The organism is Enterobacter sp. BIGb0383 (genome assembly GCF_003751845.1).
Taxonomy (GTDB): Bacteria; Pseudomonadota; Gammaproteobacteria; order Enterobacterales; family Enterobacteriaceae; genus BIGb0383.
In genome coordinates this window covers 1033770-1091440 of sequence record NZ_RJKQ01000002.1, presented here as the reverse complement: position 1 = coordinate 1091440, position 57671 = coordinate 1033770, and the positions used below count along the sequence as shown (strand labels likewise).

Genomic DNA, 57671 nt, shown 5'->3' with positions numbered 1-57671 from the left:
TCATCGCAGTATAACGGATAAAAAATATGTTACAGGTATACCTGGTTCGCCACGGTGAGACGCAGTGGAACGCCGAGCGACGTATTCAGGGCCAGTCCGACAGTCCGCTAACAGAAAAAGGCGAACAGCAGGCCTGGCAGGTGGGTGAGCGCGCGAAAACGCTGGGCATCACCCATATTATCTCCAGCGACTTAGGTCGCACCCGCCGCACGGCTGAGATCATCGCCGACGCCTGTGGCTGCGGCGTGACCTTCGATCCTCGCCTGCGCGAGCTGGACATGGGGGTGCTGGAAAAGCGCCATATCGAATCCCTGACCGAAGAAGAAGAGAACTGGCGTCGTCAGCTGGTTAACGGCACGGCGGACGGTCGCATTCCCGACGGTGAGTCCATGCAGGAGATGAGCGAGCGTATGCACGCCGCGCTGACAGCCTGTCTGGAGCTGCCAAAAGGGAGTCGCCCGCTGCTGGTGAGCCACGGCATGGCGCTGGGCTGTCTGGTGAGTACCATTCTGGGTCTGCCCGCCTTTGCGGAACGCCGCTTACGCCTGCGCAACTGCTCGATTTCCCGCGTGGACTATCAGCAGAGCCCGTGGCTGGCGTCAGGCTGGGTGGTGGAAACCGCAGGGGATGTGTCGCATCTTGACGCCCCTGCACTGGATGAGCTGCAGCGTTAACGACGTATCGGGATCAGGTATTCGCCACGAATATGGGTTGGCGGCTCCTGGTCCAGGTCACGTGACGTATTTTTGACGTAGAAGCGCTCGATATCGGGGCCGCTGCGGCGGATCAAATTCAGCGTCGGCATGCAGGTGCCGTACAGCATCAGGATAAACTCCTGCAGCCCTGAAGCCAGTCCTTCATAGGTGAAGATCACGTACTCGCCGCCTTCGAGTGTCACCGGCTGCGCGTTCAGCAGGTGCCCGTTAGCCGTTTCCGCTGCCACGGCCGTGGTATAGAGCACCTCCTGTTCGTCATCCTTTTCCAGGCTTGGGCGCGTTGCGTTGAGCCCATAAAGTACCGGCGGTATGCTCGGCGTGGTGCCGAGGAACTGCCGCCAGAACTGGATACGCATCTGAGTACGGAAGTCGGAAATCTCTTCCAGCGAGCAGGTATAGCTCTGGGTGACGCCGACAAGCGGCGTGGCGGGCAGCGTGATGAAGGCATGCTTCGGCAGCGGCGCGTTGTCCAGACGCAGCGGCGGGTGCATGCCGTACGCGTTCCACTCCGGCGAACGGCGGTAGAACGCCGGCGTCTGGGCGAACTGCTTTTTAAAGGCGCGGGTAAAGGTCTGCTGCGAATCAAAGCGATACTGCAGCGCGATATCCAGGATCGGGCGGGCGGTAAGGCGCAGCGCAACGGCGGATTTACCCAGGCGACGGGCGCGAATATAGGCGCCAATAGCCTCTCCGGTCACGTCTTTAAACATACGCTGCAGGTGCCACTTGGAATAGCCGGCTTTTGCCGCCACATTATCCAGAGAGAGTGGCTGATCCAGATTTCCTTCCAGCCATGCAAGGAGATCGCGAATAATCCCAGCCTGATCCATATAATATCCTCATCCTTTAACCGCGAGTACCTGACATCAGGTGATGTGGATAATAGCATTTTTTAATGTCTGCGCATTCGCTCCCCTGGCCGCGTATCCGCATGTTTCTGTCATATTCTTTAGCATCATTTATGTAATACTGTGATCTTAAAGAATTTTATCCTGAAACGATGATTAATTACGCTGCTGAATTTTTAAAAATGGTAACAATATGAAATACAAGAGTTTAGTGATGGGATTGTTGCTGGCGGTCGCCGGTCAGTCCGCCTGGGCCGAAGAAATTGGCTCTGTTGACACCGTATTCAAAATGTTTGGCCCGGATCATAAAATCGTCGTTGAGGCGTTCGACGATCCCGATGTTAAAAATGTGACCTGCTATATCAGCCGCGCAAAAACCGGCGGTATCAAGGGCGGTCTGGGACTGGCAGAGGACACCTCCGATGCGGCCATTTCGTGCCAGCAGGTGGGGCCGGTCGAACTGACAGACAAAATCAAAAATGGCAAGGCGCAGGGGCAGGTCGTGTTCCAGAAACGCACGTCGCTGGTGTTTAAAAAGCTGCAGGTGGTTCGTTTCTACGACGCCCGCCGCAACGCGCTGGCCTATCTGGCCTACTCCGATAAAGTGGTCGAAGGATCGCCAAAGAACGCGCTGAGCGCGGTGCCGATTATGCCGTGGCGTGAATAACAGGGAAGAGAGATGCAACAACCGCTGATATGGCTGGTGGAAGATGAGGTCAGTATTGCCGAGACGCTGGTCTACATGCTGCAGCAGGAAGGCTTTACGGTGAATACCTTTGGCCGCGGGCTGCCGGTGCTGGAGGCCGTGCGCCATCAGCAGCCTGACCTGGCGATCCTCGATGTGGGACTGCCGGATATCAGCGGTTTTGAGCTTTGTCGGCAATTGCTGGCGCGCCACCCCGGCCTGCCGGTGCTGTTCCTGACGGCGCGCAGCGATGAGGTGGATAAGCTCCTCGGACTGGAGATAGGGGCTGACGACTATGTGGCTAAACCCTTTTCTCCCCGCGAGGTCTGCGCCAGAGTGCGCACGATCCTCCGTCGGCTGCAAAAATTCTCTGCCCCACCGCCGGTGGTGCGGGTGGGGCATTTCGAACTCAACGAACCCGCCGCCGCTATTCAGTGGTGCGGCCAGCCGTTGCTCCTGACCCGCTATGAATTTTTACTGCTGAAAACCCTGCTCCTGTCGCCCGGGCGCGTCTTCTCGCGTCAGCAGCTGATGGACAAGGTGTGGGGGGACGATCAGGACAGTTTCGACCGGACCGTCGATACCCATATCAAAACCCTGCGCGCCAAGCTGCGGGCCATTAATCCCGACATCTCCCCGATTGGCACCCATCGCGGGATGGGATACAGCCTGGAGAGCCGCTAATGCGGATTGGCATGCGCCTCCTGCTGGGCTATTTCCTGATCGTCGCCGTGGCGGCCTGGTTTGTGCTGTCGATTTTCGTTCAGGAGATCAAACCCGGCGTCCGGCGGGCAACCGAAGGCACACTGATTGATACCGCCACGCTGCTTGCCGCCGTGGCGCGTGACGATCTGCTCTCGGGGCAGGCGCAGAACGGGCGGCTGGCCCGGGCGTTTGCCGAACTGAATAAGCGGCCTTTTCGCGCCGATATCGGCGGCATTCATAAAGTCCGCAACGAATATCATGTCTATATGACGGACGGGCAGGGAAGAGTGGTGTTCGATTCGGCGGGCAGGGCGCTGGGGCAGGACTATTCTCGCTGGAATGATGTCTGGCTGACTCTCAGAGGCGAGTACGGCGCGCGCAGTAGCCTGGCCGATCCGAACGATCCGGCCAGTACGGTCATGTACGTTGCCGCGCCGATTAACGACGGCGGGCGGATTATCGGCGTGCTCAGCGTCGGTAAGCCTAACCTGGCGATGGCGCCGGTGATCAAACGCAGCGAACGGCGTATTTTGTGGGCCGGTGCGGCGCTGCTGGGGATTGCGCTCCTGACCGGGTTTGCGATGGTATGGTGGATCAACCGCTCCATCGGCACCCTTTCCCGCTATGCCGATTCCGTCACCACCGACAAACCGCTGCCGTTACCCGATCCGGGCAGCAGTGAGCTGCGCAAGCTGGCGCAGGCGCTGGAAAGCATGCGCCTGCGGCTGGAGGGCAAAAACTACATTGAGCAGTATGTCCACGACCTGACGCACGAGCTGAAAAGCCCGCTGGCGGCGATACGCGGCGCGGCGGAAATTCTGCGTGAAGGGCCGCCGCCGCCGGTGATCGCCCGGTTTACGGACAATATTCTGGTGCAAAATGCGCGGATGCAGGCGCTGGTGGAGAAACTGCTGGCGCAGGCGCGGCTGGAGAACCGGGTTGAGATCGCCCATACGCCGGTGCCGCTGGCCGCGCTGTTTGAGCGCCTGCGGGAAGAGCGCAGCGTGATGCTGAATGCCCGACAGATCGCGCTGGACTGTGACGATGCCCGGCTCAGCGTTGACGGCGATGCCGGGCTGCTGCATCAGGCGCTGGGTAACCTGCTGGATAACGCCATCGACTTTACGCCGCCGGGCGGGGAGATTGCGCTGAGCGCCGAGGCCCATCAGGGTACGGTGACCCTGCGCGTGGTGGATTCCGGCAGCGGTATTCCCGACTTTGCGCTGGCGCGCATCTTCGAGCGCTTTTATTCGCTGCCCCGTGATAACGGCCTGAAAAGCAGCGGTCTGGGGCTGGCCTTCGTCCAGGAAGTGGCGCGTCTGCATCAGGGGGACATCCATTTACGTAACCGCGAGCAGGGCGGTACGGAAGCGATACTGACACTTCACCGTCCCTTCACATAACTTCAAACTGACCCCACATAGCCTCGCTACTCTGTGCCCATCACAAAGGAGAAGGCTATGATGAAATCCCCCCTGTTCTGGAAGGCCAGCACCCTGATTGGATGTATTGTGCTGCTGCTTATTCCGTTAACCCTGGTCAGCATGCTGGTGAACGGGCGTGAAGGTTACCGTTCTGACGTTGAGGATGCCCTGCGCCAGAGTACCAGCGGGCCACAAAAGCTGGTTGGTCCGCTTATCGCCATTCCGGCAACGGAGATCTATACCCGTATTGAAGAAGGCAAAGAAGTTGAGCATAAGCGCAGCTTTATTCACTTCTGGCTGCCCGAGTCGCTGATGGTGGACGGCAATCAGAACGTTGAATCGCGCAAAATCGGCATTTATGAAGGGCAGATCTGGCATAACGATATCGGTTTAAAAGCCCAGTTCGACAGCAGCAAGCTGGAGTCACTCCAGGGCGAAAATATCATCCTCGGTAAGCCCTACATCGTGGTGGGCGTCAGCGACGCACGCGGTATTGGGACCGTCACCGCCTCGATTGATAAAGGGGATGCGCTGACGGTCGAACCGGGTTCAGCGGTATCCGGGGATCTGCAGGGATTGCATATTCCACTGTCGGAGGGGGTACTACAGCAGGGCAAGCTTAACGTTGACCTCTCTCTGCAGTTAAGCGGGACGGGAAGTTTCTCGGTGGTGCCGCTGGGCCGCAATAGCGAACTCTCTCTGCAGAGTAACTGGCCGCATCCTGGCTTTGTCGGTAGCTTCCTGCCGGTAACGCGCAAGATTAGCGATACGGGCTTCCAGGCGCAGTGGAAAAGTAGCTGGTTTGCCAACGATCTGGGTAGCCAGTTCAGTGACACCGGCAGAGTGCCCTGGTACAACCTGAAGGCATTCAGCGTTTCGGTCGCGACGCCGGCCGATCAATACCAGCTGACGGATCGTGCGCTTAAATACGCTATCCTGCTGATTGTACTTACCTTTATGGCCTTCTTTATTTTCGAAACCTTAACGGCGTTGCAGCTTCACCCGATGCAGTATCTGCTGGTCGGCCTGTCGCTGGTACTGTTCTATCTGGTTCTGCTGGCGCTTTCTGAGCATATCGGTTTTACGCCCGCCTGGATCGCGGCAAGCCTGGTCGGGGCATTAATGAACGGCACCTATCTGCAGGCGGTACTGAAGGGCTGGCGCAATAGCCTGCTGTTTACCGGCGCACTGCTGGGGCTGGATGGCGTGATGTGGTTCCTGCTGCGCTCGGAAGACAGCGCGCTACTGCTGGGCACGGGCGTACTGTTGATAGCGCTGTTTGCGGTGATGTTCCTGACGCGAAACTTTGACTGGTACTCTCTGTCCCGACCAAAAGTGGCTGCGGATAAACCCTCCGGGGACGATGAACCGCTGCGGGTCTGGAAGTAAACCTGGCGCGTCATTCAGGCCCGGACTGTGCCTGAATGACTAGCTCTGGAGGTGGCGATGGCGCGTAATATAGAGTGCTGCCGCCAGTGAACCACAGAAAATGACCAGCTTCAGGATAAGATAGATAAGTGGATCATCGGGGCTGTTGGCAAAGTTTCCCATAAACCAGTACGTCAGGCGCAGGCTGCTCCAGCCAATGGCCAGAGTCAGCAGCAGTACCCGCGTGAATCTGCGCATGACTGGCTCGTTCAAAGGAAAAAACGGGCGCTTTGGCGGAGGGTGACGGTAATGCCCCACAGCAGCGGTAGCCCGACGATAAGCCAGGCGATAACGGCCCAGGGATAGCTGCTCCGGTTCGCCTGCCATTCCAGCGGCAGGCTCGGATCGGGTGTATACACGGAGGTGGCTTCCTGTAGCTGCGCTTCGGTCATGGCATATTTTGCCGGAACCGGCCTGACCAGCAGATTGCAGATAAAGCCAGTGCACAGCAGTATCGCCAGCACGTATAACGTCGTGTCATAGATGCGGGCCGGGGCGATCCCCAGCGCCAGCTGGTATTCGCGCAGATAATTCACCAGGACGGGGCCAAGGATCCCGGCCGCGGACCAGGCGGTGAGGAGCCGACCATGGATGGCTCCAACCATCTGCGTGCCGAAGAGATCGGCAAGATAGGCCGGGATCGTGGCAAAGCCGCCGCCGTACATGGAGATAATGACGCAAAAAATCAGCACAAACAGGAACAGGCTACTCTCGCTGCTGGCAAAGGTCGTGGCGAGATACAGCGCGGCACCGAGGGTAAAGAACACCGCAAAGGTGAGCTTCCTCCCGAGAAAGTCCGACAGGGAAGCCCAGAAGAAGCGGCCGCCAATGTTGAACAGGCTGAGCAGCCCGGTAAAGCCAGCGGCAATTGCCGCAATCTGGGTGAGCTGCGCGGCATTCAGCTGATGCCAGCTGAGCGTATTGCCCAGCAGTTTCCCCGCGAAAATCTCCTGCAGCATGGGGGAAGCCATGCCCAGTATGCCGATACCGGCCGAGACATTCAGGCACAGTACCAGCCACAGCAACCAGAACTGGCGGGTTTTACAGGCGACGCTGACGTGGACAGCGAGACGTTCCGTACCGGCTCCGGCTTTTTGTGAAGGCTGCCAGCCAAGGGGGCGCCAGCCAATCGGCGGAATACGGTAGCTCAGCGTTCCTCCGAGCATAAACACAAAGTAGATTATCGCCAGCGTGAGGAAGGTTTGCCATACGCCCTGACCGCCGTCGGCCGCCCAGAAGGTCATCAGCTTATTGGCGAAAGGCGCGCCAATCATTGCGCCGCCGCCAAACCCCATAATCGCCATCCCCGCCGCCATTCCGCGCTTATCGGGAAACCAGCGTAGTAGCGTGGAGACCGGTGAGATATAGCCCAGCCCGAGCCCGATTCCGCCAATCATGCCCGCGCCCAGCCACAGCAGCCAGAGCTGATGCTGATACACGGCAAGCGCAGCCAGCAGCAGGCCTCCGCACCAGCATGCCGTTGCGACCATCCCGACCTTGCGCGGACCGGCTTTTTCCAGCCACTGTCCCCATAAAGCCGCCGAGCAGCCGAGAAAAATAAAGAACAGCGTATAGGTCCAGCCCAGCAGAGAGATACGCCAGTCGCAGTTCGTGGCTGTGAGCTGATGCCAGACGGAACTCTCTATGGTACAGGGCCTGCCAATCAGCTGTGACATAGGAAGCCAGAACACAGAGAAACCGTAAGCCATCCCAATACAAAGGTGAATAGCCAGCGCGGCCGGGGGAACCAGCCAGCGGTTAAAACCGGGTCTGGCGATAATCCGTTTTTTATCAAAGAAGCCTGGGTGTACGTGCTGCATGGCGAGTCTCCTGCCAGGATAGTGAGATGTGTCTGGTAGCAAGGGACATGCCAGAGCGCAGCGGGCAGGGGGAAAAATGCGGCACGGTACGGGCTTTAAGCGTGGACGAAAAAGAGGTTATGCGAGACGAATCGCGTAAGCAGGATGGGGTAATTCAGAGGGGGTGAAACGGCAGATTGCTTTGTGAATCAGATTGATACAAACGCTCTCATTGTGAGAAAAAAACGGCGCCGAAGCGCCGTTCAGAGTGGTTTAATCCAGCAGGTCGCCGCAGAAACGGTAGCCTTCACCGTGAATGGTAGCGATGATTTCCGGGGTATCCGGAGTGGATTCGAAATGCTTACGGATGCGACGAATGGTTACGTCAACCGTACGGTCGTGCGGCTTCAGCTCACGGCCGGTCATTTTTTTCAGCAGTTCGGCACGGGACTGAATTTTGCCCGGGTTTTCGCAGAAGTGCAGCATCGCGCGGAACTCGCTACGCGGCAGCTTGTACTGCTCACCGTTAGGGCTGACCAGCGAGCGGCTGTTGATATCCAGCTCCCAGCCGTTGAACTTGTAGCTTTCAACGCTGCGACGCTCTTCGCTGACGGTACCCAGATTCATGGTACGGGACAGCAGGTTGCGGGCACGGATAGTCAGCTCGCGAGGGTTAAACGGTTTGGTGATGTAGTCGTCGGCGCCGATTTCCAGGCCGAGGATTTTGTCGACTTCGTTATCACGACCGGTCAGGAACATCAGCGCAACGTTAGCCTGCTCGCGCAGCTCGCGTGCCAGCAAAAGACCGTTTTTGCCGGGCAGGTTGATGTCCATGATCACCAGGTTTACATCATTTTCGGAGAGGATTTGATGCATTTCCGCGCCATCTGTCGCTTCGAATACATCATAGCCTTCCGCTTCGAAAATGCTTTTCAACGTGTTGCGTGTAACCAACTCGTCTTCAACGATAAGAATGTGCGGGGTCTGCATGTTTGCTACCTAAATTTGCCAACTAAATCGAAACAGGAAGTACAAAAGTCCCTGACCTGCCTGATACATGTCGCAAATTAACATGACCGGCGTAACATGACTAAAGTACGTAATTGCGTTCTTGATGCACTTTCCATCAACGTCAACAACATCATTAGCTTGGTCGTGGGTACTTTCCCTCTGGACCCGACAGTGTCAAAAACGGCTGTAATCCTAACCATTTTAACAGCAACATAACAGGCTAAGAGACACATAACACCCAATAAAACTACGCTTCGTTGACATATATCAAGTTCAATTGTAGCACGTTAACACTTTGATGAAATCATCGTATCTGAATGCTAGCTTTAATCACAATTTTTCAACAACTCAGATAGTTGCGCTGATTAACTGATAAACAGACTGAACCCTACTGGTGCAACGCGGGACGACTTAAATTACCATGAATAAACATAAGGATATGTTTGTTCTGTTAACATAGTTTTGGTGAATTGCATTCTGAAACAGATTAGCTCCTTTTAACTGTTTCGAAACGCAATTTCAACGGTTTTTGTTGCGGTTTTGTAATTTCGCGATGCGTAATATCTTGACGTTCAGGAGAAGCTTCGCGTGGTTGAAAAGAGAAGAGAAGGTAAAATGCGTTTATTAATTGTGCTGGTTGCGCCGGCGAGAGCCGAAAATATCGGGGCCGCCGCCAGGGCGATGAAGACCATGGGCTTTACGCAGATGCGCATTGTCGACAGCGAAGCCCATCTGCTGCCCGCGACGCGGATTGTGGCGCATGGCTCCGGAGATGTTATTGATAATATTGAAACTTACCCGACTCTGGCCGATGCGCTAAAGGATGTTGATTTCACGATCGCCACCACCGCCCGCAGTCGCGCACGCTTTCATTACTACGCCACGCCCCAGGAATTGCTGCCGCTATTAAGTGAAAAAGCGCAGTGGATGGGCACCGCCGCGCTGGTTTTCGGTCGCGAAGATTCCGGCCTGACCAATGACGAACTGGCCCTGGCCGATGTGCTCACCGGTGTGCCGATGGTGGCGGATTATCCTTCCCTGAATCTGGGCCAGGCGGTGATGGTGTATTGCTATCAGTTAGCGTCTTTAATGCAAACTCTGCCCGATGCGCGCCCCTCAGGTGATGACAATCAGTTGCAGGCCTTACGTATGCGCGGGTTGCGCCTGCTTGAGCGACTGGAGGTGACGGGCGACCTCAAACTGGCCGACTGGCTGCAGCAGCGTATCGGGTTGCTTGAGCAGCGGGACACGGCGATGCTGCACCGTTTACTGCACGATATTGAAAAAAAGCTCTCCGATTAAAATCCGGTAATAAGTTTTTTCTATGACGTTATGTTCTGTTTGTTTTGGATGGATTAGCGTATTTGGGTTAAAGAACCCCTCTTATTCAGTGGATATCCGAGAGCGATTAAAATGTGAGCAAATGCGAAATTCATTGACTTAAGCTGACGGATACTTTAACCGTATAGGCATACACGACAGGCAGTTTAAAATAACAGAGCACACAACATCCATGATTCGCATCAGCACAATCACCACGATTACAACCACCACCATTACCACAGGTATCGGTGCGGGCTGACGCGTACAGGAAACACAGAAAAAAGCCCGCACCGAACAGTGCGGGCTTTTTTTTCGACCAAAGATCACAGGGGTATACCATGCGAGTGTTGAAGTTTGGCGGTACATCAGTGGCAAACGCGGAACGTTTTCAGCGTGTTGCCGACATATTGGAAAGCAATGCCAGGCAGGGGCAGGTCGCTACAGTGCTCTCTGCCCCGGCAAAAATCACCAATCATCTGGTGGCGATGATTGAAAAAACCATTAGCGGGCAGGATGCCGTACCGAACATTAGCGACGCCGAACGTATCTTTGCTGACCTGCTCCAGGGCCTGGCTGACGATCAGCCTGGTTTCCCCCTCGCCCAGCTCAAAGCCTTTGTCGAACAAGAATTTGCGCAGATCAAACATGTCCTGCACGGCATCAGCCTGCTCGGCCAGTGCCCGGACGCTATCAATGCCGCGTTGATTTGCCGCGGGGAAAAGCTCTCTATCGCCATTATGGCGGGTCTGCTTGAAGCACGTGGCCACAAGGTCTCTGTGATCGACCCTGTGGAAAAACTGCTGGCGGTGGGCCACTACCTTGAATCCACCGTGGATATTGCCGAGTCTACCCGCCGTATCGTTGCCAGCCGTATCCCGTCAGACCATATGGTGCTGATGGCCGGGTTTACCGCCGGGAATGAAAAAGGCGAGCTGGTGGTGCTGGGTCGTAACGGCTCTGACTACTCGGCGGCGGTTCTGGCTGCCTGTCTGCGCGCCGACTGCTGTGAAATCTGGACCGACGTTGACGGGGTCTATACCTGCGATCCGCGTCAGGTTCCCGATGCGCGTCTGCTGAAATCCATGTCCTATCAGGAAGCGATGGAGCTGTCCTACTTTGGTGCTAAAGTTCTGCACCCGCGCACTATCGCGCCCATCGCCCAGTTCCAGATCCCTTGCCTGATCAAAAACACCGGCAACCCTCAGGCGCCGGGCACCCTGATCGGCGCCAGCCAGGATGAAGATGAACTGCCGGTGAAGGGGATCTCCAACCTCAATAATATGGCGATGTTTAACGTCTCCGGCCCGGGGATGAAAGGCATGGTCGGTATGGCGGCCCGCGTTTTTGCCACCATGTCACGCGCCGGTATTTCCGTGGTGCTGATCACCCAGTCCTCTTCCGAGTACAGCATCAGCTTCTGCGTGCCGCAGAGCGACTGTGCGCGTGCGAAAAAAGCGATGGAAGAGGAGTTCTACCTGGAGCTGAAAGAGGAGCTGCTGGAGCCGCTGGCCATTATGGAGCGTCTGGCGATTATCTCCGTGGTGGGTGACGGAATGCGTACCCTGCGCGGCATCTCAGCGAAATTCTTTGCCGCACTGGCCCGGGCGAATATCAATATCGTCGCCATTGCGCAGGGCTCCTCGGAGCGCTCAATTTCCGTGGTGGTCAGCAATGACGATGCCACCGTTGGCGTTCGCGTGACCCACCAGATGCTGTTTAATACCGACCAGGTGATCGAAGTCTTTGTTATCGGCGTTGGCGGCGTCGGCGGCGCGCTGCTGGAGCAGCTTAAGCGCCAGCAGGCATGGCTAAAAAGCAAACATATCGACCTGCGCGTTTGCGGCGTGGCAAACTCGAAAGCGCTGCTCACCAACGTTCACGGTCTGAATCTCGACAACTGGCAGGTCGAGCTGGCGGAGGCGAAAGAGCCGTTTAATCTGGGCCGTCTGATCCGCCTGGTGAAAGAGTACCATCTCCTGAACCCGGTTATCGTCGACTGTACGTCGCATCAGGCCGTGGCCGATCAGTATGCGGACTTCCTGCGCGAAGGTTTCCACGTGGTGACGCCGAACAAAAAGGCCAACACCTCGTCGATGGATTACTACCATCAGCTGCGTCACGCGGCCAGCAAATCCCGGCGCAAATTCCTCTACGACACCAACGTCGGCGCGGGCCTGCCGGTGATCGAAAACCTGCAGAACCTGCTGAATGCGGGCGATGAGCTGCAGCGTTTCTCCGGGATCCTGTCCGGTTCTCTGTCGTTTATTTTCGGCAAGCTGGATGAAGGGATGAGCCTCTCCGAAGCCACCGGCCTGGCGCGTGAAATGGGCTATACCGAACCCGATCCGCGTGAGGATCTCTCCGGGATGGACGTGGCGCGTAAGCTGCTGATTCTGGCCCGCGAAACCGGCCGTAGCCTGGAGCTCAGCGACATTGTCGTCGAGTCGGCGCTGCCGGAAAGCTTTGACGCCTCGGGCGATACCGACGCGTTTATGGCGCGTCTGCCGCAGCTTGATGCCCACTTCGCCGACCGCGTCGCGAAAGCGCGTGATGAAGGTAAGGTGTTACGCTATGTCGGGAATATCGAAGAAGACGGCGTCTGCCGGGTGAAAATTGCCGAGGTGGACGGTAACGATCCGCTGTATAAAGTGAAGAACGGCGAGAATGCGCTGGCCTTCTACAGCCACTATTATCAACCGCTGCCGCTGGTGCTGCGCGGTTACGGGGCGGGCAATGACGTGACGGCGGCGGGGGTCTTTGCCGACCTGCTGCGTACCCTGTCCTGGAAGTTAGGAGTTTAACATGGTCAAAGTGTATGCCCCGGCCTCCAGCGCCAATATGAGCGTTGGGTTTGATGTGCTGGGCGCGGCGGTCACGCCGATAGATGGAACCCTGCTGGGGGACAATGTCTCCGTTGAGGCGGCCGATAGCTTCAGTCTGCAAAACATCGGGCGCTTTGCCAGCAAACTGCCGACGGAGCCCCGCGAGAATATCGTCTATCAGTGCTGGGAGCGCTTCTGCCAGGAGATCGGCAAAACCATCCCGGTGGTGATGACCCTGGAAAAGAATATGCCGATTGGCTCCGGCCTCGGCTCCAGCGCCTGTTCGGTGGTCGCAGCCCTGGTGGCGATGAACGAATTCTGCGGCAAGCCGTTGAACGATGACCGCATGCTGGCGCTGATGGGCGAGCTGGAAGGGCGCATCTCCGGCAGCGTGCATTACGATAATGTCGCACCCTGTTTCCTCGGCGGCATCCAGCTGATGATCGAAGAAAACGGCATTATCAGCCAGCAGGTGCCAGGCTTTGATGAGTGGCTGTGGGTGCTGGCCTATCCGGGCATTAAGGTCTCAACGGCGGAAGCGCGGGCGATCCTGCCGGCGCAGTATCGTCGTCAGGACTGCATCGCCCACGGTCGCCATCTGGCGGGCTTTATTCACGCCTGCTATAGCCGCCAGCCGGAACTGGCGGCAAAGTTAATGAAGGACGTGATTGCCGAGCCGTACCGCACTAAGCTGCTGCCGGGCTTCCATGAAGCGCGCCAGGCCGTGGCCGATATCGGTGCGCTGGCCTGCGGTATTTCCGGCTCCGGGCCGACGCTGTTTGCGCTTTGCGATAAGCCGGACACCGCGCAGCGCGTTGCCGACTGGCTGGGTAAACACTATTTGCAGAATCACGAAGGCTTTGTTCATATTTGCCGTCTGGATACGGCAGGCGCACGGGTAACAGGATAAGACATGAAACTCTACAATCTTAAAGATCATAACGAGCAGGTCAGCTTTGCGCAGGCCGTCACCCAGGGTCTGGGTAAAAATCAGGGGCTGTTCTTTCCGCACGATCTGCCGGAATTCAGCCTGACCGACGTGGATGCGATGCTGGAGGAAGATTTCGTTCCCCGCAGCGCCAAAATTCTGTCCGCGTTTATCGGGGATGAAATTCCTCAGGAAATCCTCGAAGCCCGCGTGCGTAAGGCGTTTGCCTTCCCGGCCCCGGTGAGCCAGGTGCAGGAAGACGTCGGCTGTCTGGAGCTGTTCCACGGCCCGACCCTGGCGTTTAAAGATTTCGGCGGCCGCTTTATGGCGCAGATGCTGGGGCATATCAGCGGCGATAAGCCGGTAACCATCCTGACGGCGACCTCCGGCGATACCGGTGCTGCCGTGGCCCATGCGTTTTACGGCCTGCCAAACGTGCGCGTTATCATTCTCTATCCGCACGGCAAAATCAGCCCGCTGCAGGAGAAACTGTTCTGCACCCTGGGCGGCAATATTGAAACCGTCTCTATCGATGGCGACTTTGATGCCTGCCAGGCGCTGGTCAAACAGGCCTTTGACGATGAGGAGCTGAAGGTGGCTCTGGGTCTGAACTCGGCGAACTCGATTAACATCAGCCGTCTGCTGGCGCAGATCTGCTACTACTTCGAAGCCGTGGCGCAGCTGCCGCAGGAAGCCCGCAATCAGCTGGTTATCTCCGTTCCGAGCGGTAACTTTGGCGACCTGACCGCGGGTCTGCTGGCAAAATCCCTTGGCCTGCCGGTGAAGCGTTTTATCGCCGCCACCAACGCCAACGACACGGTGCCGCGCTTCCTGAAAGAGGGTGAGTGGACGCCGAAGACGACGCAGGCGACCCTGTCCAACGCCATGGACGTCAGCCAGCCGAATAACTGGCCGCGTGTGGAAGAACTGTTCCGCCGTAAAATCTGGCGTCTGGGCGATCTGGGCTATGCGGCCGTTGACGATGAGACCACCAAAGCGACCATGCGCGAGCTGAAAGCCCTGGGCTACACCTCTGAACCGCATGCGGCGGTGGCGTATCGTGCGCTGCGTGACCAGCTGAATCCGGGCGAGTACGGTCTGTTCCTCGGAACGGCCCATCCGGCGAAGTTCAAAGAGAGCGTTGAGGAGATTCTGGGCGAAACGCTGCCGCTGCCGAAAGAGCTGGCGGATCGTGCCGATCTGCCGCTGCTCTCCGAGCGTCTGCCGGCGGATTTTGCCGCGCTGCGTAAGCTGATGATGGCGAAGGCGTAATCTCTCCGTTTCCCCTCCGCGCGGGGGGAAACAGGGAGAGATTGTGTCGGGACCTTACTGCTCGTGGCGCTTAAAGACTTTCTCCTGCTCTGACGACGCGGCTTCGTCAAAGAAATAGCCTTCGCTGTCAAAGTCGTTCAGCTGTTCCGGCGTGGTCAGTCGATTTTCAATGATATAGCGACTCATCAACCCACGCGCTTTCTTGGCATAGAAGCTAATCACCTTGAAGGTGCCGTTTTTCTCATCGAGGAACACCGGCTTCACGATGTGCGCCTCCAGCTGCTTCGGCCGCACGGATTTGTAGTACTCATCCGAGGCGAGGTTAACCACCACATTGTCGCCCTGGTCGCGAAGCGCCTCATTCAGCTTGTCGGTAATAATATCCCCCCAGAACTGGTACAGATCTTTGCCGCGAGCGTTGGCGAGGCGGATCCCCATTTCCAGACGGTAGGGCTGCATCAGATCCAGCGGGCGCAGGACTCCATACAGGCCGGAAAGCATCCGCAGATGCTGCTGGGCAAAGTCAAAATCCGCCTCGCTAAAGGTTTCCGCCTGCAGGCCGGTGTAAACATCGCCTTTAAAGGCGAGCAGCGCCTGGCGGGCGTTATCCGGCGTGAAATCCGGCTGCCAGTCATGGAAGCGAGTGGCGTTGAGGTCGGCGAGCTTATCGCTGATGCCCATCAGTTTGCCGATCTGCGGTGCGGAGAGCTTGCGCGCTTCATGAATCAGCTGTTGGGAGTGATCCAGCAGTTCGGGCCGGGTAAAGCGGGTGGTTGCCAGCGGGCTTTGGTAATCCAGCGTTTTAGCCGGTGAAATCAGAATCAGCATATCCAGTCCTTGCGGGAAATTTCCCTGACTTTAGCAAAAAAAAGGCGGGAGTTGATCGATGGCTGCAATTGGGGGGCGATTTGTCCGGGAAAGCTGTCGCGCTCGGCGGCGGTTGCGCTGGTGACGCGTCGTGTTATCATCAGCAGAAGACCGGTTACATCCCCCTAACAAGTATACTTGTCATATCCTGCGTCGCAGGTTGTCTGCGGCACGGTGTATCGAAGTATCGTTAAAAGAGAAACACTATCATGACGGATAAATTGACCTCCCTGCGTCAGTACACCACCGTAGTGGCTGATACCGGGGACATCGCGGCAATGAAGCTTTACCAGCCGCAGGATGCCACCACCAACCCTTCTCTGATCCTGGGCGCAGCGCAGATCCCGGAATACCGCAAGCTGATTGACGATGCGGTGACCTGGGCGCGTGGCCAGAGCAGCGATCGTGCGCAGCAGGTGATTGACGCGGGCGACAAGCTGGCGGTGAATATCGGTCTGGAGATCCTCAAGCTGATCCCGGGTCGTATCTCTACCGAAGTGGATGCGCGTCTGTCCTACGACACCGAAGCGTCCATCGCGAAAGCAAAACGTCTGATCAAGCTCTACAACGATGCCGGTATCAGCAACGATCGCATCCTGATCAAGCTGGCTTCCACCTGGCAGGGCATCCGTGCCGCTGAGCAGCTGGAAAAAGAAGGTATCAACTGTAACCTGACCCTGCTGTTCTCCTTCGCTCAGGCACGCGCCTGTGCCGAAGCGGGTGTGTTCCTTATCTCCCCGTTCGTTGGCCGTATCCTCGACTGGTACAAAGCCAATACCGACAAGAAAGAGTATGCGCCGGCTGAAGATCCGGGCGTGGTGTCGGTAACCGAGATTTACCAGTACTACAAAGCACACGGCTACGAGACTGTGGTGATGGGCGCAAGCTTCCGTAACCTCGGTGAAATCGTTGAGCTGGCTGGCTGTGACCGCCTGACCATCGCGCCGGCCCTGCTGAAAGAGCTGGCGGAAAGCGAAGGCGCGCTTGAGCGTAAACTGTCTTACAGCGGTGAAGTGAAAGCGCGTCCGGCGCGTATCACCGAAGCCGAATTCCTGTGGCAGCACAACCAGGATCCGATGGCGGTGGACAAACTGGCGGACGGTATCCGCAAGTTTGCCGTTGACCAGGAAAAACTGGAAAAAATGATCGGCGACCTGCTGTAATCATTTCGCGTGGCCGCTCTGCGGCCACGCAACTCCCGCGAATTTTTGTCTCTCTTCCCCACCTGCGTGTATCATTCTGCTAACCGAAAAGTTTGTACGGAATTGATATGAACACATTACGCATTGGCCTCGTCTCCATCTCCGACCGCGCATCAAGCGGCATCTATCAGGACAAAGGCATTCCCGCCCTGGAAGCCTGGCTCTCGCGTGCGCTGACCACGCCCTTTGAACTGCTGACCCGGCTTATCCCCGACGAGCAGGCCATCATTGAGCAGACCCTGTGTGAGCTGGTGGACGAAATGAGCTGCCATCTGGTACTGACCACCGGCGGTACCGGGCCTGCGCGACGTGACGTGACGCCGGACGCAACCCTGGCCATTGCCGATCGTGAAATGCCGGGCTTTGGCGAGCAGATGCGACAGATCAGCCTGCATTTTGTCCCCACCGCGATCCTGTCGCGCCAGGTCGGGGCGATCCGCAAACAGGCGCTGATCCTCAACTTACCGGGGCAGCCGAAGTCGATTCAGGAGACGCTGGAAGGCGTGAAGGCCGAGGACGGTAAGACGCTGGTAGCGGGGATTTTTGCAAGTGTACCGTATTGTGTACAGTTGCTGGAAGGGCCGTATGTGGAGACCGATCCGCAGGTGGTAGCAGCATTTCGTCCCAAAAGCGCAAGGCGCGAAACAATATCCTGAATCTGACGCTTTCCTGACATAACCTCCATCGGCTGTGGCGTGACTATTTATTTACGGTATAGTAAATCCAGGTTTACATAACCCGAATAAATAAATTCACCTTCGCCTGTTTACAAATGGTTCGTTATGTCAAAACACACGCGTCCTCTTAATCGTCAGGACTATAAAACGCTGACCCTGGCCGCCCTCGGTGGCGCGCTGGAGTTCTACGATTTTATTATCTTCGTCTTCTTCGCTGCGGTCGTCGGGGAGCTGTTCTTCCCGGCGGATATTCCCGAATGGCTCCGTCAGGTTCAGACCTTCGGCATTTTTGCCGCGGGCTATCTGGCGCGTCCGCTGGGTGGGATCATCATGGCGCACTTCGGCGATCTGGTCGGGCGTAAAAAGATGTTTACCCTCAGTATCCTGCTGATGGCGTTACCGACGCTGGCTATCGGCCTTCTGCCGACCTATGCCACGCTGGGGATCGCTGCTCCGCTGTTACTGCTGCTGATGCGTGTCCTGCAGGGCGCGGCGATTGGCGGTGAAGTGCCGGGTGCCTGGGTGTTTGTCGCCGAGCACGTGCCGGAACGGCGGATTGGTATCGCCTGCGGCACGCTGACCGCTGGCCTGACCGTAGGCATTCTGCTGGGCTCGGTCGTCGCGACGCAGGTGAATACCCAGATGTCGCAGCAGGCGGTGCATGACTGGGGCTGGCGTCTGCCGTTCCTGCTGGGCGGGGCGTTTGGTCTGGTGGCGATGTATCTGCGGCGCTGGCTGCAGGAAACGCCGATCTTCCTTGAGATGCAGCAGCGTAAAGCCCTGGCTCAGGAGCTGCCGGTAAAATCCGTGGTGCTGGAGCATAAGAAAGCGGTGGTGGTTTCCATGCTGCTGACCTGGCTGCTCTCCGCCGGGATTGTGGTGGTGATCCTAATGTCGCCGGTCTGGCTGCAAAAACAGTACGGCTTCGCGCCGGCGCTGACCCTGCAGGCGAACAGCATCGCCACTATTATGCTCTGCTTTGGCTGTCTGATTGCGGGTCTGGTCGTGGACAGGATCGGAGCCAGTAAAACCTTTATCACCGGCAGCATTCTGCTGGCCTGCTCAAGCTGGCTGTTCTATCACCTGGTCGGCAGCCGCCCGGACCTGCTGTTTGCTCTGTATGGCCTGGTCGGGCTGTGCGTGGGCGTGGTGGGTGCGGTACCTTACGTGATGGTTCGCGCTTTCCCGGCGGCGGTGCGTTTTACCGGGATCTCGTTCTCTTACAACGTCTCCTACGCCATCTTCGGCGGACTAACGCCGATTGCGGTGACGTTGCTGATGAGCGTCTCGCCGATGGCTCCGGCCTGGTATGTGCTGGCGCTGTCGCTGGTGGGGCTGGCGCTGGGGTTGTGGTTACGCCATGACCGCACGGAGGCTGGCGTCTCTACGCCAGTCGAATCCGCAAGTCAGGCGCATTAACGCGCTTTCGCCGCGCGTTTGCCCAGTACAAAGCAGACCATCGGCAGCGGGAGCGTCACGAGAAGCAGCATCCATAGCAGGGTATAGACCGCATCGACACCGTCGTTTTGCAGGTTGGTGTATAGTTTGACGGGAATACCCTGCGGGAAATAAGCAAAGATCATCACGATGCCAAACTCGCCAACGGCCCGCACCCACGCGAGCGTCACGGCGGAGGCCAGGCCGGGCAGAGCCAGCGGCAGCGTTAACAAACGAAAGCGATTCCAGCCCGACGCGCCCAGCGTCTGGCCCGCTTCGAGGATCTCTTTGGGGACGGTAGCAAAGGCGGATCGCGCCACTACAATAAAGTACGGCAGCGCGCCGTAAACCTGGGCCAGCACAAAGGCTGCCGGGTTGTTCACCAGCGTCGCACCCAGAACCGACAGCCACTGCCCAAACAGACCGTAGGGACCGAACGCCGAAACCAGCAAAATACCCATTGCCAGCGGCGGCGTCAGAAGCGGGACCATCACCAGCAGTTCGCCCGCGATCCTTTTTTTCCCCGTCGCCTGCGAAAGCCACCAGGCCACCGGTACGCCGATAAGAATAATCATCCCCAGCGACAGAAGTCCGAGACCGAGAGAGATGGCAATCGCATTGTCGTCCCGCCACGCCAGCCGTAAATGACGCCACGGCGTGACGTTAATCAGGGTAATAAACGGAATGCTTAGCAGCAGGATAGCGGGCAGAGAAAGCCAGCCCGCAACCCAGCCCGGACGTCTTAGCGGGCGTATAGGTTATCCCCTTTTGGCGCGGCGTAACCGTAATCGTTAAACAGCTTCTGTCCTTCTGCGCTCTGCATAAAGGTGACAAATTTCTGGCCCTGATCCACGCCGTTCGGCGCATTTTTCAGTACCGCGGCATAGAAAACCATCGGCTGGGTATGCAGCACCTGATCTTTGCCCTGGCTGTCTTTGATGGTGAAACTGACCGTGTCATACCACTGTTTCGCCATTGACGGATTGCTCAGGTTCACTTCATCCGGTAGGGCCACATAGGGCAGATGAGCGGAACGGACTTCACTCTCATAGCCTGCTGCGGCATCCACCTGACCACTTTCGAGGCGAGCCAGCAGACCGCCTTCCTGATGCGTCTGCTGCGGATTTTGCAGCGAGCCTAAGATCTTATCGGCGATACCCGGCTGCTGGTAATACTTCTCAGCCAGCATCAGGGAGAACACAATATTCTGGCCTTTCGGGTCGACGTAGGGATCGGTACGGCCGAAGGAGATATCTTTCTGCGCCAGTAAATTCAGCCATGAGCCATCTTTCTTCTGGCTGGCTTCCTCAAACTGCTTGCTGTATTTCCCTTTCGGGCTATAAGCCACCACCATACTGGTACTGGCGACCGGCACGGCATCGTCGATCAGCCCGGCGTCTTTCAGTATCTGCATCGGCCCGGGGGTGATGGAGACAAACACATCGGCTTCCAGCTTATGGCTTGCCAGCAGTCGCGCCATCCCGTAGGCACCTTGTCCTTGCCCCTGATATTCGCCGCTGTCCGCTTTTGCAAACGCCGGGCCCAGGCCCTGATCCATCACCTTGCCCATTGAACCGGCGTAGGTCACGCGAATATCTTTTGCCATTGCGGCGGGAGCGCACTGCACCAGTACCAGCGCCAGCAGACCCAACTTCATTTTTCCAGAAATCATAAAATCATCTCGTTATGTATTTAATTGCATAACGAGTTTCCGGAAAATACGCGATCGTGACAATTGATACGACCCGGCTGTTGATGCGGGGTTGATAAAAAAAAGCGCCATCGATTGATGGCGCTTATCATTTTAATGGGATGGGGTGTAGCTCAGGATAATGTTGTCATCCGGAATGTTGGTGAAGTTGCGAATAATCGCGTGGTAGTCATCCTGCGGATTCAGATCGTTAAACAGCGTCGGGTAGAAGATTTTACTCAGCGTTTCAATGGCGACGATGTTGTACGGATTGTTGTAGAAATGGTGATACAGCGCGCCGGTATGGCCTTGTGCGACGGCGGGAATGCTGGTCACACCCTGGCGCGCCAGCAGCGCGTTAAAGGCGGAAGCGACGTCGTTCTGCGCCACGTTATAGCCGAACGGGATAATCGCGGTGCCTTTGCCCGGGCGTTTGGAACCGGTCATCAGGTAGTAGTCCGGGTTCAGCGAAATAATTTTCTCCACGGATACCGTTCCGGTCGCGCCAGGCAGCAGCTGCGAACCGATATTGTTCCCGCCTGCGGCCTCTACCAGACCGCCCCAGCCGTTGTGGGCGTGGGTGAAGCAGCAGCCGTTATCCAGCCCGCCAACCCCGGCAATAGGTTCGATAAACACCAGCGGTTTTTTGTCGGCTTTCGCCATACGTTCGTGGAGTGTATCCAGACGCTTCTGATAAAAATCAACATAGGCCTGGGCGCGTTCATTCTGACCCAGCACTTTACCCAGCAGGGTGATACTCGGACGGGTATTTTCGACCGGATGCAGCTCATAATCGACGAAGACCACCGGGATATGCAGCGCGGCCAGTTTTTCCAGCACGCCGCTCTGGGTCAGCGAAGGTTTAGCGCGCAGCTGGGCGATCATCAGATCCGGCTGGCGGGAGATCACCGTTTCGAGATCGACATTGCCCTGATCGGAAAATTTCATATCGAGGATCTTTTCCGCCTCGGGCCATTTGCGCTTCAGGACATTCCAGGTCTCGGAATCCTGCTTTTTCGGCAGGTTGTTCCAGGCCACCACTTTCGCAAACGGATTGTCGCGCTCCAGCAGGGCGAGGGCGAAGATGTCGCGGCCATCCTGCAGGATAATGCGCTGCGGTTCGTGTTCAATCGTGACCGTCCGGTTATCGAGATCTTTTACCGTCACGGGCCAGTTCTGCGCCTGCGCGATAAACGGCGAAAGTAGTAATGCCAGTCCGCCTGCGGCTGCGATGATTTTCTTGATTGTCATTTACCCTGTCTTCCTTCTTCTTATGGCGTTAACCCGTCGACAACCACGTGTGGCAGCCCCCGGGAACAGTGTTCAACCCTGCCATCGACGCCATAGACCGTCGCCAGATTGGCAGGCGTCACCACCTCGCCCGGTATGCCGCTTGCCACCAGCGCACCGTTTTTCAGCATCAGCGCGTACTCCGCATGACGCAGGGCGATATTGATGTCGTGGATCACCACCACCGTGACGATATTCCGCCTGCGCGTTTCCCGGGCGACGATATCCATCACGTGGAACTGGTAATTGAGGTCAAGGGCGCTGAGCGGCTCATCCAGCAGGAGTAAATCCGGCTGGCGGATCAGGGACTGGGCCAGGCCAATCAGCTGCTTCTGACCGCCGGAAAGCTGGTCGAGATAGCTCATAGCCAGATGCGAAACGCCCAGCTTATTCAGGATATCGTACGCTTCTTGCTGGACATGGCCGCTGGACACCGAGCCGCTGGCCCGACGGGCAACGATCACCGATTCCAGGGCATGCAGATGCACGCCCTGCGGCAGAGACTGGGGCAGATAGACCACCTTTTTTGCCCGCGTAGCCGAAGGCAGCGACATCAGATCTTCCCCGTTGAGATACAGGGCGCCGCTGGCCGGATTTAAGTCGGCCAGCGCGCGCAGCAGGGTCGATTTCCCGGAGCCGTTCGGCCCAAGCAGGGCGGTGATCTGGCCGCGTGGCAGCAGCGGCGTATTCAGACCGGCAATGATTTTTTTGTTGCGGTAGCCGCTGTGCAAATCGCTAATGCGCAGTCCGTCGGTCATACGGTCCCCCGATTGCGAATAATAATGCTCAGGAAGAAGGGCACGCCCACCAGCGAGGTGACGATGCCGACGGGGATCACCACGCCCGGAACGATATTCTTTGAAAAGACCGAGGCAAGGGAGAGCACCAGGGCACCAATCAGCATACTGCCCGGCAGGTAAAAACGGTGATCCTCACCGAAGATCATGCGCGAGATATGCGGTGCCACCAGGCCAATAAAGCCGATGGGGCCGACAAAGGCGACGGTGAGCGCCGAGATAATACTGATACGCAGCAGCGTCGCGAGGCGCAGTTTTCTGACATTAATCCCAAAGCTGACGGCGCGGTCCTCGCCGAGGCGCAGGGCCGTCAGCTTCCAGGCGTTTTTCAGCGACAGAGGCACGATAATCAGCAGTGCCACGGCGAGAATGCCGAGCTTATCCCAGGACGCGCGGGCCAGACTGCCCATGGTCCAGAACACCAGCCCCTGAAGGGTATCTTCGCTGGCGACAAACTGCAGAATGGAAATCAGTGCGTTAAAAGTAAAGACCAGCGCAATGCCGAACAACACTACCCCGGAGGTGGCGACACGCGTCCAGCGGCTGATACCGTCCAGAACGAAGCAGGCCAGCAGGGCGAACACGAAGGCATTCGCCGGGATAAACCACTTATCGGCGATGCCGGGGATGCCCAGACCCAGCACAATCGCCAGCGCCGCGCCGAAGGAGGCCGCCGACGACACGCCGAGCGTAAAGGGGCTGGCAAGCGGGTTATTCAGGATGGTTTGCATCTCGGCACCGGCGAGCCCCAGCGCCATGCCCACGGCAATGGCCATCAGCGCGAACGGAAGACGGATCTCCCAGACAATGGTGCGCGTACCGATATCGGCAGCGGAGGCGTCAACCAGCGTATGCCAGAGAGTGGAGAGCGGGAGACCGGAGGGGCCTATCGTAAAGTCGAGAAGCAGAGAGCAGGCAATACACAGCAGAAGCACACCGGCTAAGGCGAAGCGTCTGATCAGTATCTTGCGATACTGGGAGGCAATAGCTGACTCGCCGGGCTGGGCGTCGTCGGCAAGGCTGGAATTCATGGGGTATCCCTATGCGAAACTACAGAATCGTTTTATCCCTTAAGGTTCCTTGATGGGAGCTGGCGGATATCCACTATCCGGAATGCGCCCGGTCAAAATATTCTGAGTGATAATGATTATCAATTTAAATAGCGTGGTTATTATTAATTCGTTTAGCAAGCGTTTTTGTTCTGAACGAAAAATAACCAGGTGAGCGCGGGGAATTCGTGCCCGCAGAGCGGGCACGAAGAAGGATCAGTGCTTTTCGCCAATCGGCAGAATGGTGCGACCAAACTGCTCGTTGAGCACTTCGCCCATCGCCAGGTAGATAGCGCTGGCGCCACAGACCAGGCCAATCCAGCCTGCAATGTGAACAATGCCTTCATTGTCCGCCAGGTGGCCAATGGCCAGCAGGGCAAACAGAACGGTCAGGCTCAGGAAGACGAACTGCAGCGCGCGTGCGGCTTTCAGCGTACCGAAGAACATAAACAGCGTGAAAACGCCCCACAGACCCAGATAGACGCCGAGGAAGTGGCCGTTAGCGGCTTCCGTCAGGCCCATTTTCGGCATCAGCAGAATCGCTACCAGCGTCAGCCAGAAAGAGCCGTAGGAGGTAAATGCGGTTAAGCCAAAGGTGTTGCCTTTCTTATATTCCAGCAGACCGGCAAAAATTTGCGCGATACCGCCGTAAAAAATACCCATCGCAAGAATAATGCCATCAAGCGGGAACATCCCGATGTTATGCAAGTTAAGCAGAATGGTGGTCATGCCAAAACCCATTAAGCCCAACGGCGCCGGGTTAGCCAGGTTGGTGTTGCCCATAATTCCTCAAAATCATTATAAAAAATGTGAAATATCGTTGTATTCCCGCGCAATGAAGTCAGGCGGGCGCGGCATCATAATGAGCGGGATGTGACATGTCTATGATCTGAGCAGGTGGAAATTAAAAAATTTTTTAATCTCCCCCCTTGATGGCGACGCTTACGCCCCCACTTTGTACTCAACCGCAGTGAGTGAACCTGAAAAAAAAACGATTTGGGCAGTTGAAACCGCACGTTTCGCCCTTATTAAAGGTTCACAACCACATGTTGATCTAATTTTTAGTGGAGACGTTTAGATGGGCAAAATCATTGGTATCGACCTGGGTACAACCAACTCTTGTATAGCGATCATGGACGGCACTCAGGCTCGTGTGCTGGAAAACGCGGAAGGCGATCGCACCACGCCTTCGGTCATTGCTTATACGCAGGATGGCGAAACTCTCGTTGGCCAGCCGGCTAAACGTCAGGCAGTGACAAACCCGCAGAACACCCTGTTCGCGATCAAACGCCTGATTGGCCGTCGTTTTAAAGACGAAGAAGTTCAGCGCGACGTATCTATCATGCCGTACAAAATCGTTGCGGCGGATAACGGCGACGCATGGCTGGACGTAAAAGGCACCAAAACTGCACCACCGCAGATTTCTGCTGAAGTGCTGAAAAAAATGAAGAAAACGGCTGAAGATTACCTCGGTGAAGCGGTAACTGAAGCGGTTATCACCGTACCGGCTTACTTTAACGATGCGCAGCGTCAGGCGACCAAAGACGCCGGCCGTATCGCCGGTCTGGAAGTAAAACGTATCATCAACGAACCGACCGCAGCGGCACTGGCCTACGGTCTGGATAAAGAAGTTGGCAACCGTACTATCGCGGTTTACGACCTCGGTGGCGGTACTTTCGATATCTCCATTATCGAAATCGACGAAGTTGATGGCGAAAAAACCTTCGAAGTTCTGGCAACCAACGGTGATACCCACCTGGGTGGTGAAGACTTCGATACGCGCATGATTAACTACCTGGTGGATGAGTTCAAAAAAGATCAGGGCATCGATCTGCGTAACGATCCGCTGGCCATGCAGCGCCTGAAAGAAGCAGCAGAGAAAGCGAAAATCGAACTCTCTTCTGCTCAGCAGACCGACGTTAACCTGCCGTACATCACGGCGGATGCAACCGGTCCGAAACACATGAACATCAAAGTGACCCGTGCGAAACTGGAAAGCCTGGTCGAAGACCTGGTGAACCGTTCTATCGAGCCGCTGAAAGTTGCTCTGCAGGATGCTGGCCTGTCCGTTTCCGAAATCCAGGACGTTATCCTGGTCGGCGGTCAGACCCGTATGCCGATGGTGCAGAAGAAAGTTGCTGAGTTCTTCGGTAAAGAGCCGCGTAAAGACGTTAACCCGGATGAAGCTGTTGCTATCGGCGCAGCGGTTCAGGGCGGCGTGCTGAGCGGTGAAGTGAAAGACGTTCTGCTGCTCGACGTTACCCCGCTGTCTCTGGGTATCGAAACCATGGGCGGCGTGATGACTGCGCTGATCACCAAGAACACCACTATCCCGACTAAACATAGCCAGGTGTTCTCTACTGCGGAAGACAACCAGTCTGCGGTAACTATCCATGTGCTGCAGGGTGAGCGTAAACGCTCTTCTGACAACAAGTCACTGGGTCAGTTTAACCTGGACGGTATCAACGCAGCACCGCGCGGCATGCCGCAGATCGAAGTGACCTTCGATATCGATGCTGACGGTATCCTGCACGTTTCCGCGAAAGACAAAAACAGCGGTAAAGAGCAGAAGATCACCATCAAGGCCTCTTCCGGTCTGAACGAAGAAGAGATCCAGAAAATGGTGCGTGAAGCCGAAGCTAACGCCGACGCTGACCGTAAGTTTGAAGAGCTGGTACAGACCCGTAACCAGGGTGACCATCTGCTGCACAGCACCCGTAAGCAGGTTGAAGAAGCGGGCGAGCAGCTGCCGGCCGATGATAAAACCGCGATTGAGTCTGCCCTGAACGAGCTGGAAACAGCGCTGAAAGGCGAAGACAAAGACGCTATCGATGCGAAAATGCAGGCGCTGGCACAGGTTTCCGAGAAACTGATGGAAATCGCTCAGCAGCAGCATGCCCAGCAGCAGGCGGGTTCTGCTGACGCTTCTGCGAACAATGCAAAAGATGACGATGTTGTCGACGCTGAGTTCGAAGAAGTGAAAGATAAAAAATAATCGCCCTTATAGCGGGTAGATGACACACCAGCACGGGCGTTGAGGGTTTCCTCCACGCCCGTTTATTCATATTAGGGCAGATACACAGATGGCAAAACAAGACTACTACGAGGTTTTAGGCGTTCCGAAAAACTCGGAAGAGCGCGAAATCAAAAAGGCCTATAAACGGCTGGCCATGAAATTTCACCCGGACCGCAACCAGGGTGATAAAGAAGCCGAAGCCAAGTTTAAAGAGATCAAAGAAGCCTACGAAATTCTGACCGATAGCCAGAAACGTGCAGCCTACGATCAGTACGGTCATGCGGCGTTTGAGCAGGGCGGCATGGGCGGTGGCGGCGGCTTCGGTGGCGGCGGCGCTGACTTTGGCGATATCTTTGGTGACGTATTCGGCGACATCTTCGGCGGTGGTCGTGGCCGTCAGCGCGCATCGCGCGGTGCCGATTTACGCTACAACATGGACCTGACGCTGGAAGAAGCGGTACGCGGTGTCACCAAAGAGATCCGTATCCCGACGCTTGAAGAGTGCGACCTCTGCCACGGCAGCGGCGCGAAAGTCGGGACCAAACCCCAGACCTGTCCTACCTGTCACGGTGCAGGCCAGGTCCAGATGCGTCAGGGCTTCTTTGCGGTACAGCAGGCCTGTCCGCACTGTCAGGGTCGCGGTACGCTGATTAAAGATCCGTGCAACAAATGCCACGGTCACGGTCGCGTAGAGAAAGCGAAAACCCTGTCGGTGAAAATTCCGGCGGGCGTCGATACCGGCGATCGCATTCGTCTCAGCGGCGAAGGCGAAGCGGGCGAGCAGGGGGCACCAGCGGGCGATCTGTACGTTCAGGTTCAGGTGAAACAGCACCCGATCTTCGAGCGTGAAGGCAATAACCTGTACTGTGAAGTGCCGATCAACTTTGCGATGGCCGCGCTTGGCGGAGAGATTGAAGTCCCGACGCTGGACGGTCGCGTGAAGCTGAAAGTGCCGGGTGAAACCCAGACCGGCAAACTGTTCCGCATGCGCGGCAAGGGCGTGAAGTCCGTTCGCGGTGGCGCACAGGGCGATCTGCTGTGTCGCGTGGTGGTGGAAACCCCGGTCAGCCTGAACGACAAACAGAAACAGCTGCTGCAGGATCTGCAGGATAGCTTTGGCGGCCCGACGGGTGAGAAAAACAGCCCGCGCGCCAAAAGCTTCTTCGACGGCGTGAAGAAATTCTTCGACGACCTGACCCGCTAATCGCAGCACAAGAATCCTGGCCCGGAGTCTTCCTCCGGGCTTTTTTTTGTCCGTATTTTATCTATCGGTAAAAACGAGTTTTTAAGCAGTAATAACCTGCTTTAACCGATGTGTTTATCTGGCTACACTGCAGGTATCAACACTGAATTTGTTTAAGCGAGAAGTGCACGTGAACATCCTGTCCCGTTTCTTTCGAAGTGACGTCTCCGGCGGCATTATTTTAATTATGGCGGCGGCCTGCGCGATGGTGCTGGCGAATACCGACCTTACCCGCGACTTTTATCAGGCTCTGCTGGATATGCCCGTGCAGCTGCGCGTCGGCGCACTGGAGATAAATAAGAACCTGCTGCTGTGGATCAATGACGCCCTGATGGCGGTCTTTTTCCTGCTGATTGGTCTTGAGGTGAAGCGTGAGCTGCTGATGGGCGCACTGGCAACCCGTCGGCAGGCCGTTTTTCCGGTGATTGCCGCACTGGGCGGTATGCTGGTTCCGGCGCTATGCTATGTGGCTTTTAATTTTAGCGACCCCGTGGCGCGTCACGGCTGGGCGATCCCGTCCGCTACCGATATTGCGTTTGCGCTGGGCGTGCTGGCTCTGCTCGGCAACCGTGTTCCGCCTGCGCTGAAAATCTTCCTGATGGCGCTGGCGATTATCGATGACCTGGGGGCGATCATTATTATTGCCCTGTTCTATACCAGCCAGCTCTCGCTGATGTCGCTGGCGGTCGCCGCCGGAGCTATTGCCGTGCTGGCGCTGCTCAACCTGAGCGGCGTCCGGCGTACCGGGCTCTACATTCTGGTGGGCGTGGTGCTGTGGACCGCGGTGCTGAAGTCCGGGGTTCATGCCACTCTGGCGGGCGTTATCGTCGGCTTTTTCATTCCGCGCAGGGTGCCGGAAGGAACGTCTCCGGCGGCGCAGCTGGAGCACGTGCTGCATCCGTGGGTGGCTTACGCCATCCTGCCTCTGTTTGCCTTTGCCAATGCGGGCGTTTCGCTTGCCGGTGTGACCTTAGCGGGGCTGACCTCAATGCTGCCGCTGGGCATTATTGCCGGGCTGCTTATCGGTAAGCCGGTGGGCGTGGGGCTGTTCTGCTGGCTGGCTCTGAAGCTGAAATGGGCGCGTCTGCCGCAGGGCGTAAACGGGAAACAGATTGCCGCCGTCGGCGTGCTGTGTGGTATCGGCTTTACCATGTCGATCTTTATTGCCAGCCTGGCATTCGGCGAGGTGGCCCCGGAACTGATCGGCTGGGCGAAGCTGGGCATCCTGACAGGGTCGCTCCTGTCCGCGGTGATCGGCTACTGTCTGCTGCGTCCGACGCTGGCCCCTGCGAGGGAGTAACACCCCATGTCACAGTTGAACTACAACCATCTCTACTACTTCTGGCATGTCTACCGCGCAGGTTCGGTGGTGGGCGCGTCCGAGGCGCTGTTTCTGACGCCGCAGACCATCACGGGTCAGATTAAGGCGCTGGAAGATCGTCTGCAGGGAAAACTGTTTAAGCGTAAGGGCAGGGGACTGGAGCCCAGCGAGCTGGGAGAGCTGGTCTTTCGCTATGCGGACAAGATGTTTACCCTCAGCCAGGAGATGCTGGATATTATCAACTACCGCAAAGAGTCGAACCTGCTGTTTGACGTCGGCGTGGCCGATGCGCTCTCCAAGCGGCTGGTCAGTGGGGTACTGGATGCGGCGGTGGTGGAGGGAGAGCCCATCCATCTGCGCTGCTTTGAATCAACGCATGAAATGCTGCTGGAGCAGCTGAGTCAGCACAAGCTGGATATGATTATCTCCGATTGTCCTATCGACTCCACCCAGCAGGAAGGGCTGTTCTCCGTCAAAATCGGCGAATGCAGCGTCAGCTTCTGGTGTATGGACCCCGTGCCGGCGCTGCCGTTTCCGGCCTGCCTGGAGTCGCGTCGGCTGCTGATCCCCGGCCGCCGTTCGATGCTGGGGCGCAAACTGCTGAACTGGTTTACCTCGCAGGGGCTGAAGGTGGAGGTGCTCGGCGAGTTTGATGATGCGGCGCTGATGAAAGCCTTCGGTGAGGGGCATAACGCCATTTTTGTCGCGCCAACCCTCTATGCTCATGACTTTTACGCCGATAAGCGCATTGTCGAAATCGGACGGGTCGACAATGTGATGGAGGAGTATCACGCGATTTTTGCCGCCAGGATGATCCAGCATCCGGCGGTGCAGCGGATCTGCAACCGGGACTATTCGGCCCTGTTTCAGCTCCCGGCAAAAGCGTAACCTGCCAGATTTGGGGAGGGTCGTGTTTTTACATTGGCCGCAATACTTTTTAGACTTCCATTTCACTTAAAACGATTCACGCGAAACTTGCGGGAGATACATGAAGTCGAAATGGATTTACCTCTCTTTAATCCTGGGCCTGGCGCAGTCGGTCAGCGCCCAGAGTACTGATACCCAATCACTCACCACCGAGCAGAAAATTGAACGCTTACGCCAGATGGACCCCTGGCGCGCAGAGATGTATGAAGGCGCAATGGCCTGGCAGCAAAAAGATTACGTTAAAGCTGAAGCCGCAGGGCATCGTGCGCTGGAGGCTGCCGGAACCAGCAGCCTGCGTCAGCAGGATGCCCTGGATTTGCTGGCAAAGGGCCAGGAAGGGCAGAACAAACACGCTGAGGCCCGTGATACCTGGAAGCGTCTGGCGGCGCTCAGAGTGGAACACGGGGATGCTTACGAGGCGGCAATGTTCCGCAGCCAGGCGGTTTATCAGGCCAGCAAGGCGAATGAGCCCGCAGAACTGACCGCGCTACAGCAAAGTCTGGTGACGCAGCCTGATGTGATGCCGTCCCTGTGGTCTCTCTCCACAAAAGACAATACGCTGGTTTATCAGGTCGCGGGTATCCGTTTCCCGCTTAACAGCGCCGACTGGGTGATGACCTCGCTGGCCTCGCCATCTGAACGGATTGATCCGGCAGAGATTAATTATCTGGCGACCTCCTCCCGGGCGATTTCCCTCGATCTGACTATCGGCTGGAATGAAGACGCAGAGATTGATCGGGCCGACCGGCAGCAGCTTGAGCAGCAACGCTTTAGCAAAGAAAATACGATGGCGATTGAGCTGCCGAAGCCTGAGGTGGCTGACGCTATCGTGCTAAGCCATGCAACTCAGAAAGCAGACAGGCCCGTTGAGGCCAACTGGCGGATAATCAAAGGCAAATGGGTTATCGATATTCGCGCCTGCTTCCCTGCCGACCAGCGCGATAAGGCACTGGCGCAGATAGGCCGACTGTGGGCCAACATTGACTGGGGTTCATTCCCGGATATTGATGGCGATCGGCCGATGTCGCAGCGTCTGGACGGAATAAACAGCGCGATAGATCGGAAGAAGTGGCAGCAGGCCGATGCGGAAATTACCCAGGCGCTGAAGTATGCGCGCTTCCCGCAGGAGCTCGCTGTGCTGCATACCCAGGCGGTATTTGCCAGCGCGGGGCTAAAGCAGAGCGCCAAAGAGAAAGCGGAAATGAAAAAGGCGTTTGCGGCCTGGAAGCAGGTCAAAATGAGCCGCTACGAGGAGATGCTGTTTAATAAACTGCAGGAACACGCGGTGTCGAAACAGGATTAGCAGGCATAAAAAAACCCGCGTAAGCGGGTTTTTTTAAACAAAGAACTAAACGGCAATTAAGCCAGTTTAGCGATCTGCGCGGTCAGGTTAGCTTTATGACGCGCAGCTTTGTTTTTGTGGATCAGACCTTTAGCGGCCTGACGATCCACGATCGGTTGCATGTCATCGAATGCTTTCTGTGCAGCAGCTTTGTCGCCAGTTTCGATAGCTGCGTATACTTTCTTAACGAAGGTACGCATCATAGAGCGACGGCTAGCGTTGTGCTTACGGCGCTTTTCAGACTGAACGGCGCGCTTCTTAGCTGATTTGATATTAGCCAAGGTCCAACTCCCAAATGTGTTCTATATGGACAATTCAAAGGCCGAGGAATATGCCCTTTTAGCCTTCTATTGTCAATGGATTTGTGCAAATAAGCGCCATTAATACGACAGCACTCGTTGCGTAGTGATGGCGCAGGATTCTACCAGCTTGCCGCACGTGAATACAGCTTTTATGAGACAAAAATCGCAGCCCGGGGCAGATTTTTGTCCATCATAATGAAAGGCTGAGGAAATCATCGCCTCTTTCCCCTTCCGTGACGCAATCGTCGGTTAACCTTAACCGCCGTACAAGGTATACTTTGGCGATTTTCACTGTTTTGAGCCAGTCATGAAGCTGATACGCGGCATACATAATCTCAGTCAGGCCCCGAAAGGGTGTGTGCTGACCATTGGCAATTTCGATGGCGTACATCGTGGGCACCAGGCGCTACTGCAAAATTTACGTCAGGAAGGTGAGGCCCGTGGTCTGCCGGTAGTGGTGATGATGTTTGAACCGCAGCCGCTGGAACTTTTTGCCGCTGACAACGCACCGGCACGCCTGACGCGGCTGCGTGAAAAGCTGCGCTATCTGGCGGAGTGCGGCGTGGACTACGTGCTGTGCGTACGTTTCGACAGACGCTTTGCCGCCCTGACCGCGCAGGCCTTCATTCGTGACCTGCTGGTTGATCGTCTCGGTGTGCGTTTCCTCGCCGTTGGCGATGATTTCCGCTTTGGCGCTGGTCGTCAGGGGGATTTCTTGTTATTACAGAAGGCTGGCGCGGAGTTTGGCTTCGACGTCACCAGCACGCAGACATTCTGCGATGCGGGCGTGCGCGTCAGCAGTACGGCGGTACGCAAGGCGCTGGCTGAAGATGAGCTGGCGCTGGCGGAAAATCTGCTCGGCCATCCGTTTACCATTTCCGGCCGCGTTGTCCATGGCGATGCGCTGGGGCGCACGATTGGTTTTCCGACGGCGAACATTCCGCTGCGCCGTCAGGTTTCCCCGGTGAAAGGGGTGTATGCGGTAGAAGTACTGGGGCTGGGCGACAGTCCCCTGCCGGGCGTGGCGAATATTGGGACTCGCCCGACGGTTGCTGGCCTGCGCCAGCAGCTTGAGGTTCATCTGCTGGACGTTGCAATGGACCTCTATGGTCGCCATATCCATGTAGTACTGCGCAAGAAAATACGTAATGAGCAACGATTTGCGTCGCTGGATGAGCTTAAAGCGCAAATTGCACGAGATGTGGTAACGGCCCGCGAATACTTTGGGCTATCAAAACCGGCTTAAAGCCTGTTGTTTATCAAACCGAAATACGGAACTGAGAATCTGATGAGTGACTATAAATCAACCCTGAATTTGCCGGAGACAGGGTTCCCGATGCGTGGCGATCTCGCCAAACGCGAACCGGGAATGCTGGCGCGCTGGAACGATGATGACCTGTACGGCGTCATTCGTGCGGCCAAAAAAGGTAAAAAAACCTTCATTCTGCATGATGGCCCTCCTTATGCGAATGGCAGCATTCATATTGGTCACTCGGTTAACAAGATTCTGAAAGACATTATCGTGAAGTCCAAAGGACTCACTGGTTTTGACTCGCCTTATGTGCCGGGCTGGGACTGCCACGGTCTGCCGATCGAGCTGAAAGTGGAGCAGGAATTCGGCAAGCCGGGTGAAAAGTTCACCGCCGCAGAATTCCGCGCCAAATGCCGCGAGTACGCGGCAGGCCAGGTTGAGGGTCAGCGCGCTGACTTTATCCGCCTCGGCGTGCTCGGCGACTGGTCACGTCCGTACCTGACCATGGACTTCAAAACCGAAGCCAATATCATTCGTGCGCTGGGTAAAATCATCGGCAACGGTCACCTGCACAAAGGCGCCAAGCCGGTGCACTGGTGCGTTGACTGCCGTTCCGCGCTGGCGGAAGCGGAAGTGGAGTACTACGACAAAACCTCTCCGTCCATCGACGTTGCCTTCCAGGCGGTCGATCAGGATGCGCTGAAGGCGAAGTTTGGTGCTTCTGCCGTCAACGGCCCGATCTCGCTGGTTATCTGGACCACCACCCCGTGGACCCTGCCGGCTAACCGCGCTATCTCCCTGTCGCCGGAATTCGACTATGCCCTGGTGCAGATCGACGGTCAGGCAGTCATCCTGGCGAAAGACCTGGTCGACAGCGTCATGAAGCGCACCGGCGTTACCGACTACAGCGTGCTGGGCACCGTAAACGGTAAAGAACTTGAGCTGCTGCGCTTCAAACACCCGTTCCTCGATTTTGACGTCCCGGCGATCCTCGGCGATCACGTTACCCTGGATGCCGGTACCGGTGCGGTACATACCGCCGGTGGTCACGGTCCGGACGACTACACCATCAGCCAGAAATACGGTCTGGAAATCGCTAACCCGGTTGGCCCGGACGGCGCGTATCTGGCCGGTACGCACCCGCTGCTGGACGGCGTTAACGTCTTCAAGGCTAACGATCTGATCGTTAACCTGCTGCGTGAAAAAGGCGTTCTGCTGCACGTTGAAAAACTGCAGCACAGCTACCCGTGCTGCTGGCGTCACAAGTCGCCGATCATCTTCCGTGCGACCCCGCAGTGGTTTGTCAGCATGGATCAGAAAGGCCTGCGCAAGCAGTCTCTGTCTGAGATCAAAGGCGTGCAGTGGATCCCGGACTGGGGCCAGGCGCGTATCGAATCGATGGTCGCTAACCGCCCGGACTGGTGTATCTCCCGCCAGCGTACCTGGGGCGTGCCGATGTCGCTGTTCGTGCATAAAGACACGGAAGAGCTGCATCCGCGTGCGATTGAACTGATGGAAGAAGTAGCGAAGCGCGTTGAAGTTGACGGTATTCAGGCCTGGTGGGATCTCGATCCGAAAGAGATCCTCGGCGACGAAGCCGACCAGTACGTGAAGGTGCCGGATACGCTGGACGTCTGGTTCGACTCCGGTTCAACCCACTCCTCCGTGGTGGACGTGCGTCCGGAATTTGCCGGTCACGCCGCCGATATGTATCTGGAAGGCTCCGACCAGCACCGCGGCTGGTTTATGTCCTCGCTGATGATCTCCACGGCGATGAAGGGCAAAGCGCCTTACCGCCAGGTACTGACTCACGGCTTTACCGTTGATGGTCAGGGCCGCAAAATGTCCAAGTCCATCGGCAACACCGTTAGCCCGCAGGATGTGATGAACAAACTGGGCGCGGATATTCTGCGTCTGTGGGTGGCCTCTACCGACTACACCGGCGAAATGGCGGTGTCCGATGAGATCCTCAAACGCGCTGCCGACAGCTATCGTCGTATCCGTAACACCGCGCGCTTCCTGCTGGCGAACCTCAACGGTTTCGATCCTGTGAAAGACATGGTCAAACCGGAAGAGATGGTGGTGCTGGATCGCTGGGCGGTTGGCTGTGCTCAGGCGGCGCAGGACGATATCCTGAAGGCGTATGAGTCCTATGATTTCCATGAAGTGGTGCAGCGTCTGATGCGCTTCTGCTCCGTAGAAATGGGCTCGTTCTATCTCGATATCATCAAAGATCGTCAGTACACCGCGAAGGCCGATGGCCTGGCGCGTCGTAGCTGTCAGACCGCGCTGTATCATATCGCCGAAGCGCTGGTGCGCTGGATGGCGCCGATCATGTCCTTTACCGCGGACGAGATCTGGGGCTACCTGCCGGGCGACCGTGAGAAATACGTCTTTACCGGCGAGTGGTACACCGGCCTGTTTGGCCTGACCACCACCGAACCGATGAACGATGCCTTCTGGGACGAGCTGCTGAAAGTGCGCGGCGAAGTGAACAAGGTTATCGAGCAGGCGCGTGCCGACAAGCACGTTGGCGGTTCTCTGGAAGCTGCGGTGACGCTGTATGCCGAACCTGAGCTGGCCGCGAAGCTGACCGCGCTGGGTGACGAATTGCGATTTGTCCTGTTGACCTCCGGGGCGCAGGTTGCGGATTATGCACAGGCTCCGGCTGACGCTCAGCAGAGCGAACTGCTGAAAGGGCTGAAAGTAACTCTGAGCAAAGCCGAAGGTGAGAAATGCCCGCGCTGCTGGCATTACACCACCGACGTCGGCCAGGTGGCGGAACACGCAGAAGTGTGCGGACGCTGTGTCAGCAACATTGCCGGTGACGGCGAAAAACGTAAGTTTGCCTGATGAGTAGACCGATGTGTTCAACAGGACTGCGCTGGCTGTGGCTGGTAGTGGTCGTGCTGATTATCGATCTGGGCAGTAAATACCTGATCCTCCAGAACTTCGCTCTGGGGGATACGGTGTCGCTGTTCCCGTCGCTTAATCTGCATTATGCGCGCAACTACGGCGCGGCGTTTAGCTTCCTCGCCGATAAAGGCGGCTGGCAGCGCTGGTTCTTTGCCGGTATCGCGATTGGCATCTGCGTGGTGCTGATGGTGATGATGTATCGCGCCAAAGCGTCCGAGAAGCTGAATAACATTGCCTACGCGCTGATTATTGGCGGTGCGCTGGGTAACCTGTTTGACCGTCTGTGGCACGGTTTCGTCGTCGACATGATCGATTTCTACGTCGGCGACTGGCACTTTGCCACCTTCAACCTTGCGGATACGGCTATCTGTATCGGGGCGGCGTTGATTGTGCTGGAAGGCTTCCTGCCTTCTGCAAAGGCGAAAAAGCAGGCATAGCGGAAACGGCCCGTTGGGCCGTTCCTGATTTGTCGGGCGGGTGGCGTGAGCACCATCTGCCACAATAAAAGGCTGTATTGCATGTCTAAATCTATTCAGAGCAACAGTGCGGTGCTGGTGCATTTCACGCTGAAACTCGATGATGGCTCTACCGCAGAGTCGACCCGCAACAACGGCAAACCGGCGCTGTTTCGCCTCGGTGACGCAACCCTGTCCGAAGGGCTTGAGCAGCATCTGCTGGGCCTGAAGACCGGTGAAAGCAAAGCCTTTTCGCTGGAGCCGGATGCGGCCTTTGGCACCATCAGCCCGGACCTCATTCAGTATTTCTCCCGTCGTGAATTTATCGACGCGGGCGAGCCTGAAATCGGGGCAATCATGTTATTTACCGCTATGGACGGCAGCGAAATGCCTGGCGTGATCCGCGAGATTAACGGCGACTCTATCACCGTCGATTTTAACCATCCGCTGGCCGGGCGTACCGTCCATTTTGATATTGAAGTGCTGGAGATCGATCCGGTACTGGAGGATGTGAATGCAGATCCTGTTGGCTAACCCGCGTGGTTTTTGCGCCGGGGTTGACCGCGCTATCAGCATTGTAGAAAACGCGCTGGCTATTTACGGCGCGCCGATTTACGTCCGTCACGAGGTGGTGCACAACCGCTATGTGGTTGACAGCCTGCGCACGCGCGGGGCGATCTTTATCGAGCAGATTGCCGAAGTGCCGGACGGTGCGATCCTGATCTTCTCTGCCCACGGCGTGTCTCAGGCGGTTCGCAACGAAGCGAAAAGCCGGGATCTGACGGTGTTCGATGCTACCTGCCCGCTGGTGACCAAGGTTCATATGGAAGTGGCGCGTGCCAGCCGTCGCGGCGAAGAATCCATCCTGATCGGCCACGCCGGACATCCGGAAGTGGAAGGCACGATGGGCCAGTACAGCAACCCGAAAGGCGGTATGTACCTGGTGGAATCGCCGGAAGACGTGCTGACGCTGACGGTAAAGGACGATGCGAAACTCTCCTTTATGACCCAGACCACGCTCTCCGTGGACGATACCTCGGATGTGATTGACGCCCTGCGCCAGCGCTTCCCGAAAATCGTCGGGCCGCGCAAAGATGATATTTGCTACGCCACCACCAACCGTCAGGAAGCGGTGCGTGCGCTGGCGGAACAGGCCGATGTGGTGCTGGTGGTCGGGTCGAAAAACTCGTCCAACTCTAACCGTCTGGCGGAGCTGGCCCAGCGTATGGGTAAGGCGGCGTACCTGATTGACGACGCCTCTGATATCCAGGAGGCCTGGGTCAAAGACGCGACATGCGTTGGCGTGACCGCCGGGGCTTCCGCGCCGGATATCCTGGTGCAGAATGTCATTGCCCGCCTGCAGGAGCTGGGCGGCGGTGAGGCTATTCCGCTGGAGGGCCGCGAAGAAAATATCGTCTTCGAGGTGCCCAAAGAACTGCGTGTCGACGTGCGTGAAGTCGAATAACGGCTTTGCCTGCTATGATAAAAATGCCAGACCCCGTCTGGCATTTTTTATGGAGGAAATATGCGCCAACCCATCATTCTTGATACCGATCCGGGCATTGACGACGCGCTGGCTATCGCCGCCGCGCTCTTTTCCCCGGAGCTGGATCTGCAATTAATCACCACCCTTTCCGGTAACGTCTCGGTGGAGAAAACCACCCGCAATGCCCTGCAGCTGCTCAATTTCTGGCAGGCAGAGGTGCCGGTCGCTCAGGGCGCGGCGACGCCGCTGGTGCGCCCGCTGCGTGATGCGGCCAGCGTTCACGGCGAGTCCGGCCTTGGCGGATACGATTTTGTTGAGCACCAGCGCCAGCCGCTGGCTACCCCGGCTTTTCAGGCAATACGCAACCACCTGATGACCGCCGTTGAGCCAGTCACCCTGGTGGCGATTGGCCCGCTGACCAATATCGCCCTGCTGCTGACGCACTATCCCGAGTGCCGGTTCAATATCCGGCGGCTGGTGCTGATGGGCGGCTCCGCGGGACGCGGTAACTTTACGCCCAACGCCGAATTCAATATGGCTATCGACCCGGAAGCGGCCGCTCAGGTTTTCCGCAGCGGGCTGGAGATCGTGATGTGCGGCCTGGACGTGACCAACCGGGCGATCCTGACCCCGGAGTATATTGCCGGACTGCCCGCGCTGAACCGCACGGGGCGTATGCTTCATGCCCTTTTTAGCCACTATCGCGGTGGGAGTATGGCGACCGGCCTGCGGATGCACGACCTCTGTGCGATTGCCTGGCTGGTCCGTCCCGAGCTGTTTACCCTGAAATCCTGCTTTGTGGCGGTGGAAACCCAGGGCACCTGGACGGCCGGCACCACGGTGGTGGATATCGACGGCAAGCTCGGCCAGACGCCGAACGCGCAGGTGGCGCTGGATATCGACGTGGAAGGGTTCCGCCGGTGGGTGGCAGAGGTGCTGACGCTGGCACCCTGACGGGCCGGTCATGCCTTTTACTGATACTCTCCGTCGTTTAACATTAAATTCTAATTATCCACGTTTTCGGCTAGCCGCCGCCCGTCGGGCTGGTTAATCTGGAAGCGGTTTACGTAATTTTAACAAAAGAGAATAGCTATGCATGATGCACAAATCCGCGTGGCCATTGCGGGCGCGGGCGGCCGTATGGGACGTCAGTTAATTCAGGCAGCCCTGCAACTGGACGGCGTTCAGCTGGGCGCGGCCCTGGAGCGCGAAGGCTCTTCTTTGCTGGGATGCGATGCGGGTGAACTGGCCGGGGTCGCGAGAACCGGCGTGCTGGTCAGCAGCAGCCTGGACGCGGTAAAGGATGACTTCGATGTGTTTATCGATTTTACCCGCCCGGAAGGCACCCTGAACCATCTGGCGTTTTGTCGCCAGCACGGGAAGGGGATGGTGATCGGCACCACCGGTTTTGACGATGCCGGTAAGCAGGCCATTAGCGCCGCCGCCGCCGATATCCCGGTGGTGTTCGCCGCAAACTTTAGCGTCGGGGTGAACGTGATGCTGAAGCTGCTGGAGAACGCCGCGAAGGTGATGGGCGACTATACGGATATTGAAATTATCGAAGCCCACCATCGGCATAAAGTTGACGCTCCGTCCGGCACCGCGCTGGCGATGGGCGAAGCCATTGCTGGTGCGCTGGATAAAGATTTACGCGACTGCGCGGTCTACAGCCGTGAAGGCCATACGGGCGAACGCGTGCCGGGCACCATCGGTTTTGCCACCGTACGCGCCGGTGACATCGTCGGCGAGCATACGGCGATGTTTGCCGATATCGGCGAGCGAATCGAAATTACGCATAAAGCGTCAAGCCGGATGACATTTGCCAATGGGGCTGTGAAATCAGCCTTGTGGCTCAAAGCAAAAGAAAACGGCCTTTTTGATATGAGAGATGTGCTTGGTTTACACGATCTCTAACGATTTTATTACCCATCGTGATGTGGTTGTGGCAGTCATAGTTTCTTGATTGCAAAGGGCAATAATATTATTGCCCTCTTATTTTACCTTATTAATTGTTATTTTTGTTCTAAGTGCCTATAAGTTTGTGTTAACACTTCTTTATATGTGACGGTAATGTGAAATTTGACCATCTGGTCCACTTTTTTACGTCTCACGGCACATTTTTCCATTTATAACGCTGCGCAAGCGTTTTCTGAGTACAGTTATTCGATCATTTTGGCTGTTAAACAGGGTTAAACGACCCAGTGGCGCAAAATAAGAATAAAAAACCCCGCTTTGCGTTGACTTTTACCCTGCAGATCTCCAGAATGCCGCCGTTTGCCAGAAATCCACTGGTAGCAAATTTGCATTGATTCATGGCGTGGTTATGAATTAATATGCAAATAAAGTGAGTGAATATTCTCTGGAGGGTGTTTTGATTAAGTCAGCGCTATTGGTTCTGGAAGACGGAACCCAGTTTATCGGTCGGGCCATAGGGGCTACCGGCACGGCGGTTGGGGAAGTCGTTTTCAATACTTCAATGACCGGTTATCAAGAAATCCTCACTGATCCTTCCTACTCCCGCCAAATCGTTACTCTTACTTATCCCCATATTGGTAATGTCGGTACTAACCCGGCCGATGAAGAGTCTTCTCAGGTACACGCTCAGGGTCTGATTATTCGCGACCTGCCGCTGATTGCCAGCAACTACCGCAATACCGAAGACCTCTCTGCTTACCTCAAGCGCCACAACATCGTGGCCATTGCCGATATCGATACCCGCAAGCTGACCCGTCTGCTGCGTGAAAAGGGTGCACAGAATGGCTGCATCATCGCGGGTGACAGCCCCGATGCGCAGCTGGCGCTGGAGAAAGCCAAAGCCTTCCCGGGTCTGAACGGGATGGACCTGGCGAAAGAAGTGACCACCGTTGAAGCCTACAGCTGGACTCAGGGAAGCTGGACGCTGGAAGACGAGCTGCCGGAAGCCAAAAAAGAGGGCGACCTGCCGTTCCACGTGGTGGCCTACGACTACGGCGCGAAGCGCAACATTCTGCGGATGCTGGTGGACAGAGGCTGCCGCCTGACGGTAGTCCCGGCGAAGACCCCTGCGGACGACGTGCTGAAGATGAATCCGGACGGCATCTTCCTCTCAAACGGTCCCGGTGACCCGGCACCCTGCGACTACGCTATCGACGCGATTAAGACCTTCCTGGAAACCGATATTCCGGTCTTCGGCATCTGTCTCGGCCATCAGCTGCTGGCGCTGGCGAGCGGGGCGAAAACCGTCAAGATGAAGTTCGGTCACCACGGCGGCAACCATCCGGTGAAAGATATCGACAATGATACCGTGATGATCACCGCCCAGAACCACGGTTTTGCGGTCGATGAGGCCACGATGCCTGCCACCCTGCGCGTGACCCATAAGTCGCTGTTCGACGGCACCCTGCAGGGCATTCACCGCACGGACAAACCGGCCTTCAGCTTCCAGGGACACCCTGAAGCCAGCCCCGGTCCGCACGATGCCGCACCGCTGTTTGACCACTTTATCGAATTAATCGAGCAGTACCGTAACACCGCCAAATAATCAGGAGCGAAGAGAATCATGCCAAAACGTACAGACATAAAAAGCATCCTGATCCTTGGCGCTGGCCCGATTGTTATCGGCCAGGCCTGTGAGTTCGACTACTCCGGTGCCCAGGCCTGTAAAGCCCTGCGTGAAGAGGGCTACCGCGTTATCCTGGTGAACTCCAACCCGGCCACCATCATGACCGACCCGGAAATGGCGGACGCGACCTATATTGAGCCGATCCACTGGGAAGTGGTGCGTAAAATCATCGAAAAAGAGCGCCCGGACGCGGTGCTCCCGACGATGGGCGGCCAGACCGCGCTGAACTGTGCGCTGGAGCTGGAGCGTCAGGGCGTGCTCGAAGAGTTCGGCGTTACCATGATTGGTGCCACCGCCGACGCGATTGATAAAGCAGAAGATCGCCGCCGTTTCGACGTCGCGATGAAGAAAATCGGCCTCGATACCGCACGTTCCGGTATCGCCCACACGATGGAAGAAGCGCTGGCGGTTGCCGCCGACGTTGGCTTCCCGTGCATCATCCGTCCTAGCTTCACCATGGGCGGCACCGGCGGCGGTATCGCCTACAACCGGGAAGAGTTTGAAGAGATCTGCGAACGCGGGCTGGATCTTTCCCCGACCAAAGAGCTGCTGATTGACGAGTCGCTGATCGGCTGGAAAGAGTACGAGATGGAAGTGGTGCGTGATAAAAACGACAACTGCATCATCGTCTGCTCGATTGAAAACTTCGACGCCATGGGCATCCATACCGGTGACTCCATCACCGTGGCACCGGCCCAGACCCTGACCGACAAAGAATACCAAATCATGCGTAACGCCTCGATGGCGGTACTGCGTGAAATCGGCGTCGAAACCGGCGGCTCTAACGTCCAGTTCTCGGTAAACCCGAAAAATGGCCGTCTGATCGTTATCGAAATGAACCCGCGTGTTTCCCGCTCTTCGGCGCTGGCCTCGAAAGCCACCGGCTTCCCGATTGCTAAAGTGGCCGCCAAGCTGGCGGTGGGTTATACCCTTGATGAGCTGATGAATGACATCACCGGTGGCCGTACGCCGGCCTCGTTTGAGCCGTCCATCGACTACGTTGTGACCAAGATCCCGCGCTTCAACTTTGAAAAATTCGTTGGCGCGAACGACCGTCTGACCACCCAGATGAAATCCGTGGGTGAAGTGATGGCGATTGGCCGCACCCAGCAGGAATCTCTGCAGAAAGCCCTGCGCGGTCTGGAAGTTGGCGCGACCGGCTTCGACCCGAAGGTGAGCCTCGACGATCCGGAAGCGCTGACCAAAATTCGTCGCGAGCTGAAAGATGCCGGCGCCGAGCGTATCTGGTATATCGCCGATGCATTCCGTGCGGGTCTCTCCGTCGACGGCGTCTTCAACCTGACCAATATCGACCGCTGGTTCCTGGTACAGATTGAAGAGCTGGTGCGTCTGGAAGAGAAAGTGGCGGAGCTGGGCATTAACGGCCTGACCGCTGACTTCCTGCGCACCCTGAAGCGTAAAGGCTTTGCCGATGCGCGTCTGGCGACCCTGTCCGGCGTGCGCGAAGCGGAAATCCGCAAGCTGCGCGACCAGTACAACCTGCATCCGGTCTACAAACGCGTGGATACCTGCGCGGCGGAATTCGCCACCGACACGGCCTATATGTACTCCACGTATGAAGAGGAGTGTGAGGCCAACCCGACTCAGGATCGCGACAAGATTATGGTGCTGGGCGGCGGTCCAAACCGTATCGGCCAGGGCATTGAGTTCGACTACTGCTGCGTTCACGCCTCGCTGGCCCTGCGCGAAGACGGTTACGAGACCATTATGGTCAACTGTAACCCGGAAACCGTTTCGACCGACTACGACACCTCCGACCGTCTCTACTTCGAGCCGGTGACCTTTGAAGACGTGCTGGAAATCGTGCGCATCGAGAAGCCGAAGGGCGTTATCGTGCAATATGGCGGCCAGACCCCGCTGAAGCTGGCGCGTGCGCTTGAAGCCGCAGGCGTGCCGGTTATCGGCACCAGCCCGGACGCGATTGACCGTGCCGAAGACCGCGAACGCTTCCAGCAGGCGGTCGACCGTCTGAAGCTGAAACAGCCGGCTAACGCCACCGTGACCGCCATCGAGCAGGCGGTAGAGAGAGCGAAAGAGATTGGTTATCCGCTGGTGGTGCGTCCTTCTTATGTCCTGGGCGGCCGCGCAATGGAAATCGTCTATGACGAAATTGACCTGCGTCGCTACTTCCAGACGGCGGTCAGCGTCTCCAACGATGCGCCGGTGCTGCTGGACCGCTTCCTCGACGATGCGGTTGAAGTGGACGTCGATGCCATCTGCGACGGCGAGACCGTGCTGATTGGCGGCATTATGGAGCATATCGAGCAGGCGGGCGTCCACTCCGGCGACTCTGCATGTTCACTCCCGGCTTATACACTGAGCCAGGAGATTCAGGACGTGATGCGCCAGCAGGTGCAGAAACTGGCCTTTGAACTGCAGGTGCGCGGTCTGATGAACGTGCAGTTTGCGGTGAAAGACAACGAGGTTTACCTGATTGAAGTAAACCCGCGTGCAGCGCGTACCGTACCGTTCGTCTCCAAAGCGACCGGCGTTGCGCTGGCCAAAGTGGCGGCGCGCGTGATGGTCGGCCAGACGCTGGTGCAGCAGGGCCATACCAAAGAGATTATCCCACCGTACTACTCGGTGAAAGAAGTGGTTCTGCCGTTCAACAAGTTCCCGGGCGTTGACCCGCTGTTAGGGCCAGAAATGCGCTCTACCGGGGAAGTGATGGGCGTGGGCCGCACCTTTGCCGAAGCGTTCGCCAAAGCGCAGCTTGGCAGTAACTCCACCATGAAGAAACAGGGCCGTGCGCTGCTCTCCGTTCGCGAAGGTGATAAAAAGCGCATTGTCGACCTGGCGGCCAAGCTGCTGAAGTTCGGCTTTGAGCTGGATGCGACCCACGGCACCGCAATCGTGCTGGGCGAAGCCGGTATCAACCCGCGTCTGGTGAACAAGGTGCATGAAGGTCGTCCGCACATTCAGGACCGTATCAAGAATGGCGAATACACCTACATCATCAACACCACCGCCGGGCGTCAGGCGATTGAAGACTCCCGTCAGATCCGCCGCAGCGCGCTGCAGTACAAAGTGCACTATGACACCACCCTGAACGGCGGCTTTGCTACCGCGATGGCTCTGAACGCCGACGCCACCGAGAAGGTGATTTCGGTTCAGGAAATGCACGCTAAAATCAGCAAGTAGTCGTCGGTTTTTTCTCTGTAAGGCAGTCTCTTGATCGGAATGCGCGATCAAGAGACTCGCTCTCAACACCCTCCTGTTCAGACTTCATTCGGCTGTGTCCCTGAGACAATATGTGACACCTCATCCAGATACCCGATGCAGGCCTCTCCTGAACGGTTGAATTTACTCTTGTCGATCAGCAATAAAGACTGCGCTGCGCGCTTCAGGAGCGTGGATTTGAAATCCGCGTTGAGGGTATTCGAGTCCCAGAGCGCGCCATTGCTGTCGATCCCCTCGCAGGAGAAGATAAACAGGTCAATGTCGAGCGGCTTAAGCTGGGAAATAAGCGACGGATTGACGTAGCAGCCATATTTACGCTCAAGCTGGCCGCCGGAGCTGATGAGCTGAACATGCTGGCGCTTGCCCAGCTCCTGGCAAATCGGATGGCTGTTGGTAAAGACGTGGATATCGATATCCGGCAGCTGGCGGGCCAGATACCAGCAGGTTGAGCTGGCATCGAGGGCAATCACCATACCTGGCTCTATCCACGCCAGCGCCTCACGTGCGATATCCGCCTTATGCGCATGGTGGCTTTTCAGCCGGATATGAAACGGATCGCCGCTGTCCTGATTTTTCCGCTGAATAGACTTGGCGCGCCCGTGGTTACGCAGCACTTTCCCCTGCGCCTGTAGCTCGCTGAGATCGCGGCGAATGGTCTCTTTGCTGACGTTAAACTGTTCAGACAAGGCTTCCGTGGTCAGACTTTTATAGTGGTTCAGCAGGTCTACTATCGCTTGCTGACGTGCCGCTTTCATCTTTATTCACCCCATCATTCGATGAACGCCCGTGTCTTACGGACGCACTGGCAAAAGGTTACGGCGCGATACTTTTTTTTTAAAGAATATTCTCGTACTTATCGGGATTGTAAAGTCCGGACTGGCGGTCAACCCGTCAACTCACCCCACTGCCTACCATTTTTACCCGTAGCGTCTCCCGTTAATTATCCTTAGCATCAAAGGTTCTGACCCTTTTTGCACAACTGAAGGAGAACGTTTTGCAACGTGCACTTATCGCTGTTTCGCTGGCTATGCTGGTATCCGGCTGCGCGGGTTTTTCCGCTGCGGTGACCAATACTATCGATGATATGGGCTTAACGCCGGATTACGCTAAGGGACAAAAAGAGGCGCTGCAGCAGCGTAAACTGGAAACGCCGTCGGTGAAGGTTGCCGATAACGTGCCGGAAGGCAAGCTGATTGAGAAGTATGAAAACGGCAGCAAAAAGTTTGAAACCATCGTTAAAAACCGCTGCTTTGATGACTATATCGACGTCTACTATCCGAACGGTCAGCTTCGCGCCCATACGCCGCTGGTGAACTGCAAAGCCAACGGTATCTCTCAGGGCTATACCGAGGACGGCAAGCTGCGCACGGTCATCACCTATAAAGACGGCGTTGCCGACGGCGAAGCGAAAGGCTATGACGCTAGCGGGAAAGTGGTGCGTACCTTCAACTACAAAGACGGCTACCCGGTGACCAAAGGCTAAACGCCAGGAGTGTTCTGCTTTTTATTCTCCCCTGCTGACCAGCGTCTATAGTTGGTTGCAGATGTGATCAACTGACTGAAAGCAGGGAGAATACTATGAACATCAAACTTCTGACCGCCTCAATGTTTGCCGCGACCGCACTGCTGGTCGTCAGCGGCTGTACCTCCAATCAGGCGCTGCAAACTACCGATGGCCGCACGATTGTGACCGACGGTAAGCCACAGGTGGATGACGACACCGGCCTGGTCTCCTACCGCAATGCGGAAACCGGTAAAACCGAGCAGATTAACCGCGACCAGGTTAAAAACATGAGCGAGCTGGATAACTAACCGCCGCTGCGCTAAAGGCACAGAAATCTACTGTCAGGCGCGATGCCGACCGTCTACACTGACACGTTATAACAACGTGCTGTGTAGACGGGCCTTTCATGATTTTAATTATTTATGCTCATCCTTATCCGCATCATTCCCATGCGAATAAGCGGATGCTTGAGCAGGTAAGGACGCTTGACGGGGTGGAAATCCGCTCCCTTTATCACCTCTATCCCGATTTTAATATTGATGTCGCCGCCGAGCAGGAGGCGCTTTCCCGTGCGAGCCTGATTATCTGGCAGCATCCGATGCAGTGGTACAGCGTGCCACCGCTGCTTAAGCTGTGGATGGACAAAGTGCTGTCCCACGGCTGGGCCTACGGCCACGGCGGTGCAGCCCTGAAAGGCAAAAGCCTGATGTGGGCGGTGACCACCGGCGGCGGCGAGAGCCATTTTGCCACCGGTGAACATCCGGGGTTTGATGTCCTGGCGCAGCCGCTGCAGGCCACCGCGCTTTACTGCGGTCTGAACTGGCTGCCGCCGTTTGCCATGCACTGCACCTTTGTCTGCGATGACGAGACGCTGCAGGCTCAGGCCTGCGACTATCGCCAGCGACTGCTGGCCTGGCAGGAGGTGCAGCGTGGATAGCCATACTCTTATTCAGGCGCTGATCTACCTCGGTGCCGCCGCGCTTGTCGTACCCATTGCGGTGCGTCTTGGGCTGGGTTCGGTCCTCGGGTATCTGATTGCCGGCTGTGTCATTGGGCCCTGGGGCCTGCGGCTGGTGACCGACGCCGAATCTATCCTCCACTTTGCCGAGATCGGCGTGGTCCTGATGCTGTTTGTGATTGGTCTTGAACTGGATCCGCGACGGCTCTGGACCCTGCGCGCCTCGGTCTTTGGCGGCGGGGCGCTGCAGATGATCGCCTGCGGGGCGTTGATCGGTCTGTTTTGTACGCTGCTCGGCCTGCGCTGGCAGGTGGCGGCGCTGATCGGCATGACCCTGGCGCTCTCCTCGACGGCGATTGCCATGCAGGCGATGAATGAACGTAACCTGACCGTCTCTCCGATGGGACGTAGCGCCTTCTCGGTACTGCTGTTCCAGGATATCGCCGCCATTCCGCTGGTGGCGATGATCCCGCTGCTGGCCGCCAGCGGCGCGTCCACTACGCTTGGTGCTTTTACGCTTTCAGCCCTGAAGGTCGCGGGAGCCCTGACGCTGGTGGTGCTGCTGGGTCGCTACGTCACCCGGCCGCTGCTGCGCTTTGTGGCGCGATCCGGCCTGCGGGAAGTGTTCTGCGCCGTGGCGCTGTTGCTGGTCTTTGGCTTCGGTCTGCTGCTGGAAGAGGCCGGGCTGTCGATGGCGATGGGTGCGTTCCTCGCGGGCGTCCTGCTGGCCAGCTCCGAATACCGCCACGCGCTGGAAAGCGATATCGAACCCTTTAAGGGACTGCTGCTGGGGCTGTTCTTTATTGGCGTCGGCATGTCGATAGACTTCGGGACGCTGGTGACGCATCCGCTGCGGATCCTGATCCTGCTGGCGGGCTTCCTGCTGATCAAAATGGGCATGCTGTGGCTGATCGCACGTCCGCTGAAGGTCCCCAACCGTCAGCGGCGCTGGTTCGCCGTGCTGCTGGGGCAGGGCAGTGAGTTCGCCTTTGTGGTCTTTGGCGCAGCGCAGACGGCCAGAGTGCTGGATACGGAGTGGGCCAAGGCCCTGACGCTGGCGGTGGCACTGTCGATGGCGGTGACGCCGCTGTTGCTGGTACTGCTCACTCGCGCCGAGCGCAACCAGAGCGGCGAATCGCGGGAAGCGGATGAGATCGATGAAGAGCAGCCGCGGGTGATCGTCGCCGGTTTTGGCCGCTACGGGCAGATCACCGGTCGTTTACTGCTGTCCAGCGGGGTGAAAATGGTAATCCTCGATCACGATCCGGACCATATTGAAACCCTGCGCAAGTTTGATATGAAAGTCTTCTACGGCGACGCCACCCGCGTTGACCTGCTGGAATCAGCGGGTGCAGCGAAGGCCGAAGTCCTGATCAACGCCATCGACGATCCTCAGGCAAGCCTGCAACTGACCGAACTGGCCCGTGAGCACTTCCCGTCCCTGCGGATCATTGCCCGCGCCCGCGATATTGACCACTATATCCGGCTGCGTCAGGCCGGGGTGGAAGCACCAGAGCGTGAAACCTTCGAGGCGGCGCTGAAGTCCGGGCGTACCGCGCTGGAAGCGCTTGGCCTGGGGGCGTATGAAGCCCGCGAGCGGGCGGATCTGTTCCGCCGCTTTAACATCGGTATGGTGGAGGAGATGGTCGAGATTGCCGAGGGCGATCACGTCTCCCGTGCGGCGGTAGTGAAACGCACCAGCGCAATGCTGACGGAAATTATCAATGAGGACCGCCATCATCTGGCGCTGATCCAGCGTCACGGCTGGCAGGGCACCAAAGAGGGGCTGCATACGGGCAATCAGGCGGACGAACCGGCCCCACGGCCGGAGTGATAAGGCTGTCACCCTCGCTTTACGCGTAAGGCGCTGTTTTGTCAGCGCCTGTAAGGGCAGTGGTCCAGCCAGGCGATGTGGGCGCGTCAGCAGAATGAAAAATATTCTGTTTCTTTCGCGGAGCGCCAGTCGACGAAAGAATGCGCTTTCCGTATAGTGGCGGCAATTTTTTTGTATCCGGGAAATATTCAATGATCAGTCTGATTGCGGCGCTGGCGGTAGATCGGGTTATCGGTATGGAAAACGCCATGCCGTGGAACCTGCCTGCCGATCTTGCGTGGTTTAAGCGTAATACCCTGAATAAGCCTGTGGTAATGGGCCGCCTGACCTGGGAGTCTATTGGCCGTCCGCTGCCGGGGCGCAAAAATATCGTGATCAGCAGCCAGCCGGGCACTGACGATCGCGTCCAGTGGGTCAAATCGGTTGACGAGGCGATTGCCGCCTGCGGCGACGTCGAAGAGATCATGGTGATCGGCGGCGGTCGGGTTTATGAGCAGTTCCTGCCGAAAGCCCAGCGCCTCTATCTGACGCATATCGATGCGGAAGTGGAAGGGGACACGCATTTCCCGGATTACGATCCTGACGAATGGGAGTCTGAATTCAGCGAATTCCACGACGCCGATCAGCAGAATTCCCATAGCTACTGCTTTGAGATCCTCGAACGACGCTAGTCCGTTTTCACGCGTCACCGAACAGGGGCATGCCTTCGCATCGCCCCTTTTTTTATGCCCAACATCCCGAAAGTCCGCACTTTTCCTGCCTCAAAACTGGATAACCAATGCCGGTTTTGTTCTTTGCTGTTTCTGAAACCCTGTGGAAATATCGACCTGTGCTGTCGGTTTGTGACGGACCGCAACCGGCAAGCCTGTTCACCTGATTAATCACAACTTCCAACAAAAACAGACAAAGCAGGAATCACCATCGTGGCTACTTTTTTAACGGATCACCATAAAAAGAAACGGCATGTGCTTGCCTCATTACTGCTTCTGGGCAGCGTATCAGGCGTACAGGCAGCGGATGAAAAACCGAAAACCGGCGGCACGCTGATCTATCTGGAACAGCAGGCGCACACCAATCTCTATACCCCGGCGGGCGGGTTCTACCCCAACGGCGGGATCCTCAACCAAATCACCGACAAACTGACGTATCAGAATCCGAAAACCCTGGAAATCGAACCCTGGATTGCGGAATCCTGGACGGTTAACCCTGAAAATACCGAGTACACCTTTAAGATCCGCCCCGGCGTGACTTTCTCCGACGGCACGCCGCTGGATGCGAAGGCGGTGGCGAAAAACTTTGATACCTACGGACTGGGTAACCCGGCGCTGAACCAGCCGGTTTCCGAGGTCATCAGCAACTATGACCACAGTGAAGTGATCGATCCTCTGACGGTGAAGTTTTACTTTAAGAAACCCTCACCCGGTTTCCTGCAGGGCACCTCGGCGATAGGCTCCGGTCTGGTCTCCCTCAGCACGCTGGCGCGGAATTTCAATCAGTTGGGCAGCGCGAAAAATGTGATTGGCTCCGGCCCGTTCGTGGTCAGCAGCGAAAAACTGGGACGCGAACTGAAGCTGACCGCCCGGGAAGATTACAACTGGGCACCGGCGAAATTTAGCCATCAGGGCCGCGCCTGGCTCGACGGCATTACCATTCTGGTGACGCCGGAAGACAGCGTGCGTATCGGGGCGCTGCTCTCCGGGCAGGCGGATGCCATCCGTCAAATCCAGGCCTATGACGAAAAGCGGGTGCAGGAGCAGGGCTTTACGGTGTATGCCCCGGCAACGCGCGGCGTTAACAACAGCGTGGTGTTCCGCCCGGATAACCCGCTGGTCGCCGATATCCGCGTGCGTCAGGCGCTGCTGCACGCCACCAACGCCAAAGAGATCGTCGATACCCTGTTCTCGGCAAATTATCCGCAGGCCACTTCGCCGCTGGCGAAAACGGCGGCGGGCTATGTCGATCTCAGCCAGAAACTGACTTTCGATCCGGCGCAGGCCTCTCGCCTGCTGGATGATGCTGGCTGGAAAACGGGTCAGCAGGGCATCAGGCAGAAAGAGGGCAAAAGCCTGACGCTGACCGCCTATGAATCGCTGCCGCAGCCGCAAAACAAAGAGACGCTGCAGCTGGTGGCGCAGCAGTGGGCCAAAGTGGGCGTGAAACTGAATGTGCTGGCCGGTGATGCAGGCAGCAAAACCGTCGACAGCCTCGATCCGCTAAAAACTGCCGTGGCTCCGGCGATGGTGGGGCGCGCAGACCCGGACGTGCTGAAAAGCCAGTACTACCCGACCGTGCGTAACGTCCTGCTGCAAAAAGGCGGCAGCAGCGACAAAGTGCAGAACTTTGTCGATGCCCATCTCAATACCCTTCTTGACGGCATCGCCACTGAAACCGACCGCAGCAAGCGGCTGGCGCTGGTGGGGGAAGTGCAGAACTACCTGATCGACCAGGCCTATGTGATCCCGATTTTTGAGGAGCCGCAGGTGTTTGCCGGGGCGGCAACCACGAAAGGCATCGAATTTGAAGCCGTGGGGCGACCCAGCTTCTATAACACCTGGCTGGATAAGTAAGGCGACGGCGTAAGTCTGCATAAGGAGACCATCATGAATCGCTATCTTGCTCTGCGAACGGGCCAGGCGCTGCTGGTGCTGTGGGCGGCGTTTACCCTCTCTTTTATCCTGCTGCAGGCGATGCCGGGCGATGCGGTGCTGATTAAGTTTCAGAACCCGGAGCTGGGCCTGAGCGCGGAGCAGATTGCCCAGCTTCGGCTGGCCTACGGGGCCGATACGCCGCTGCTGACCCAGTATTTTCACGCTATCGGTCAGATCCTGCGCGGCGACTTCGGCCTCTCTTTGCAGGCGGGCGTACCGGTCTCCGAGCTGATTGCTGCCAATCTGCCGCCGACGCTGCTGCTGGCAACGCTCGGCCTCGTAGTGGCGAGTCTGCTGGCGTTTGCATTGGCCTTTATATCTACCCTGACGGGCTTTGCCTGGCTGCGTAATGTTTTGCAGTCGCTGCCCTCGCTCTTTATCTCCGTGCCGACGTTCTGGCTGGGGATCGTGCTGATTCAGATCTTCTCGTTCCGCCTGGGGTGGATCCCGGTGATCAACCCCGGAGAATGGGAAGGTTTGATCCTGCCGGTGCTGACGCTGGCGCTGCCGATCTCCGCGCCGCTGGCTCAGGTGCTGATGCGCAGCATCGACCAGATCCAGACTCAGCCTTTTGTCAGCGTCGCCCGCGCCAAAGGCGCCAGCCGCAGCGGCGTGGTCTGGCGGCATATCGCCCGCAACGCGATGCTGCCGACGCTGACCATTGCCGGGCTGCTGCTCGGGGAATTGATTGCCGGAGCGCTGATTACCGAGACGGTATTTGGCCGTAACGGCCTCGGCCAGCTGACTCAGGAGGCGGTTAACTATCAGGACAGCAGCGTACTGCAGGCGATTGTCCTGATCTCTGCGACGGCGTTTGTCGTCGTTAACCTGGCGGTGGATCTGCTGTTCCCGCTGCTGGATCCGCGACTGAAACACACCACGGGAGCGCTGCGATGACCATTCTCCAACTGGAAAAAATCACCTTTCCGCTGCTGCGTCAGCGGCTGAATCTGCGTCGCCTCTCTGTCCAGCCGGGCCTGCTGTTCGCCTGGCTGGTGATTGTGACCGTCACGCTATGGGCGCTGTTTCCCGGCTGGTTTACCGCATATAGCCCGGTGGAGGGCACGCCGGGCGCGCAGCGACTGGCGCCGGATGCGGCCTTCTGGCTGGGGACCGATCAGCTGGGGCGGGACCTCTATGCGCGCATCGTTTACGGCGCGGTGCACTCTCTCTCCGGGGCGGTGATTGCCGTGGGGCTTGGCCTGGTGCTGGGCACGCTTTTTGGCCTGCTGGCCGGGGCAGTGGGCGGCTGGCTTGACGGCGTGGTGATGCGCTGCATCGACGTGCTGCTGGCGATCCCCGGCCTGCTGCTGGCCCTGAGCGTGATTATTCTGCTGGGCTTCGGCACCGTTAACGCGGCCATTGCGGTGGGCGTCACCTCGGTGGCGAGTTTTACCCGACTGGTGCGCGCGGAGGTGCTGCGCGTGCGGCACAGCGACTATGTGGAAGCGGCTTACGGCAGCGGCGGCACCTTTTTCAGCGTGCTGTGGCGGCACATTCTGCCCAACTCCCTGACCACCGTTTTTGCCTTTGCCGCCCTGCAGTTTGGCAGCGCCATCCTGGCGATTTCCACCCTGAGCTTTCTCGGCTACGGCGCGCCGCCGCCGACGCCGGAGTGGGGACTGCTGATTGCCGAAGGCCGTAACTATATTGCGACCGCCTGGTGGCTGACCACCTTCCCGGGGCTGGTCGTGGTGCTGGTGGTGCTCTCCGCCAATCGTATTAGCCAGTCTATCCGCAGGAGTGAGCGATGAGCCTGTTAGCCGGTTTACAGAATAGCGCCACCGCGCCGGTGCTGGCGCTGGAAAACGTCACCATCGCCTACCGCAGCGGCGAGCAGGAACAGACCGTTGTGGAAGGCGTCTCTTTTGTGATCCACCCCGGCGAAGTGGTAGCCCTGGTCGGCGAGTCCGGCTCGGGAAAAACCACCACCGCCCAGGCGGTTATTGGCCTGCTGGCTGAAAATGGTCGCCTGACGCGAGGGGCGATCCGCCTGAACGGGACCGATATCAGCGGCTGGTCGCAGAAGCGACTCGACGGGGTGCGCGGGGCGCAAATTAGCCTGATCCCGCAGGATCCCACGACCTCGCTTAATCCGGTACAGACCATTGGCGAGCAGGTGGATGAAGTCCTGCGTATTCATCTGCGCCAGGATCGGCGTACCACCCGGGAGCAGACTCTGGCGCTGCTGGCCCGCGTGGGCCTGACGCAGCCGGACCTGCGGGCCAGGCAGTATCCGCATGAGCTCTCCGGCGGAATGAAACAGCGGGTGCTGATCGCCATTGCCATTGCGCTGAAACCGGCGCTGATTATTGCCGATGAACCAACCAGCGCCCTCGATGTGACGGTACAAAAGCGCATTCTCGACCTGCTGGATGAACTGCGGCGCGAGAACGGCACCGCGGTGCTGTTTGTGACCCACGATCTGGCGGTGGCGGCGGAGCGCGCCGACCGTCTGCTGGTTTTCCAGGACGGGGCAATCCAGGAGCAGGGACCGACCCTGGCGGTGCTGGACGCGCCCGCCAGCCAGTATGCCCGCACCCTGCTGGCAAACGTCCCTTCACTGAATCCGACCCCGCGTACGCCCCGGACCGGCAGCGGAGAGGTGATTGTCTCGGTGGAGAATCTGGTGCAGGAGTTTCCCCTAGCCGGGCGCAAGGGCGAGCGGTTTCGGGCGGTGGATAATGTGTCGTTCAGCGTAGCCCGTGGCACCACCCATGCGATTGTCGGCGAGTCCGGATCGGGGAAAACCACCACCGCCCGCAGTCTGCTGGGCTTCCAGCCTCCGGCGGGCGGGCGCATTCTGATCGACGGGACCGATATCACACACCTGAAAGGTGAGGCGCTGCGCCAGTTCCGCCAGCACGTCCAGCTGGTCTATCAGAACCCCTTTGCCTCCCTCGATCCTTCCCAGCGGCTGTTCGATATTGTCGAGGAGCCTCTGCGCAACTTTAACCGTCATACTCCCGCGCAGCGGTCGCAGAAGGTCCATGAGATGTTTGAGCGGGTGGCGCTGCCCGCCTCAATGCTGACACGCCGGCCTCGCGAACTGTCGGGCGGACAGCGCCAGCGCGTGGCGATTGCCCGGGCCCTGGTCCTGGAGCCGCAGGTGCTGGTGCTCGATGAAGCCGTCTCCGCGCTGGACGTGACCGTGCAGGCGCAGATCCTGCGTCTTTTGGCAGAGCTACAGGAGGCGCTGGGGCTGACCTATCTCTTTATCTCTCACGATCTGGCTGTGGTCAGGCAAATCGCCGACACGGTTTCCGTGCTCTGCCACGGAAAACTCATTGAATCCGGTCCGGTGGAGCAGATTTTCTCCCGGCCCGCTAACCCTTACACCCGCGAACTGATCGAGGCGATACCGGGGCAGCAGCACCGGGTATTTGCCCGTCCGTCATAAACTAAGGACCGCACAATGACAACGAAACGTCTGGGTTTCTTTACCCGACTGCTGGATGACGTCTCCGCGCAGCAGCGTTACCGGCTGGCAACGGAGCAGATTATTAAGGCCGAGCAGCTTGGCTTCGACAGCGCCTGGGTTGCGCAGCACCACTTTCATGCCGATGAGGGCGGCCTGCCGTCGCCGCTGGTGTTCCTCGCCCAGGTCGCCGTGCGTACCCGCCATATTCGTCTGGGCACCGGGGTGATTACGCTACCGATGGAGGAGCCGCTGCGGGTGGCGGAAGATACCGCCGTGCTGGATCTGCTGAGCGACGGGCGGCTGGAGGTCGGGGTCGGCTCCGGCGGGACGCCGTCCTCCTTTGCCGCCTTCGGCCACGATAGCGCGAAGCGAGGGGAAATTCTGGGTCGCTATCTGGCGAAAGTCCGCGCCGCCTGGCGTGGCGAGGCGTTGAGTGACGATGGCGGTCAGCTTTATCCGGCGGCACCCCAGCTGGATAAACGCGTCTGGCAGGCGACCTTCTCCGTGGAAGGGGCCGAACGCGCGGGCCGGGCCGGAGACGGGCTGATGTTGTCCCGCACCCAGCCGCGTCCGGAGCATTTTCCCGATGCCAGCCTGGCCGATCTGCAAAATCCGATGATCGATGCCTATCTGGCCGCGCTGCCGTCAGGCGTTGCGCCGCGGATCCTCGGATCGCGCAGCGTCTTCGTGGCCGACGATCGTCAGCTGGCGCTCGATCTGGCGAATAAAGGGCTGCGGCGATCCGCCGCACGATCGGGCGCATTCCGTCCCGTGAGCGAGTCGTCGGTGGAAGAGCTGATCGCCTCTTTCGACAGCCACGTGGGGTCCGCGCAGGATGTGATTGCTTCTCTGCGGCTGGACAGCGCGCTGGCCCGCGTCACCGACGTGGCGTTCCAGGTGCACTCTATCGATCCGCCGCATGCGCTGATCCTGCGCTCGCTGGAACTTATCGCCACAGAGGTCGCTCCGGCACTTGGCTGGACCGCTGCCATTAAACAGAAAAGCCCATTTGGAAAGGAGGTTGCATGAGTGAGGTTCTGACCGCAGTTTCATCCGATATTCTCGATTCACTGGCCGGTATTGGCCCAAACTCTCCCCTGGCTGTCGCCCGACAGACCCGTGAGGCTGCGACCCGTCATACTCAGGGAAGCTATGACGCGATCTTTACCGCTGACGCCGAGGATAGCGCCCTGCCGCTCTCTCTGCGTTTCTGGCTGGCGGAAAAAATTACGCTTCTGCAGCAGGATGAGATCCTGCAACGATTCTATGCCGACCGGCTGGCAGACTTTCCAACGCCGACGCTCACGCCTGCGCTACAGCGGGCGCAGGCCTGGGTCGAGCGTCTGACCACCGCCCCGGTCAGCGCCAGCCCCGATCAGCTGCGCGACCTCCAGCAGGCCGGCTGGTCCGCGAAGGATATTGTCACCCTGTCGCAGCTGGTCGCCTTTGTGAATTTCCAGAGCCGTCTACTGCGCGGCTACCGGCTGATTGCCGGGCGCGATGTCAAAATCCACCCGGCGCTGTCGGCGGTGGCCGGAAGCTGGCATACCCAGCCGGAAACCCATACCGGAAAAGCCGCGCCTCAGGCGTTTACCCAGGCCGAACTGGGCTGGGAGCCGTGGCTGAGTGCGAAGCCGCTGGCTGAGTTTAACGAGGAGGAGCAGGCGATCCTGGCCCGTTTTGGCCATACGGATTCTGACTATTTTCGCCTGCTGGGGCGCAATTTGCCGGTGCTGGAGCAGCGGACGCTGACCGATAAAGGCATTTTCTATACGCCGGGCGGGCTGCCGCGTAAAGAGCGCGAGCTGGTGGCGGCGGTGACCAGCAAAGTGAACGGCTGCATCTTCTGCGCCTCGGTCCACGCCCGCAAAGCCAGCCAGCTTTCGAAGCAGACGGAAGAGGTTCAGCGACTGCTGGATGTCGCACCCGGCGACGAGCTGGGGCAGGGACAGTCTCCCCGCTGGCAGGCGATTATCGATTTTTCCGCCCGCCTCTCTGCGACACCTGCGCTGGCAGATGCTCACGATCTGGCGCGGCTGCGGGAGCAGGGGCTGGATACGCTGGAGATTGTTGATGTGGTGCAGTCGGCGGCGTTCTTCTCATGGGCTAACCGGCTGATGCTGACCCTGGGCGAGCCGTTCTGGCCGGAAGACTAAAAGAGAACGGCCCGTGAAATCACGGGCCGTTATTTTAGATACCGCTATTGAGCAGCAGGTCGCCGTCGTCGGTTTCCTGCTGGCGGTTGGACGGTTGTACAAACCAGGTTTTATCTTC

53 protein-coding genes, 1 pseudogene and 1 other annotated feature (1 of these 55 only partly in view) are annotated in these 57671 nt (G+C 57.7%); of the genes and pseudogenes, 40 read left to right on the top strand and 14 right to left on the bottom strand.

Annotation, left to right across the window (positions count from 1 at the left end):
• Window positions 1–26 precede the first annotated feature (26 nt).
• Window positions 27–674 (top strand): 2,3-diphosphoglycerate-dependent phosphoglycerate mutase GpmB, encoded by a 648-nt coding sequence (gene gpmB / locus EDF81_RS13455; protein WP_123348625.1) that lies wholly within the window; start codon window positions 27–29, stop codon window positions 672–674.
• Here the strand turns inward: gpmB and robA are convergent.
• The gene (gene robA, locus EDF81_RS13450) at window positions 671–1546 is read right to left on the bottom strand and encodes an MDR efflux pump AcrAB transcriptional activator RobA (RefSeq protein ID WP_123348624.1); all 876 of its coding nucleotides are present in this window, start codon (window positions 1544–1546) and stop codon (window positions 671–673) included. The genes gpmB and robA overlap by 4 nt on opposite strands.
• Window positions 1547–1757: 211 nt before the next feature.
• Between robA and creA the strand changes: the two genes are divergently transcribed.
• The 4 genes from creA to creD are packed head-to-tail and all read left to right on the top strand — an operon-like array spanning window position 1758 to window position 5767.
• A complete protein-coding gene (creA, locus tag EDF81_RS13445) occupies window positions 1758–2231 on the top strand; it encodes a protein CreA (protein WP_123348623.1) in 474 nt (157 codons plus the stop codon).
• Window positions 2232–2243: 12 nt separating this feature from the next.
• Window positions 2244–2933 (top strand): two-component system response regulator CreB, encoded by a 690-nt coding sequence (creB, locus tag EDF81_RS13440; protein WP_123348622.1) that lies wholly within the window; start codon window positions 2244–2246, stop codon window positions 2931–2933.
• Window positions 2933–4357 carry a two-component system sensor histidine kinase CreC gene (gene creC, locus EDF81_RS13435; RefSeq protein WP_123348621.1) on the top strand — a complete coding sequence of 475 codons (1425 nt, stop codon included), beginning with the start codon at window positions 2933–2935 and terminating at the stop codon, window positions 4355–4357. The genes creB and creC overlap by 1 nt, the downstream gene beginning before the upstream one ends.
• A gap of 57 nt (window positions 4358–4414) precedes the next feature.
• Window positions 4415–5767, top strand: coding sequence for a cell envelope integrity protein CreD (gene creD / locus EDF81_RS13430; protein WP_123348620.1), 1353 nt, complete (start codon window positions 4415–4417; stop codon window positions 5765–5767).
• 39 nt (window positions 5768–5806) lie between these two features.
• On the opposite strand, the gene EDF81_RS13425 is transcribed toward creD, so the two are convergent.
• The 3 genes from EDF81_RS13425 to arcA form a co-directional block, all read right to left on the bottom strand.
• On the bottom strand, window positions 5807–6004 hold the full coding sequence (locus tag EDF81_RS13425) for a hypothetical protein (protein ID WP_123348619.1): 198 nt from the start codon (window positions 6002–6004) through the stop codon (window positions 5807–5809).
• Between the two features lie 11 nt (window positions 6005–6015).
• A complete protein-coding gene (locus EDF81_RS13420) occupies window positions 6016–7626 on the bottom strand; it encodes an OFA family MFS transporter (RefSeq protein ID WP_123348618.1) in 1611 nt (536 codons plus the stop codon).
• Window positions 7627–7878: 252 nt separating this feature from the next.
• Window positions 7879–8595 carry a two-component system response regulator ArcA gene (gene arcA, locus EDF81_RS13415; RefSeq protein WP_123348617.1) on the bottom strand — a complete coding sequence of 239 codons (717 nt, stop codon included), beginning with the start codon at window positions 8593–8595 and terminating at the stop codon, window positions 7879–7881.
• Between the two features lie 96 nt (window positions 8596–8691).
• Here arcA and yjjY point away from each other — a divergent pair, with 96 nt between their 5' ends.
• The 6 genes from yjjY to thrC all read left to right on the top strand — a co-directional run bounded on the left by yjjY (window position 8692) and on the right by thrC (window position 14961).
• Window positions 8692–8832, top strand: a complete 141-nt coding sequence (gene yjjY, locus EDF81_RS13410; protein ID WP_001541509.1) for a protein YjjY — start codon at window positions 8692–8694, stop codon at window positions 8830–8832.
• A 399-nt stretch (window positions 8833–9231) separates the two neighbouring features.
• The gene (locus EDF81_RS13405) at window positions 9232–9918 is read left to right on the top strand and encodes a tRNA/rRNA methyltransferase (RefSeq protein ID WP_123348616.1); all 687 of its coding nucleotides are present in this window, start codon (window positions 9232–9234) and stop codon (window positions 9916–9918) included.
• Between the two features lie 211 nt (window positions 9919–10129).
• Window positions 10130–10198, top strand: coding sequence for a thr operon leader peptide (locus tag EDF81_RS24130; RefSeq protein WP_221180823.1), 69 nt, complete (start codon window positions 10130–10132; stop codon window positions 10196–10198).
• Window positions 10137–10253, top strand: a sequence feature (Thr leader region). It overlaps the preceding gene by 62 nt.
• Window positions 10254–10277: 24 nt before the next feature.
• On the top strand, window positions 10278–12740 hold the full coding sequence (thrA, locus tag EDF81_RS13400) for a bifunctional aspartate kinase/homoserine dehydrogenase I (protein ID WP_123348615.1): 2463 nt from the start codon (window positions 10278–10280) through the stop codon (window positions 12738–12740).
• Window position 12741: 1 nt separating this feature from the next.
• Entirely contained in the window at window positions 12742–13671 is a 930-nt protein-coding gene (thrB, locus tag EDF81_RS13395; RefSeq protein ID WP_123348614.1) for a homoserine kinase, read from the top strand.
• Between the two features lie 3 nt (window positions 13672–13674).
• Entirely contained in the window at window positions 13675–14961 is a 1287-nt protein-coding gene (thrC, locus tag EDF81_RS13390) for a threonine synthase (protein WP_123348613.1), read from the top strand.
• A 54-nt stretch (window positions 14962–15015) separates the two neighbouring features.
• Here thrC and yaaA read toward each other — a convergent pair whose 3' ends face one another.
• Window positions 15016–15789 carry a peroxide stress protein YaaA gene (gene yaaA, locus EDF81_RS13385; protein ID WP_123348612.1) on the bottom strand — a complete coding sequence of 258 codons (774 nt, stop codon included), beginning with the start codon at window positions 15787–15789 and terminating at the stop codon, window positions 15016–15018.
• A gap of 248 nt (window positions 15790–16037) precedes the next feature.
• Between yaaA and tal the strand changes: the two genes are divergently transcribed.
• The 3 genes from tal to EDF81_RS13370 all read left to right on the top strand — a co-directional run bounded on the left by tal (window position 16038) and on the right by EDF81_RS13370 (window position 19126).
• Window positions 16038–16991, top strand: coding sequence for a transaldolase (tal, locus tag EDF81_RS13380; protein ID WP_123348611.1), 954 nt, complete (start codon window positions 16038–16040; stop codon window positions 16989–16991).
• 107 nt (window positions 16992–17098) lie between these two features.
• Window positions 17099–17686 (top strand): molybdopterin adenylyltransferase, encoded by a 588-nt coding sequence (mog, locus tag EDF81_RS13375; protein ID WP_123348610.1) that lies wholly within the window; start codon window positions 17099–17101, stop codon window positions 17684–17686.
• Between the two features lie 126 nt (window positions 17687–17812).
• The gene (locus EDF81_RS13370) at window positions 17813–19126 is read left to right on the top strand and encodes an MFS transporter (protein WP_123348609.1); all 1314 of its coding nucleotides are present in this window, start codon (window positions 17813–17815) and stop codon (window positions 19124–19126) included.
• Here the strand turns inward: EDF81_RS13370 and EDF81_RS13365 are convergent.
• The 6 genes from EDF81_RS13365 to satP all read right to left on the bottom strand — a co-directional run bounded on the left by EDF81_RS13365 (window position 19123) and on the right by satP (window position 24753).
• Complete coding sequence (locus EDF81_RS13365) at window positions 19123–19899, bottom strand: molybdenum ABC transporter permease (protein WP_184999530.1); 777 nt, start codon at window positions 19897–19899, stop codon at window positions 19123–19125. The two genes, EDF81_RS13370 and EDF81_RS13365, sit on opposite strands and share 4 nt — an antisense overlap.
• A complete protein-coding gene (locus EDF81_RS13360) occupies window positions 19887–20801 on the bottom strand; it encodes an extracellular solute-binding protein (protein ID WP_123348607.1) in 915 nt (304 codons plus the stop codon). Before EDF81_RS13360 ends, EDF81_RS13365 begins: the two co-directional genes overlap by 13 nt.
• A gap of 147 nt (window positions 20802–20948) precedes the next feature.
• Window positions 20949–22085, bottom strand: a complete 1137-nt coding sequence (locus tag EDF81_RS13355) for an ABC transporter substrate-binding protein (RefSeq protein WP_123348606.1) — start codon at window positions 22083–22085, stop codon at window positions 20949–20951.
• Between the two features lie 20 nt (window positions 22086–22105).
• Window positions 22106–22882: an ABC transporter ATP-binding protein gene (locus tag EDF81_RS13350; RefSeq protein WP_123348605.1), complete on the bottom strand. Its 777-nt coding sequence runs from the start codon at window positions 22880–22882 to the stop codon at window positions 22106–22108.
• Complete coding sequence (locus EDF81_RS13345; protein ID WP_123348604.1) at window positions 22879–23952, bottom strand: iron ABC transporter permease; 1074 nt, start codon at window positions 23950–23952, stop codon at window positions 22879–22881. The genes EDF81_RS13350 and EDF81_RS13345 overlap by 4 nt, the downstream gene beginning before the upstream one ends.
• A gap of 234 nt (window positions 23953–24186) precedes the next feature.
• Window positions 24187–24753: an acetate uptake transporter gene (gene satP, locus EDF81_RS13340; RefSeq protein WP_123348603.1), complete on the bottom strand. Its 567-nt coding sequence runs from the start codon at window positions 24751–24753 to the stop codon at window positions 24187–24189.
• 295 nt (window positions 24754–25048) lie between these two features.
• On the opposite strand from satP, the gene dnaK reads away from it, so the two are divergent.
• The 5 genes from dnaK (at window position 25049) to EDF81_RS13315 (ending at window position 31780) form a co-directional block, all read left to right on the top strand.
• Window positions 25049–26965 carry a molecular chaperone DnaK gene (gene dnaK, locus EDF81_RS13335; protein ID WP_123348602.1) on the top strand — a complete coding sequence of 639 codons (1917 nt, stop codon included), beginning with the start codon at window positions 25049–25051 and terminating at the stop codon, window positions 26963–26965.
• Between the two features lie 88 nt (window positions 26966–27053).
• Entirely contained in the window at window positions 27054–28190 is a 1137-nt protein-coding gene (dnaJ, locus tag EDF81_RS13330) for a molecular chaperone DnaJ (RefSeq protein ID WP_123348601.1), read from the top strand.
• A 169-nt stretch (window positions 28191–28359) separates the two neighbouring features.
• Window positions 28360–29529, top strand: coding sequence for a Na+/H+ antiporter NhaA (gene nhaA, locus EDF81_RS13325; RefSeq protein WP_123348600.1), 1170 nt, complete (start codon window positions 28360–28362; stop codon window positions 29527–29529).
• A gap of 6 nt (window positions 29530–29535) precedes the next feature.
• Complete coding sequence (nhaR, locus tag EDF81_RS13320) at window positions 29536–30438, top strand: transcriptional activator NhaR (protein WP_123348599.1); 903 nt, start codon at window positions 29536–29538, stop codon at window positions 30436–30438.
• Between the two features lie 100 nt (window positions 30439–30538).
• Window positions 30539–31780 (top strand): hypothetical protein, encoded by a 1242-nt coding sequence (locus EDF81_RS13315; protein ID WP_123348598.1) that lies wholly within the window; start codon window positions 30539–30541, stop codon window positions 31778–31780.
• Window positions 31781–31836: 56 nt separating this feature from the next.
• Here the strand turns inward: EDF81_RS13315 and rpsT are convergent, their stop codons facing one another.
• Window positions 31837–32100, bottom strand: a complete 264-nt coding sequence (gene rpsT / locus EDF81_RS13310) for a 30S ribosomal protein S20 (protein WP_123348597.1) — start codon at window positions 32098–32100, stop codon at window positions 31837–31839.
• Between the two features lie 102 nt (window positions 32101–32202).
• On the opposite strand from rpsT, the pseudogene EDF81_RS24265 reads away from it, so the two are divergent.
• The 10 genes and pseudogenes from EDF81_RS24265 (at window position 32203) to carB (ending at window position 44993) form a co-directional block, all read left to right on the top strand.
• Window positions 32203–32421, top strand: a pseudogene (locus EDF81_RS24265) (DUF2575 domain-containing protein).
• Window positions 32422–32428: 7 nt separating this feature from the next.
• Window positions 32429–33367 (top strand): bifunctional riboflavin kinase/FAD synthetase, encoded by a 939-nt coding sequence (gene ribF, locus EDF81_RS13300; protein ID WP_123348596.1) that lies wholly within the window; start codon window positions 32429–32431, stop codon window positions 33365–33367.
• A 42-nt stretch (window positions 33368–33409) separates the two neighbouring features.
• Window positions 33410–36226, top strand: coding sequence for an isoleucine--tRNA ligase (ileS, locus tag EDF81_RS13295; RefSeq protein ID WP_123348595.1), 2817 nt, complete (start codon window positions 33410–33412; stop codon window positions 36224–36226).
• Complete coding sequence (gene lspA / locus EDF81_RS13290) at window positions 36226–36726, top strand: signal peptidase II (RefSeq protein WP_123348594.1); 501 nt, start codon at window positions 36226–36228, stop codon at window positions 36724–36726. The genes ileS and lspA overlap by 1 nt, the downstream gene beginning before the upstream one ends.
• A gap of 81 nt (window positions 36727–36807) precedes the next feature.
• Window positions 36808–37278 (top strand): FKBP-type peptidyl-prolyl cis-trans isomerase, encoded by a 471-nt coding sequence (gene fkpB / locus EDF81_RS13285; protein WP_123348593.1) that lies wholly within the window; start codon window positions 36808–36810, stop codon window positions 37276–37278.
• On the top strand, window positions 37259–38209 hold the full coding sequence (ispH, locus tag EDF81_RS13280; RefSeq protein ID WP_123348592.1) for a 4-hydroxy-3-methylbut-2-enyl diphosphate reductase: 951 nt from the start codon (window positions 37259–37261) through the stop codon (window positions 38207–38209). Before fkpB ends, ispH begins: the two co-directional genes overlap by 20 nt.
• 60 nt (window positions 38210–38269) lie before the next feature.
• The gene (gene rihC / locus EDF81_RS13275) at window positions 38270–39184 is read left to right on the top strand and encodes a ribonucleoside hydrolase RihC (RefSeq protein ID WP_123348591.1); all 915 of its coding nucleotides are present in this window, start codon (window positions 38270–38272) and stop codon (window positions 39182–39184) included.
• Window positions 39185–39322: 138 nt separating this feature from the next.
• Entirely contained in the window at window positions 39323–40144 is an 822-nt protein-coding gene (gene dapB / locus EDF81_RS13270; protein WP_123348590.1) for a 4-hydroxy-tetrahydrodipicolinate reductase, read from the top strand.
• 457 nt (window positions 40145–40601) lie between these two features.
• Window positions 40602–41750, top strand: a complete 1149-nt coding sequence (carA, locus tag EDF81_RS13265) for a glutamine-hydrolyzing carbamoyl-phosphate synthase small subunit (protein WP_123348589.1) — start codon at window positions 40602–40604, stop codon at window positions 41748–41750.
• A gap of 18 nt (window positions 41751–41768) precedes the next feature.
• Entirely contained in the window at window positions 41769–44993 is a 3225-nt protein-coding gene (gene carB / locus EDF81_RS13260) for a carbamoyl-phosphate synthase large subunit (protein WP_123348588.1), read from the top strand.
• A 77-nt stretch (window positions 44994–45070) separates the two neighbouring features.
• Here the strand turns inward: carB and fucR are convergent, their stop codons facing one another.
• A complete protein-coding gene (fucR, locus tag EDF81_RS13255) occupies window positions 45071–45787 on the bottom strand; it encodes an L-fucose operon activator (RefSeq protein ID WP_123348587.1) in 717 nt (238 codons plus the stop codon).
• A 239-nt stretch (window positions 45788–46026) separates the two neighbouring features.
• On the opposite strand from fucR, the gene EDF81_RS13250 reads away from it, so the two are divergent.
• From EDF81_RS13250 to EDF81_RS13200, 11 genes are all read left to right on the top strand, one after another.
• Window positions 46027–46515: a toxin-antitoxin system YwqK family antitoxin gene (locus tag EDF81_RS13250; RefSeq protein WP_260232705.1), complete on the top strand. Its 489-nt coding sequence runs from the start codon at window positions 46027–46029 to the stop codon at window positions 46513–46515.
• Window positions 46516–46610: 95 nt separating this feature from the next.
• Window positions 46611–46844 carry a YgdI/YgdR family lipoprotein gene (locus EDF81_RS13245; protein WP_123348586.1) on the top strand — a complete coding sequence of 78 codons (234 nt, stop codon included), beginning with the start codon at window positions 46611–46613 and terminating at the stop codon, window positions 46842–46844.
• 98 nt (window positions 46845–46942) lie between these two features.
• A complete protein-coding gene (kefF, locus tag EDF81_RS13240) occupies window positions 46943–47473 on the top strand; it encodes a glutathione-regulated potassium-efflux system oxidoreductase KefF (protein WP_123348585.1) in 531 nt (176 codons plus the stop codon).
• Window positions 47466–49328, top strand: a complete 1863-nt coding sequence (gene kefC / locus EDF81_RS13235; RefSeq protein ID WP_123348584.1) for a glutathione-regulated potassium-efflux system protein KefC — start codon at window positions 47466–47468, stop codon at window positions 49326–49328. Before kefF ends, kefC begins: the two co-directional genes overlap by 8 nt.
• Before the next feature lie 191 nt (window positions 49329–49519).
• The gene (folA, locus tag EDF81_RS13230) at window positions 49520–49999 is read left to right on the top strand and encodes a type 3 dihydrofolate reductase (RefSeq protein ID WP_123348583.1); all 480 of its coding nucleotides are present in this window, start codon (window positions 49520–49522) and stop codon (window positions 49997–49999) included.
• Window positions 50000–50251: 252 nt separating this feature from the next.
• Window positions 50252–51895 (top strand): TIGR04028 family ABC transporter substrate-binding protein, encoded by a 1644-nt coding sequence (locus tag EDF81_RS13225; protein WP_123348582.1) that lies wholly within the window; start codon window positions 50252–50254, stop codon window positions 51893–51895.
• Between the two features lie 33 nt (window positions 51896–51928).
• Window positions 51929–52873, top strand: coding sequence for an ABC transporter permease (locus tag EDF81_RS13220; protein ID WP_123348581.1), 945 nt, complete (start codon window positions 51929–51931; stop codon window positions 52871–52873).
• On the top strand, window positions 52870–53730 hold the full coding sequence (locus tag EDF81_RS13215) for an ABC transporter permease (protein WP_123348580.1): 861 nt from the start codon (window positions 52870–52872) through the stop codon (window positions 53728–53730). Before EDF81_RS13220 ends, EDF81_RS13215 begins: the two co-directional genes overlap by 4 nt.
• On the top strand, window positions 53727–55376 hold the full coding sequence (locus tag EDF81_RS13210) for an ABC transporter ATP-binding protein (protein ID WP_123348579.1): 1650 nt from the start codon (window positions 53727–53729) through the stop codon (window positions 55374–55376). Before EDF81_RS13215 ends, EDF81_RS13210 begins: the two co-directional genes overlap by 4 nt.
• A 15-nt stretch (window positions 55377–55391) precedes the next feature.
• Entirely contained in the window at window positions 55392–56426 is a 1035-nt protein-coding gene (locus tag EDF81_RS13205) for a putative FMN-dependent luciferase-like monooxygenase (RefSeq protein WP_123348578.1), read from the top strand.
• A complete protein-coding gene (locus EDF81_RS13200) occupies window positions 56423–57553 on the top strand; it encodes an alkylhydroperoxidase domain protein (RefSeq protein ID WP_123348577.1) in 1131 nt (376 codons plus the stop codon). The genes EDF81_RS13205 and EDF81_RS13200 overlap by 4 nt, the downstream gene beginning before the upstream one ends.
• Window positions 57554–57587: 34 nt before the next feature.
• Here EDF81_RS13200 and apaH read toward each other — a convergent pair whose 3' ends face one another.
• Window positions 57588–57671, bottom strand: partial view of a bis(5'-nucleosyl)-tetraphosphatase (symmetrical) ApaH gene (apaH, locus tag EDF81_RS13195; RefSeq protein ID WP_123348576.1) — the end only. It continues 774 nt past the right edge of the window; the window shows 84 of its 858 coding nt (coding positions 775–858); its start codon lies off the right edge, out of view; it ends in the stop codon at window positions 57588–57590.

Coding starts and splice junctions, on each gene's coding strand:
- EDF81_RS13200 (WP_123348577.1), top strand. CDS start 56,423: ATGAGTGAGGTTCTGACCGCAGTTTCATCCGATATTCTCGATTCACTG.
- EDF81_RS13420 (WP_123348618.1), bottom strand. CDS start 7,626: ATGCAGCACGTACACCCAGGCTTCTTTGATAAAAAACGGATTATCGCC.
- arcA (WP_123348617.1), bottom strand. CDS start 8,595: ATGCAGACCCCGCACATTCTTATCGTTGAAGACGAGTTGGTTACACGC.
- creC (WP_123348621.1), top strand. CDS start 2,933: ATGCGGATTGGCATGCGCCTCCTGCTGGGCTATTTCCTGATCGTCGCC.
- ileS (WP_123348595.1), top strand. CDS start 33,410: ATGAGTGACTATAAATCAACCCTGAATTTGCCGGAGACAGGGTTCCCG.
- rihC (WP_123348591.1), top strand. CDS start 38,270: ATGCGCCAACCCATCATTCTTGATACCGATCCGGGCATTGACGACGCG.
- fkpB (WP_123348593.1), top strand. CDS start 36,808: ATGTCTAAATCTATTCAGAGCAACAGTGCGGTGCTGGTGCATTTCACG.
- EDF81_RS13350 (WP_123348605.1), bottom strand. CDS start 22,882: ATGACCGACGGACTGCGCATTAGCGATTTGCACAGCGGCTACCGCAAC.
- tal (WP_123348611.1), top strand. CDS start 16,038: ATGACGGATAAATTGACCTCCCTGCGTCAGTACACCACCGTAGTGGCT.
- ribF (WP_123348596.1), top strand. CDS start 32,429: ATGAAGCTGATACGCGGCATACATAATCTCAGTCAGGCCCCGAAAGGG.
- creB (WP_123348622.1), top strand. CDS start 2,244: ATGCAACAACCGCTGATATGGCTGGTGGAAGATGAGGTCAGTATTGCC.
- EDF81_RS13210 (WP_123348579.1), top strand. CDS start 53,727: ATGAGCCTGTTAGCCGGTTTACAGAATAGCGCCACCGCGCCGGTGCTG.
- creA (WP_123348623.1), top strand. CDS start 1,758: ATGAAATACAAGAGTTTAGTGATGGGATTGTTGCTGGCGGTCGCCGGT.
- gpmB (WP_123348625.1), top strand. CDS start 27: ATGTTACAGGTATACCTGGTTCGCCACGGTGAGACGCAGTGGAACGCC.
- EDF81_RS13245 (WP_123348586.1), top strand. CDS start 46,611: ATGAACATCAAACTTCTGACCGCCTCAATGTTTGCCGCGACCGCACTG.
- thrA (WP_123348615.1), top strand. CDS start 10,278: ATGCGAGTGTTGAAGTTTGGCGGTACATCAGTGGCAAACGCGGAACGT.
- fucR (WP_123348587.1), bottom strand. CDS start 45,787: ATGAAAGCGGCACGTCAGCAAGCGATAGTAGACCTGCTGAACCACTAT.
- EDF81_RS13345 (WP_123348604.1), bottom strand. CDS start 23,952: ATGAATTCCAGCCTTGCCGACGACGCCCAGCCCGGCGAGTCAGCTATT.
- dnaK (WP_123348602.1), top strand. CDS start 25,049: ATGGGCAAAATCATTGGTATCGACCTGGGTACAACCAACTCTTGTATA.
- folA (WP_123348583.1), top strand. CDS start 49,520: ATGATCAGTCTGATTGCGGCGCTGGCGGTAGATCGGGTTATCGGTATG.
- yjjY (WP_001541509.1), top strand. CDS start 8,692: ATGACTAAAGTACGTAATTGCGTTCTTGATGCACTTTCCATCAACGTC.
- creD (WP_123348620.1), top strand. CDS start 4,415: ATGATGAAATCCCCCCTGTTCTGGAAGGCCAGCACCCTGATTGGATGT.
- EDF81_RS13215 (WP_123348580.1), top strand. CDS start 52,870: ATGACCATTCTCCAACTGGAAAAAATCACCTTTCCGCTGCTGCGTCAG.
- dapB (WP_123348590.1), top strand. CDS start 39,323: ATGCATGATGCACAAATCCGCGTGGCCATTGCGGGCGCGGGCGGCCGT.
- EDF81_RS13355 (WP_123348606.1), bottom strand. CDS start 22,085: ATGACAATCAAGAAAATCATCGCAGCCGCAGGCGGACTGGCATTACTA.
- nhaR (WP_123348599.1), top strand. CDS start 29,536: ATGTCACAGTTGAACTACAACCATCTCTACTACTTCTGGCATGTCTAC.
- EDF81_RS13370 (WP_123348609.1), top strand. CDS start 17,813: ATGTCAAAACACACGCGTCCTCTTAATCGTCAGGACTATAAAACGCTG.
- EDF81_RS13405 (WP_123348616.1), top strand. CDS start 9,232: ATGCGTTTATTAATTGTGCTGGTTGCGCCGGCGAGAGCCGAAAATATC.
- EDF81_RS13205 (WP_123348578.1), top strand. CDS start 55,392: ATGACAACGAAACGTCTGGGTTTCTTTACCCGACTGCTGGATGACGTC.
- satP (WP_123348603.1), bottom strand. CDS start 24,753: ATGGGCAACACCAACCTGGCTAACCCGGCGCCGTTGGGCTTAATGGGT.
- EDF81_RS13425 (WP_123348619.1), bottom strand. CDS start 6,004: ATGCGCAGATTCACGCGGGTACTGCTGCTGACTCTGGCCATTGGCTGG.
- dnaJ (WP_123348601.1), top strand. CDS start 27,054: ATGGCAAAACAAGACTACTACGAGGTTTTAGGCGTTCCGAAAAACTCG.
- robA (WP_123348624.1), bottom strand. CDS start 1,546: ATGGATCAGGCTGGGATTATTCGCGATCTCCTTGCATGGCTGGAAGGA.
- EDF81_RS13220 (WP_123348581.1), top strand. CDS start 51,929: ATGAATCGCTATCTTGCTCTGCGAACGGGCCAGGCGCTGCTGGTGCTG.
- carB (WP_123348588.1), top strand. CDS start 41,769: ATGCCAAAACGTACAGACATAAAAAGCATCCTGATCCTTGGCGCTGGC.
- EDF81_RS13315 (WP_123348598.1), top strand. CDS start 30,539: ATGAAGTCGAAATGGATTTACCTCTCTTTAATCCTGGGCCTGGCGCAG.
- mog (WP_123348610.1), top strand. CDS start 17,099: ATGAACACATTACGCATTGGCCTCGTCTCCATCTCCGACCGCGCATCA.
- ispH (WP_123348592.1), top strand. CDS start 37,259: ATGCAGATCCTGTTGGCTAACCCGCGTGGTTTTTGCGCCGGGGTTGAC.
- kefF (WP_123348585.1), top strand. CDS start 46,943: ATGATTTTAATTATTTATGCTCATCCTTATCCGCATCATTCCCATGCG.
- yaaA (WP_123348612.1), bottom strand. CDS start 15,789: ATGCTGATTCTGATTTCACCGGCTAAAACGCTGGATTACCAAAGCCCG.
- thrC (WP_123348613.1), top strand. CDS start 13,675: ATGAAACTCTACAATCTTAAAGATCATAACGAGCAGGTCAGCTTTGCG.
- lspA (WP_123348594.1), top strand. CDS start 36,226: ATGAGTAGACCGATGTGTTCAACAGGACTGCGCTGGCTGTGGCTGGTA.
- EDF81_RS13360 (WP_123348607.1), bottom strand. CDS start 20,801: ATGAAGTTGGGTCTGCTGGCGCTGGTACTGGTGCAGTGCGCTCCCGCC.
- thrB (WP_123348614.1), top strand. CDS start 12,742: ATGGTCAAAGTGTATGCCCCGGCCTCCAGCGCCAATATGAGCGTTGGG.